At 60.5% G+C, this 56,133-nt stretch carries 50 protein-coding genes and 7 pseudogenes; 42 read left to right on the forward strand and 15 right to left on the reverse strand.

Features of this window, described 5'->3' with window-relative positions; genetic code table 11:
• Positions 1-292: 292 nt before the first annotated feature.
• From QRN54_RS32910 to QRN54_RS32920, 3 genes are all read right to left on the reverse strand, one after another.
• Entirely contained in the window at positions 293-625 is a 333-nt protein-coding gene (locus QRN54_RS32910) for a cupin domain-containing protein (RefSeq protein ID WP_007732991.1), read from the reverse strand.
• Between the two features lie 190 nt (positions 626-815).
• A complete protein-coding gene (locus tag QRN54_RS32915; protein WP_024488068.1) occupies positions 816-1,505 on the reverse strand; it encodes a hypothetical protein in 690 nt (229 codons plus the stop codon).
• 167 nt (positions 1,506-1,672) lie between these two features.
• Positions 1,673-2,368: a helix-turn-helix transcriptional regulator gene (locus QRN54_RS32920; RefSeq protein WP_024488067.1), complete on the reverse strand. Its 696-nt coding sequence runs from the start codon at positions 2,366-2,368 to the stop codon at positions 1,673-1,675.
• Between the two features lie 59 nt (positions 2,369-2,427).
• Between QRN54_RS32920 and fdxA the strand changes: the two genes are divergently transcribed.
• From fdxA to QRN54_RS32960, 8 genes are all read left to right on the forward strand, one after another.
• A complete protein-coding gene (fdxA, locus tag QRN54_RS32925) occupies positions 2,428-2,814 on the forward strand; it encodes a ferredoxin (protein ID WP_030537914.1) in 387 nt (128 codons plus the stop codon).
• Positions 2,811-4,556 carry an aa3-type cytochrome oxidase subunit I gene (gene ctaD, locus QRN54_RS32930; protein WP_193595844.1) on the forward strand — a complete coding sequence of 582 codons (1,746 nt, stop codon included), beginning with the start codon at positions 2,811-2,813 and terminating at the stop codon, positions 4,554-4,556. Before fdxA ends, ctaD begins: the two co-directional genes overlap by 4 nt.
• Entirely contained in the window at positions 4,553-4,999 is a 447-nt protein-coding gene (locus tag QRN54_RS32935) for a hypothetical protein (RefSeq protein WP_024488065.1), read from the forward strand. Before ctaD ends, QRN54_RS32935 begins: the two co-directional genes overlap by 4 nt.
• 30 nt (positions 5,000-5,029) lie before the next feature.
• Positions 5,030-5,440 carry a DUF952 domain-containing protein gene (locus QRN54_RS32940; RefSeq protein ID WP_024488064.1) on the forward strand — a complete coding sequence of 137 codons (411 nt, stop codon included), beginning with the start codon at positions 5,030-5,032 and terminating at the stop codon, positions 5,438-5,440.
• Between the two features lie 1,099 nt (positions 5,441-6,539).
• Entirely contained in the window at positions 6,540-6,776 is a 237-nt protein-coding gene (locus tag QRN54_RS32945; RefSeq protein ID WP_024488063.1) for a hypothetical protein, read from the forward strand.
• Positions 6,777-6,950: 174 nt separating this feature from the next.
• A complete protein-coding gene (locus QRN54_RS32950; protein ID WP_060939846.1) occupies positions 6,951-7,400 on the forward strand; it encodes an RrF2 family transcriptional regulator in 450 nt (149 codons plus the stop codon).
• A 32-nt stretch (positions 7,401-7,432) separates the two neighbouring features.
• On the forward strand, positions 7,433-8,626 hold the full coding sequence (locus QRN54_RS32955) for a globin domain-containing protein (protein ID WP_024488093.1): 1,194 nt from the start codon (positions 7,433-7,435) through the stop codon (positions 8,624-8,626).
• An 11-nt stretch (positions 8,627-8,637) separates the two neighbouring features.
• Positions 8,638-8,835, forward strand: a complete 198-nt coding sequence (locus QRN54_RS32960; protein WP_024488094.1) for a hypothetical protein — start codon at positions 8,638-8,640, stop codon at positions 8,833-8,835.
• A gap of 39 nt (positions 8,836-8,874) precedes the next feature.
• On the opposite strand, the gene QRN54_RS32965 is transcribed toward QRN54_RS32960, so the two are convergent.
• A complete protein-coding gene (locus QRN54_RS32965; protein WP_024488095.1) occupies positions 8,875-9,288 on the reverse strand; it encodes a VOC family protein in 414 nt (137 codons plus the stop codon).
• Between the two features lie 430 nt (positions 9,289-9,718).
• Between QRN54_RS32965 and QRN54_RS32970 the strand changes: the two genes are divergently transcribed.
• The 3 genes from QRN54_RS32970 to QRN54_RS32980 all read left to right on the forward strand — a co-directional run bounded on the left by QRN54_RS32970 (position 9,719) and on the right by QRN54_RS32980 (position 13,848).
• Positions 9,719-10,357, forward strand: a complete 639-nt coding sequence (locus tag QRN54_RS32970; RefSeq protein ID WP_099698994.1) for a hypothetical protein — start codon at positions 9,719-9,721, stop codon at positions 10,355-10,357.
• 424 nt (positions 10,358-10,781) lie between these two features.
• The gene (locus tag QRN54_RS32975; protein WP_024488097.1) at positions 10,782-11,003 is read left to right on the forward strand and encodes a hypothetical protein; all 222 of its coding nucleotides are present in this window, start codon (positions 10,782-10,784) and stop codon (positions 11,001-11,003) included.
• Positions 11,004-11,367: 364 nt separating this feature from the next.
• Positions 11,368-13,848: a DUF262 domain-containing protein gene (locus QRN54_RS32980; protein ID WP_257207366.1), complete on the forward strand. Its 2,481-nt coding sequence runs from the start codon at positions 11,368-11,370 to the stop codon at positions 13,846-13,848.
• 257 nt (positions 13,849-14,105) lie between these two features.
• Here QRN54_RS32980 and QRN54_RS32985 read toward each other — a convergent pair whose 3' ends face one another.
• Entirely contained in the window at positions 14,106-16,664 is a 2,559-nt protein-coding gene (locus QRN54_RS32985) for a DEAD/DEAH box helicase family protein (RefSeq protein WP_193595843.1), read from the reverse strand.
• Positions 16,665-16,670: 6 nt separating this feature from the next.
• Positions 16,671-18,806 carry a site-specific DNA-methyltransferase gene (locus tag QRN54_RS32990; protein ID WP_193595842.1) on the reverse strand — a complete coding sequence of 712 codons (2,136 nt, stop codon included), beginning with the start codon at positions 18,804-18,806 and terminating at the stop codon, positions 16,671-16,673.
• 737 nt (positions 18,807-19,543) lie between these two features.
• Here QRN54_RS32990 and QRN54_RS32995 point away from each other — a divergent pair.
• On the forward strand, positions 19,544-20,896 hold the full coding sequence (locus tag QRN54_RS32995; RefSeq protein ID WP_193595841.1) for a hypothetical protein: 1,353 nt from the start codon (positions 19,544-19,546) through the stop codon (positions 20,894-20,896).
• A 157-nt stretch (positions 20,897-21,053) separates the two neighbouring features.
• Complete coding sequence (locus tag QRN54_RS33000; protein WP_029538823.1) at positions 21,054-21,302, forward strand: hypothetical protein; 249 nt, start codon at positions 21,054-21,056, stop codon at positions 21,300-21,302.
• Positions 21,303-21,384: 82 nt separating this feature from the next.
• Here QRN54_RS33000 and QRN54_RS33005 read toward each other — a convergent pair whose 3' ends face one another.
• Positions 21,385-21,744 (reverse strand): histone-like nucleoid-structuring protein Lsr2, encoded by a 360-nt coding sequence (locus QRN54_RS33005; protein WP_019749856.1) that lies wholly within the window; start codon positions 21,742-21,744, stop codon positions 21,385-21,387.
• Between the two features lie 346 nt (positions 21,745-22,090).
• Between QRN54_RS33005 and QRN54_RS33010 the strand changes: the two genes are divergently transcribed.
• The 5 genes from QRN54_RS33010 to QRN54_RS33030 all read left to right on the forward strand — a co-directional run bounded on the left by QRN54_RS33010 (position 22,091) and on the right by QRN54_RS33030 (position 28,450).
• Positions 22,091-23,773 carry a TnsB C-terminal domain-containing protein gene (locus QRN54_RS33010; RefSeq protein ID WP_054827568.1) on the forward strand — a complete coding sequence of 561 codons (1,683 nt, stop codon included), beginning with the start codon at positions 22,091-22,093 and terminating at the stop codon, positions 23,771-23,773.
• Positions 23,774-23,777: 4 nt separating this feature from the next.
• On the forward strand, positions 23,778-24,743 hold the full coding sequence (locus QRN54_RS33015; RefSeq protein WP_054827569.1) for a TniB family NTP-binding protein: 966 nt from the start codon (positions 23,778-23,780) through the stop codon (positions 24,741-24,743).
• Positions 24,740-25,978 (forward strand): TniQ family protein, encoded by a 1,239-nt coding sequence (locus QRN54_RS33020; RefSeq protein ID WP_256670145.1) that lies wholly within the window; start codon positions 24,740-24,742, stop codon positions 25,976-25,978. Before QRN54_RS33015 ends, QRN54_RS33020 begins: the two co-directional genes overlap by 4 nt.
• Positions 25,979-26,171: 193 nt before the next feature.
• Positions 26,172-27,338: a site-specific integrase gene (locus QRN54_RS33025; protein ID WP_024793402.1), complete on the forward strand. Its 1,167-nt coding sequence runs from the start codon at positions 26,172-26,174 to the stop codon at positions 27,336-27,338.
• A gap of 368 nt (positions 27,339-27,706) precedes the next feature.
• Complete coding sequence (locus QRN54_RS33030) at positions 27,707-28,450, forward strand: recombinase (protein ID WP_238704818.1); 744 nt, start codon at positions 27,707-27,709, stop codon at positions 28,448-28,450.
• A gap of 138 nt (positions 28,451-28,588) precedes the next feature.
• Here the strand turns inward: QRN54_RS33030 and QRN54_RS33035 are convergent, their stop codons facing one another.
• Positions 28,589-29,617: a helix-turn-helix domain-containing protein gene (locus tag QRN54_RS33035; protein WP_118606494.1), complete on the reverse strand. Its 1,029-nt coding sequence runs from the start codon at positions 29,615-29,617 to the stop codon at positions 28,589-28,591.
• Between the two features lie 109 nt (positions 29,618-29,726).
• Here QRN54_RS33035 and QRN54_RS33040 point away from each other — a divergent pair, with 109 nt between their 5' ends.
• From QRN54_RS33040 to QRN54_RS33065, 6 genes are all read left to right on the forward strand, one after another.
• Entirely contained in the window at positions 29,727-30,047 is a 321-nt protein-coding gene (locus QRN54_RS33040; protein ID WP_024793405.1) for a 2Fe-2S iron-sulfur cluster-binding protein, read from the forward strand.
• Between the two features lie 24 nt (positions 30,048-30,071).
• Positions 30,072-31,460, forward strand: coding sequence for a cytochrome P450 (locus tag QRN54_RS33045; protein ID WP_285184017.1), 1,389 nt, complete (start codon positions 30,072-30,074; stop codon positions 31,458-31,460).
• The gene (locus tag QRN54_RS33050; RefSeq protein WP_032370840.1) at positions 31,457-32,665 is read left to right on the forward strand and encodes an NAD(P)/FAD-dependent oxidoreductase; all 1,209 of its coding nucleotides are present in this window, start codon (positions 31,457-31,459) and stop codon (positions 32,663-32,665) included. Before QRN54_RS33045 ends, QRN54_RS33050 begins: the two co-directional genes overlap by 4 nt.
• 69 nt (positions 32,666-32,734) lie before the next feature.
• On the forward strand, positions 32,735-33,475 hold the full coding sequence (locus tag QRN54_RS33055; RefSeq protein ID WP_032370982.1) for a transglutaminase-like domain-containing protein: 741 nt from the start codon (positions 32,735-32,737) through the stop codon (positions 33,473-33,475).
• A 395-nt stretch (positions 33,476-33,870) separates the two neighbouring features.
• Positions 33,871-34,707: an SDR family oxidoreductase gene (locus tag QRN54_RS33060; RefSeq protein ID WP_285184018.1), complete on the forward strand. Its 837-nt coding sequence runs from the start codon at positions 33,871-33,873 to the stop codon at positions 34,705-34,707.
• Between the two features lie 46 nt (positions 34,708-34,753).
• The gene (locus QRN54_RS33065; protein ID WP_054827593.1) at positions 34,754-35,818 is read left to right on the forward strand and encodes a BtrH N-terminal domain-containing protein; all 1,065 of its coding nucleotides are present in this window, start codon (positions 34,754-34,756) and stop codon (positions 35,816-35,818) included.
• Between the two features lie 55 nt (positions 35,819-35,873).
• Here the strand turns inward: QRN54_RS33065 and QRN54_RS33070 are convergent.
• Positions 35,874-35,993: pseudogene (locus QRN54_RS33070) on the reverse strand (transposase); the annotation flags it as partial.
• 188 nt (positions 35,994-36,181) lie between these two features.
• Positions 36,182-37,364, reverse strand: a pseudogene (locus tag QRN54_RS33075) (IS3 family transposase).
• A 292-nt stretch (positions 37,365-37,656) separates the two neighbouring features.
• On the opposite strand from QRN54_RS33075, the gene QRN54_RS33080 reads away from it, so the two are divergent.
• The 9 genes from QRN54_RS33080 (at position 37,657) to QRN54_RS33120 (ending at position 46,069) form a co-directional block, all read left to right on the forward strand.
• Entirely contained in the window at positions 37,657-38,364 is a 708-nt protein-coding gene (locus QRN54_RS33080) for an MlaE family ABC transporter permease (RefSeq protein WP_285184019.1), read from the forward strand.
• A gap of 10 nt (positions 38,365-38,374) precedes the next feature.
• The gene (locus tag QRN54_RS33085) at positions 38,375-39,238 is read left to right on the forward strand and encodes an ABC transporter permease (RefSeq protein WP_118606243.1); all 864 of its coding nucleotides are present in this window, start codon (positions 38,375-38,377) and stop codon (positions 39,236-39,238) included.
• A gap of 8 nt (positions 39,239-39,246) precedes the next feature.
• Positions 39,247-40,284: an MlaD family protein gene (locus QRN54_RS33090; RefSeq protein WP_118606241.1), complete on the forward strand. Its 1,038-nt coding sequence runs from the start codon at positions 39,247-39,249 to the stop codon at positions 40,282-40,284.
• Positions 40,281-41,288, forward strand: a complete 1,008-nt coding sequence (locus tag QRN54_RS33095; RefSeq protein WP_118606239.1) for an MlaD family protein — start codon at positions 40,281-40,283, stop codon at positions 41,286-41,288. The genes QRN54_RS33090 and QRN54_RS33095 overlap by 4 nt, the downstream gene beginning before the upstream one ends.
• Positions 41,285-42,280 carry an MlaD family protein gene (locus QRN54_RS33100; protein ID WP_032370848.1) on the forward strand — a complete coding sequence of 332 codons (996 nt, stop codon included), beginning with the start codon at positions 41,285-41,287 and terminating at the stop codon, positions 42,278-42,280. The genes QRN54_RS33095 and QRN54_RS33100 overlap by 4 nt, the downstream gene beginning before the upstream one ends.
• Positions 42,274-43,323, forward strand: a complete 1,050-nt coding sequence (locus tag QRN54_RS33105) for an MlaD family protein (RefSeq protein ID WP_285184020.1) — start codon at positions 42,274-42,276, stop codon at positions 43,321-43,323. Before QRN54_RS33100 ends, QRN54_RS33105 begins: the two co-directional genes overlap by 7 nt.
• Entirely contained in the window at positions 43,323-44,360 is a 1,038-nt protein-coding gene (locus QRN54_RS33110) for an MlaD family protein (RefSeq protein ID WP_118606234.1), read from the forward strand. Before QRN54_RS33105 ends, QRN54_RS33110 begins: the two co-directional genes overlap by 1 nt.
• Positions 44,357-45,316 carry an MlaD family protein gene (locus QRN54_RS33115; protein ID WP_235172425.1) on the forward strand — a complete coding sequence of 320 codons (960 nt, stop codon included), beginning with the start codon at positions 44,357-44,359 and terminating at the stop codon, positions 45,314-45,316. The genes QRN54_RS33110 and QRN54_RS33115 overlap by 4 nt, the downstream gene beginning before the upstream one ends.
• 258 nt (positions 45,317-45,574) lie before the next feature.
• Positions 45,575-46,069, forward strand: coding sequence for a hypothetical protein (locus tag QRN54_RS33120; protein WP_235172426.1), 495 nt, complete (start codon positions 45,575-45,577; stop codon positions 46,067-46,069).
• A gap of 52 nt (positions 46,070-46,121) precedes the next feature.
• On the opposite strand, the gene QRN54_RS33125 is transcribed toward QRN54_RS33120, so the two are convergent.
• Positions 46,122-46,250 (reverse strand): hypothetical protein, encoded by a 129-nt coding sequence (locus QRN54_RS33125; protein WP_257216444.1) that lies wholly within the window; start codon positions 46,248-46,250, stop codon positions 46,122-46,124.
• A 60-nt stretch (positions 46,251-46,310) separates the two neighbouring features.
• Between QRN54_RS33125 and QRN54_RS33130 the strand changes: the two genes are divergently transcribed.
• Positions 46,311-46,520 carry a hypothetical protein gene (locus tag QRN54_RS33130; protein ID WP_134929841.1) on the forward strand — a complete coding sequence of 70 codons (210 nt, stop codon included), beginning with the start codon at positions 46,311-46,313 and terminating at the stop codon, positions 46,518-46,520.
• Here the strand turns inward: QRN54_RS33130 and QRN54_RS33135 are convergent.
• A pseudogene (locus tag QRN54_RS33135) lies at positions 46,417-47,106 on the reverse strand (IS30 family transposase); the annotation flags it as partial. The gene QRN54_RS33130 and the pseudogene QRN54_RS33135 overlap by 104 nt on opposite strands.
• A gap of 31 nt (positions 47,107-47,137) precedes the next feature.
• Here QRN54_RS33135 and QRN54_RS33140 point away from each other — a divergent pair.
• Positions 47,138-47,390 (forward strand): annotated as a pseudogene (locus tag QRN54_RS33140) (integrase core domain-containing protein); the annotation flags it as partial.
• A gap of 121 nt (positions 47,391-47,511) precedes the next feature.
• On the opposite strand, the gene QRN54_RS33145 reads toward QRN54_RS33140, so the two are convergent.
• Positions 47,512-47,853, reverse strand: a complete 342-nt coding sequence (locus tag QRN54_RS33145; protein WP_027498244.1) for a DUF4873 domain-containing protein — start codon at positions 47,851-47,853, stop codon at positions 47,512-47,514.
• Positions 47,854-47,985: 132 nt separating this feature from the next.
• Here QRN54_RS33145 and QRN54_RS33150 point away from each other — a divergent pair, with 132 nt between their 5' ends.
• The 5 genes from QRN54_RS33150 to QRN54_RS33170 all read left to right on the forward strand — a co-directional run bounded on the left by QRN54_RS33150 (position 47,986) and on the right by QRN54_RS33170 (position 53,516).
• Positions 47,986-48,954, forward strand: coding sequence for an AurF N-oxygenase family protein (locus tag QRN54_RS33150; protein WP_027498243.1), 969 nt, complete (start codon positions 47,986-47,988; stop codon positions 48,952-48,954).
• A 158-nt stretch (positions 48,955-49,112) separates the two neighbouring features.
• Complete coding sequence (locus QRN54_RS33155) at positions 49,113-50,627, forward strand: flavin-containing monooxygenase (protein ID WP_027498242.1); 1,515 nt, start codon at positions 49,113-49,115, stop codon at positions 50,625-50,627.
• A 39-nt stretch (positions 50,628-50,666) separates the two neighbouring features.
• On the forward strand, positions 50,667-51,536 hold the full coding sequence (locus QRN54_RS33160; protein ID WP_115304720.1) for an SDR family NAD(P)-dependent oxidoreductase: 870 nt from the start codon (positions 50,667-50,669) through the stop codon (positions 51,534-51,536).
• Positions 51,533-52,603 carry a ferredoxin--NADP reductase gene (locus QRN54_RS33165; protein ID WP_115304719.1) on the forward strand — a complete coding sequence of 357 codons (1,071 nt, stop codon included), beginning with the start codon at positions 51,533-51,535 and terminating at the stop codon, positions 52,601-52,603. The genes QRN54_RS33160 and QRN54_RS33165 overlap by 4 nt, the downstream gene beginning before the upstream one ends.
• Positions 52,593-53,516, forward strand: a complete 924-nt coding sequence (locus QRN54_RS33170; RefSeq protein ID WP_027498239.1) for an alpha/beta fold hydrolase — start codon at positions 52,593-52,595, stop codon at positions 53,514-53,516. Before QRN54_RS33165 ends, QRN54_RS33170 begins: the two co-directional genes overlap by 11 nt.
• A 30-nt stretch (positions 53,517-53,546) precedes the next feature.
• Here QRN54_RS33170 and QRN54_RS33175 read toward each other — a convergent pair.
• Positions 53,547-53,913 (reverse strand): annotated as a pseudogene (locus QRN54_RS33175) (AMP-binding protein); the annotation flags it as partial.
• 106 nt (positions 53,914-54,019) lie between these two features.
• On the opposite strand from QRN54_RS33175, the gene QRN54_RS33180 reads away from it, so the two are divergent.
• On the forward strand, positions 54,020-54,772 hold the full coding sequence (locus QRN54_RS33180) for a TetR/AcrR family transcriptional regulator (RefSeq protein ID WP_054827597.1): 753 nt from the start codon (positions 54,020-54,022) through the stop codon (positions 54,770-54,772).
• Between the two features lie 31 nt (positions 54,773-54,803).
• Here the strand turns inward: QRN54_RS33180 and QRN54_RS33185 are convergent.
• Positions 54,804-55,318, reverse strand: a pseudogene (locus QRN54_RS33185) (transposase); the annotation flags it as partial.
• Between the two features lie 571 nt (positions 55,319-55,889).
• Here QRN54_RS33185 and QRN54_RS33190 point away from each other — a divergent pair.
• Positions 55,890-56,133: pseudogene (locus QRN54_RS33190) on the forward strand (PaaI family thioesterase); the annotation flags it as partial.

Here is a 56,133-nt window from a genome sequence, read left to right on the forward strand (position 1 = left end):
TCGCTCCGTCGCCGATGACAACGCGCTGTTTCAGCGCATCAAGCAGGGCAGAGTTCAACGGGCCGGACATGCCGCCGGCCATGGACTCCGAGGACACAGGGGCGATCGACTCGTTGGACTCGAATCGGTTCAATGCACTTACCTCACAGGTCGGTTGTCATCGACACGAGACAGCGCCGCAGACCAGCACCCAGAGAAAGAGCAGGGCACAGTTCGGCAACTCGATCGTGATCGACAACGAAACAGAAGGAATAACGGTCGAATCAATGGCCGCAGAAGGCCGTCGATACTGTCAGATTGTTTTGGCGACGGTCAGCAGTACGCTCGAGGACTCCAACGCTTCGAGAGAATGCCGAGCATTCGGGACGATCAACAGATCGCCGGACGATCCCTCCCACGCGTTTTCGGCTGCACACAGGCGTACCCGACCGGTGAGCACGTAGACGGTCGCTTCCCCGGGGTTCTCGTGCTCGTCGAGCCTTTGTCCCGCAGCCAGCGCGATGACGGTTTGACGCAGGACGTGCTCATGGCCGCCGTACACGGTACGAGCGCTCCGGCCGCTCTTCGAGTTTTCCGCCTTGTCGGCGAGTTGGCGCGCTAGCGCTGTCAAAGACATCTTTTCCACGATGTTCGCTTTCTGTGCATTTGTCCGGTGCCTGCGAGGGGGTTCACGTCGTTCTCGACTCGGCGGCTACGAGGTTCCGGAGTGGGTTTCTACTGTGGGTCCATATATGTGTTTGTGCGGCACTGATTCAGCCGTGATCGATGTCCGCGCGGGATCAGTTGGCGGTTTCGGTATCGTGCAGGGCTTTCCATCAGGGTTGCGGTGTCGGGGGCTGGGGATGATCTCGTGTGGTGAGGAACTTCGCGGGGTCACTACCGGCACGAGCACCGCTGCTGAGCCATCGGGCGAATCCTCGAGGATCGCGACGTTCGATTTCGTCGAGGTAACGCTCGCGGGTACGCGCGAGGTGCAGCGCGTCCGTCGTCGACGGCGATGGCGAGGGGCCGTTCTGCAGAGCGGGCCAGCTCATGCGCCAACATCGGCACAGGGCTTCGTCCGAGAGTTGGCTGCAGTCCGGCAGCGGAAGAAGCGGCACATCGACGGTGCTGGTGCGTATCAGGGGACTTTTCGGCGAGCATGGTAGTGCCTGTGTGAACTCGACTCTGCCGCCGATGTAGCGACACATCGGAGCCGAGGTGAGGGTCATCAGCAGTATCAACGGTAAGGCAGCAGCGCCGGAGAGCGCGATCAATCCGATGACAGTGATCACGACTGCCGCCCACGTAGCGCCGTCTCGTAGCGCAATCGTCAGGAGAGTTCGGGGCGGTGGAGTAGTGCGAAGCGTGATCGGTCGCAACCAGGGTGAACCCCCTCCGATCAATACTGCGGCAATCACCGCCGATACCAGAATGTCGGTAGGGACGGTGGCGGCTGCGACGATCCCTCCTGAAGCGGTAAGGATCGCTGCGGCGACCCACCAGATGATGCGATAGATGCTCATGGGATGTAATCCCTTGCCGTGAGGAAGTTTCCAGCTGTTCATGTCTCGGTGCGGTCCGCCGAAACGGCGAATACGTTCGATCGTGCGTGCACATCAGCGGTCCCACAACGGGCGGGGAAGGGAATGCGACTGCGCGACAGCAACGTCGATATACACGGTCCTGTGTGTCATTGCCGCTCCAGTTGCGCGAGGCACGTACGCGGGGTATCCCAGGGGGTGAGCGAGCTCTCGATCTGACGTGCGCCGAGTCGCGTCAGGACCCCGCGTATCAAGCCCAGGTGCAAGGAGCAGACAACGCCGGGACTTTGTCGGGCGACGCTCTCGAACGGACAGGCGTGCAATCGGATACGGGTTTCGGTATTCGAGGTTTCGAGTTCCGGATCGAACCCCATCTCCGCGAACAAGGTGGTGACGACGAGCGCCGCTTCTTCTGTCGGCCGGTCGGCTCCGGAGGTTGCGCCGAGTTCATCGAGTGCCCACTGTCTGCCCGCAGCCTCGGCGAGGTTCTCCGGGGTGCCGTCGCTCTGGCGTGCGAAGTGGGCCGCCAGAACGTGAGCCAACTTTTCGTATCCGGAGGTAGCACCGACTCCCGAGCCGAGTGCATTCTGTGCCCGGTAGAGCTGACGTGGACGCCCACGGGTGACGTTGTGTTCGGTCTCCTTCGCGATCAGACCGACCTCGATCAACGCGTTCAGGTGGAACCGAACCGTGGTCACATGCAGATCGCACAAATCCGCCAGTTCGGCGGCGGTCATCGATTCCGCGCCGGCCCGCAGGGCGTCCAGCAGTTGGACACGCCGCCGTGACGCCAGTACCGCATGAGTACCGGCGCGTGCCGACCCTGTTCCCTTTCGTATCGCCATACTGTAAGACTTTAGAGGAAAGATGTCCTCGAAAATAGGCAGTGTCCTGGAGGCCACTCATGACGTACGTGATCGCTGCACCATGTATCGACGTGATGGACCGAGGATGCGTCGAGGAATGTCCGGTCGACTGCATCTACGAAGGGGCACGGTCGCTCTACATCCACCCCGACGAATGCATCGACTGCGGTGCGTGCGAACCGGTCTGCCCGGTCGAGGCCATCTCGTACGAATCCGACGTCCCCGCCCGCTGGGAAGAGTTCATCGACGACAACGCCCACTTCTTCCATCGACTGCTACCCGGAGCGGCCGAGATAGTGGGATCACCGGGGGGATCCATGAATCTCGGTCGCGTAGGCGTCGATACGGAGCTGGTAGGCGGTTATCCGCACTCGAATCATCCGAATATCGGACCGCCATCCCCCGCGCGGGAAGAACGGCAATGACTCCCGTTGTGACAGAACTCCTGCCTTCGCGGCCCTACCCGAAACGCCGGGGGTTTAAGGGATCGTTCTTCTATTCCGCTGCCACCACGACCGATCCCAAAAAGCTGGGCGTGATGTATCTGGTCACCTCGTTCGCCTTCTTCATGTTGGGCGGATTGATGGCCTTGTTGATCCGGACCGAACTCGCCGTGCCCGGTCTTCAGTTCCTCTCGAACGAGCAGTACAACCAGCTCTTCACCATGCATGGCACGATCATGTTGCTGCTGTATGCGACTCCGATCGTGTTCGGTTTCGCGAACTACATACTTCCCCTGCAGATCGGTGCACCGGATGTCGCGTTCCCGCGACTGAACGCGCTCAGCTACTGGCTGTACCTGTTCGGTGCGCTCATCACCGTATCCGGATTCCTCACCCCGGGCGGGGCCGCGGACTTCGGGTGGACGGGATATACCCCGCTGACCAGTGCACTGCATTCACCGGGTGTCGGCGGAGATCTGTGGATCATGGGACTCGCACTGGCCGGCGTCGGGACCATCTTGGGCGGGGTCAACATGATCACCACCGTGATCTGTCTGCGTGCGCCCGGGATGACGATGTTTCGGATGCCCATCTTCACGTGGAATGTCTTCATCACCATGATCCTGGTGTTGTTGGCTTTTCCCATACTCACCGCAGCGCTGATGGGACTGCTCGTGGACCGACACCTCGGTGGACACCTCTTCGATCCCGCCACAGGTGGTGCGATCCTGTGGCAACATCTGTTCTGGTTCTTCGGACATCCCGAGGTGTACATCGTGGCCATACCGTTCTTCGGTATCGTCTCGGAGATATTTCCCGTCTTCTCCCGCAAGCCGATCTTCGGCTACGCCGGACTCGTCTACGCGACGATCGCCATCTCTGCGCTGTCGGCGGCAGTGTGGGCACATCACATGTTTGCCACGGGAGCCGTTCTGCTGCCGTTCTTTTCGATGATGAGTTTTCTCATTGCCATACCCACCGGGGTCAAATTCTTCAACTGGATCGGAACGATGTGGAAAGGACAACTGACCTTCGAGTCGCCGATGCTGTTCTCGATCGGCTTTCTGATCACTTTCCTCTTCGGCGGTCTGTCGGGGGTGATACTGGCGAGCCCGCCCCTCGACTTCCACGTCACCGATTCGTATTTCCTCGTCGCGCACTTCCACTACGTTCTCTTCGGGACCATCGTCTTCGCCACATACGCCGGGATCTATTTCTGGTTCCCGAAGATCACCGGACGATTCATGAACGAACGACTCGGTAGGTGGCATTTCTGGACGACTTTCGTCGGTTTCCATACGACCTTTCTGGTTCAACATTGGCTCGGCGCCGAAGGCATGCCGCGGCGATATGCCGACTACTTACCCTCGGACGGATTCACCACGCTTAACTCGATCTCGACGATCGGTTCGTTTGTTCTCGGAGCGTCACTGCTGCCGTTCGTGTGGAACGTGTTCACCTCGTACCGCTACGGAGAGGTCGTGACGGTCGACGATCCGTGGGGCTACGGAAATTCGCTCGAATGGGCAACGAGCTGTCCGCCGCCGCGGCACAACTTCACCGAACTGCCTCGGATCCGCTCCGAGCGTCCCGCGTTCGAACTGCATTACCCGCACATGGTCGAACGGATGAGGACCGAAGAACATGCAGCTAGAAGGAAGATTTCCACAGCCGCAGTGGAAGGACCGAACTCGATCCCGTCCAGTGAGGCCGATGACCTATGACCGAAGCGGCACGCTACGCGCAATTAATCTTGCCGGTCTTTTGGCTCGGGATGGTCGCTGCGATTTCCTTCCTGGAAGCACCGATCAAGTTTCGCGCTCCAGGAGTGAGCCTGGCCATCGGGCTCGGGATCGGCCGAAAGGTCTTCACCGCACTGAACGCCGTGGAGTTGGTTCTGACACTGGTACTGGCGGCATCCTGCATCGTCGCGAAACCTGACACACCCGCGTTGACGTTCTTCGTGCTGGCCGCGATGGTGCTCATTGTTCAGGTTGCGGCGATCCGGCCACTCCTGGGTAAACGCTCCGACCGAATCCTCGCCGGAGAAGACCTACCGCGTTCGAAGATACATCTGGTGTACATCGCTTTCGAGTTGGTGAAGGTTGTGTTGTTGATCAGCGTGATCATTTCCCTGTTCGCGTTGTTGTCCGCATGTCTTCACTGATACCCGGACCATTTCGATGAAAGGTTTCCGATGAACGAATGCATTTTTCACGTAGCCCTTGCTGATGACTGGGAGGGCGCTCAACGATTCGGAGAATATGAAGGATCAACCCGCGCAAAGACTCTCGATCAGGTTGGCTTCGTCCACGCTGCCACTGCAGGGGATCTCGAGCATGTTCTCGCGACAGTGTACGGGGACCTTCGACTTCCACTGGTAGTGGTGGTTGTCGATCAGGATGCTCTCCTTGCAGCGGGGGTCTCGATCAGGTGGGACGAGCGCAACCCATCACCTCCTGGTGCAGACACGCGGGTTCACCGGATCTTGGGAGCAATACCGTTGGATCCGGACATCGTCCTCGATGTTCTCCCGATCGAGGAAGTCGGCGGGGAATGGCTTGTTCCCGACGTGTCCGCATATACGCTCCGAGATACGTCCCGGTAGTCAAAAAATCATGTAAGCGGACTTTGCGGCTAATAGTGGTGAGCAGGGTCAGGTCATCGAACATTTTTTGCGCACCGACCTCTCGCCGGTGTCGCTTACAGCGTTTGGATGTGACCGATGGTCGACTCCACCGATCCGCCTGCACTACCGAGAGCGGACCCATGGCACGCGGAAACTACTGTGGCATAAAGATTCCGCACACAATTGTGCCCCGGTCGCAGACGTCGTCAACCCTGTCACGTGGGCAGGTTCGGTGCCGTATGCCGCCGGCATCGCACCTCGTATGCGCATCGGCCACAGCAAAGTGGTTCAACCTGCCCTGGCTGCTCCTGATCGGATTCGCCGTCCTGATCGCGGCGGTGGCTGCGGCACAGCACTTACGTGGGTTGTCGTCGGTGCAGGTGTTCGTCGAACAGCACCGCGGAGTCGCGAGGTCAGCCCAGGGGAAACGTCTGCCCTTCCCACATGGTTGGGTGCGCAGCAATTTCTTAATCTGTTTCTGATGGTCTTCATCATCCGGTCGGGCATACAGATTCTCACCGACCACCCTCGGCTGTACTGGACCCGGCACAGCGCTCCTGGTCGGGAGTGGTTTCATATCTAAAAGCCTGTGCCTGCCGATCCCTTGTGGACAGCGCGCGACGGACCGAACCGTGCAACATGGGGCCGATGCCTACACGTGCGATCTCGAGCTCGACTGTGGATAAGTCGCTCGACGCAAAAGTGTACGACGGTCTTCGGCGGCAGACCGATTCCAGATCGAGTCCCCCATACCCGTTACACCGTCGACAGTTGCCGTTTGGGTGCGATGTACGGTGAGCGAACCGTCGATAGCTTGAGGTTAGCGAAAATCCGGATTGTACTGTTACGGTAAGTTACTTGAAAGTTGTTCGTTCTTCATGAGGTCGGGGCCGAATGGAGCTCCACCTGCAATGAAACTATGTAGCACAGCGCTTTTCCGGAACGAAAGTCCCTGTACATTATTTGTTCGTCGTTGCGTTCGACGCATCGAGCTGTCTCACGGAGATCCGATCGATGCTTGCGGGATCATTGCAGCACCGTTCCGTACGGCCGCAATCAGCGTTAAGACGGTGGCGCCATGACGAGCAGATGTCGGCGCGAAGCCGCATTGCTCGCCGTGTTTCTAGCACAATTCGAACCCGTAGCCGGGGGACAGAAACCGACCGTCACTCGCCTCACCGCCCGTGAGATCGACCAGTGGCGAGAGGACTACGAGCAAGCGGTGCAATGGTCAACTGCAACGAGTTTCAGCACAAACGACGTCGCCAACCTCAAGGAAATGCGTCGACGGTACGGTTTTACCTCCGCCCTCTGAGAGTGCACTACGGGACGATGTGCTCGACTCGACCTTTCGGCAACGAACCAATTATGCACGGTCGGTGCCGCTTCACAGCGTTCTCGACCATGTCGACGTGGTGCGTTGGGCCTTCGTTTGAGATCCCCCTCACATAAATAGTCATCTCAGATGCGAATTATGTAGGTTCGGGTCATGCAGCTGACGCAGTTCACCGATCTGGGATTGCGCGTCGTCATGCGGTTGGCCGTACTCGACGCCGATGCCTCCCCCAGTACCCGGGTAATTGCGCAGCAGCTCAACGTGTCGTACTCCCATGCCACCAAGGTGGTTACGCGGCTCGGCGAGTTGGGCATCGTCACAACCAGGCGTGGTCGCGGCGGTGGGCTTTCCATCACCGAACTCGGCCGCACCGCCACCATCGGCTGGCTGGCCAGACGCCTCGAAGGGTCGGGTGAAGTCGTCGACTGCGAAGGCGACAAACCGTGCCCACTGCGCGGCGGCTGCCTCCTTCGGAGCGCTTTGCGAGAAGCGCAGGAAGCGTTTTTCGTCTCGCTCGACGCGGTCACGATCGAAGACGTCATCCGGCAGCCGTCCAAAACTGTTCTGCTTCGCCTCACCACTCGGAGCGACGAAGCAAGCTGATCAACGTCAATTTCGACCGAACGGAGCAGCTCATGCTTTCCCCACAGTCAACCGAGGTCATTCGCGCCACCCTTCCCGTGGTCGGCGCCGCCATCGGCGATATCACAACCCTGTTCTACCGCACGATGTTCGACGCACACCCCGAACTCGAACGTGATCTGTTCAATCGCGGCAACCAGAAACAGGGTGAACAGCAGAAGGCACTCGCGGGCGCTATCGCGGCATTCGCAACGCTTCAGCTCGAACCCGACAGCGCCAAGGTTGATCTCATCCTTTCTCGTATCGCTCACAAGCACGCGTCGTTGGGCATCACCCCTGACCAGTACGCAATCGTGCACGAACACCTCTTCGCCGCAATCGTCGAAATACTCGGCGATGCAGTCACTCCCGACGTCGCGGCAGCATGGGACGAGGTCTACTGGCTGATGGCCGAAACCCTCATCACGATGGAGCGAGGCCTCTACCAGCTCGCCGGCGTCGATACCGGTGACGTCTGGCGGACGGTTCGAATCACCGAACGGGTATTGCAGTCCGCCGATACCGTGTCACTGACACTCGCCTCACTCGACGGCAGCGTTCTCCCCACCTTCGCTCCCGGACAGTACCTTTCGGTCGGCGTGGTGCTTCCAGACGGCGCTCGCCAGATACGTCAATACAGCCTCTGTTCCGTGCCGAGCAGCGCGGGCTGGCGGATCAGTGTGAAGCGAATCTCGGGAACTCCCGACGGCGAGGTGTCGAACTTCCTCTACAACAACGCGTTCGAAGGTTCCGAGCTGTCGGTCACCACACCGTTCGGCGATCTGATGATGCCTGACGACGACTCACCATTGCTCCTCGCGTCGGCCGGAATCGGTTGCACACCGATGATCGGCATGCTCAATCATCTCGTGGACACCGGCGCCGAGCGTTCGGTCTCAGTCATTCATGCTGACCGATCGATTGCGGATCATGCGCACCGCGCAGAACTCAGCACACTCGTCGAGAAGATTCCCGCCGCAACCCTGCACCGTTGGTACGAGGATCTCGGCACGCACGTGGCGTTCGGATCTGTTCACGAAGGACGGGCGGATTTGCAAGACATTGCAGTGGAGCCCGATACCCAAGCCTTCCTCTGCGGGCCGATGCCGTTCATGTTGGCGATGCGCGCATCGTTGCTCGAACGGGACGTCCCGCCGCAGAATATCCACTACGAGGTCTTCGGACCGGACAGCTGGGCCAATACCTGAGCGGAGCCGACATGACGGAAGACCCACCGGTGGAAACTCTTTCGCGGTGGTCGGATTCGGGAGCGACGTGGCGTGTTCTACGGCGCACCTCCACATCGATCACGGTCTCACTACGGCGCTGCGACGGGGGCGAGGAAGTTGAGCGTCTGACCTCATCCGATCCCGACCTCCTGGAGTGGATCGGTGACCGTGTGAGCAGCGAGGACTGACGTGTCCAACGCACCGCTACCTGCGGTGCGTTGAGCACGTCATCCGTGGAATCGTTGTGCGATCAGCTCTCGGGGTAGTTTCTCTGGGCCCGGGTAGGCGACGATGACACGTATACCGTCAGGGTCGCAGCCATCGACGAAAGTCACTCCACCGACTACCTGGGTGAAGGTAGAGGCATCGTATGCGCGTAGTCGTTCACTGATCCGCGCCAATTCTTCTTCGGTATCAGCGGACCACATGACGTAGTGGACGCCGATGTTGCTCATGTTGCGCCGCGATGCGCCCTGTTGGACATACATGTAGATCTGGAAATCATCCGGCGTCAGAAGGAGCGCCGCCTCGCGTTCACGCAAGGCGACACGGCAGGAAAATACGTCGCAGTAGTAGCTCACCGACCGATCCAGGTTGGCTACTTGCATCACCGACGAGGCAACTTTGGCGGCAGCACACATTTTTCTCTCCTACTCCCGAACAAGCCAGAGGCCTTCACAGTACCGTCGCACTCGGTGTATTGGCTTTCTCTGTGGCGCGAAGTCCGCATGCACCAGAATTCGCCGCTGACGTCGATGACCGTTCGCCAACTCCCGCTCCGTGGTGACCCGCCCGGACGGTCGTCAGTACCAGCCAGGCGGGCCGAGTACACCCGACCTGGGAGAGTCGGGCGCACGATCAGGGATCGGCCCACCGGACGTGTGTGACGACCTCCCGGAGAACCCCATCCGTCACCGTCTCGGAACTAGAGACGACGCGGAAAACGAATGTAGCGCACACAGTTCCACTGATCTACCACTGCCTGCGACTTACCACGGTCACGTCCCTCCCACAGCTCGGCCGATCTAAACTCACCAGAACAATTAAAGCCACACCCTCACAGGAGCAGCGATGAGTCCCCGGCCCACCTGGCTCCACACCCGATCCACCGAACTTCGGGCCGCACTCCTCGATCTCGGGCTCACGATCACCGACACCGAAGCCCGGAAAATCCTCGACGACAAACTCACCGAATACGCGACCCTGATGAGAGTCACCCGCCAGACCGCACAGCGTGACTTCACCGACGAACGCCTCCTCGCGTTCGCACAGTCCCTCGCGGTGTCACTCTACGACGAAGCCCCCGGCGCCGACCTGATCGAATTCGAACGCAGCATCTCCATGCCCGTCGCTGCCGTCGGTCTGACCACCGCGGCGCTGGCCGAAGCCTTGAAAGTCGCGCACGTCAACCTCGACGACAAAGAAGCCCTCGCAGGCCTGTCGCTACTGTCGACTCTCGGTATGATCACCGCCGACGCCAATGCTTTCTTCGTCCCGACCCCGCGTCCTCTGCTCTTGCGCATCGCGCGCTATCTCGACGGCGCCGCGACATCCGTCACCGACGGTGCGAACCTGCCCGACGGCCTCGACGACACCCACAGACAGCACTTCGCGGACATCCTCGCCCAGGACGCCGACGGAATCCGGGCCCTCGCCAACACCGAAGACGGCGACACCCCGCGACTGTGGCGCACCCCCAACCCGCGCTGACCGCCGGTGCAGCGAAACATAGTCGATGCGCTGAAACCTGCGGGACTGCTCGCCCGCCGATAGACCAGGGGTGGCTACCGGCGGAGCGTTCGCCATGCCCGTTGGGGACCGGGTGATGCCGCCCCCGAAAATTTACGTGCCACCCACCTCGGTTACCAGTCTTCGCACAGTTACAGCTACTTGAGCATTGAACTATCGAGGGGAGTGCCTCGCCGCCTGCAGGTGAACCGGTACCGAGTTAGTTCATCGCACCCATGAGTCGCCTTCACTTATCTCCCGCGTACCGACCGGTCAGCAATGACGCAGTAACATCACCATTTGGTGCGCTGCTTTCCGCCTCGGTTCCAGCGCACCACCCGATACCACCGCACAGGCAGTCACCCCTTCGGACTGCCTGCATGAGCCACACGTGCAGGAGCGACGCATGACCTCCCCTGACGAGCGTCTGACCGCCAAACTCGAACAACTCCCCATCAGCGACGACGCCCCCATGTGCTCACTCCTGCGCACCACCCTGCTCAAACACGCTCAACACGGCAGCGACATCACCGAGCCCACCCTGCTCGGGCTGCTCGCCATCACCGGCGCCCTCGAAGAACGCCTCACCCGACTCGAAGCCACGATTCAGCCCTCCCCCACACCATGACGGCACCACCGCCTCGCATCGACCGACGAAAGCGCGTCCGAAAATTCCTCGGAGCGAGGTCAGAAATTGCCGTTATCCTCGGCTGCATCCTCTTCGCCCTCGTCATCGTCTGGTGGGCAGCCTGAAAAAAACTTCTCTGTCGAAAAGACAAGGTCTGTGGGTTATTCGACATAGATTGTCGACACCAGTTCTCGACACCGCTCCCTCAGTACGAACTGGGGATATACATGCTTCACAGAAGCGTCGAATACCGATCGATTCTCGACAAATTTTGCGGATTTGCCACCAGAACTGTGAAGCTCCCAAGAGCTCCATCGCAGCCCATCTTTCCGGATGCACCCGCCTCCGGCATTCGACTGGCTGATTGCGTCGGTTACCTCAACGACGTTATAGCCTGCATTCAACCAATGATGACCGAGTCAGTGAATGGAAGTGCTGGACAGTGATCGGCAATATCACCAATATCTACAAGGTTTTCGACGGCAGCAGCAAGCGGCTGGTCATCCCTGTTTACCAGCGCAACTACGACTGGGGCACAAAACATTGCGCCAGGTTGTACGACGATCTCATCGGAATCATCCGCGAAGATCGGCCTACGCACTTCTTCGGTGCCATCGTCGGCAACTCCGAGACTGCCTTCACCTACGTCGTCATCGACGGACAACAGCGTCTGACGACCACCAGCCTCCTCATGCTGGCGCTGGTGCGGTCCTTGGAAAATGGTGTCGTCACGTCCAAAGACGCGCAGCTGGCATCGAAGATCCGAAAGAGCTATCTGGTCCTCAAGGACGAGAATGACGAGATCAAGTTCAAGCTCAAACCGGTCAAGAACGACAACGATGCGTACATTCGGCTGCTGCACGAGGACACACCTATCGAATCCTCGACCATCACGGCCAACTACCGCTATTTTCTCGACCGGATCGCGCGAGACGAGCTGGACGGCGACGAAATCTGGGACGCTATCTGCCGATTACAGGTCATGCTGCTCGATCTGGAACCGCAGGACGATCCGCAACGGATATTCGAAAGCATCAACTCGACGGGGCTCGAGCTCAGCGAAGCCGACAAGATCCGCAATGTCGTCCTCATGGGGCTGAAAAGCCATGTCCAGGAGGATCTGTACGAGAATTACTGGAACCGGATCGAGAAATCCGTCGAATATCGGACAGACTGGTTCATCCGTCTCTATCTCGTCTCCAAAACCGGCAAAACACCACGCATGGACGGGGTCTACGAGGCGTTTCGTGCCTTCCAGAAGACCTCTGCGTTCAATACGCGAGAAATTCTGGCAGAGATGCGCAACTACGCCGAATACGCGAGAAAGCTCAATGGCGCTTCCACCGGCGTCACCGACGCAGATCGTCGCCTTCGCCGCTTCAACATGATCAAGCACGATGTGACGCTTCCTCTGATGATGCCTCTGGTCGGGGAGGTCGAGGCGGAAACCGTGTCGCAAACGGACTTTGCAGCTGTCGTTCAAATTCTCGATTCCTACGTCTTCCGTAGATTCGTGTGCGGCGTTCCGACCAACGCGCTCAACAAGATCTTCGCCACCGCATACACCGAGGTGCGCCGACTACGTAGCGCCCAGGACTCGTTTTCTGACGTACTGACTTACTCACTCAGACGCCGAGCTTCCTCCGGAAGATTTCCCGAGGATCTCGAGTTCGAAGAGTCTTTCGCCACCCGTGACCTGTACAACGTCAAGAGCGAAAATCGGAGTTACCTCTTCGAATGTCTGGAAAACAACTCCTCCAACGACACTCATGACATCGCAGGTGCGCTCGAGAACCAATCCATCAGCATCGAGCACATCATGCCGCGGACCTTGACATCGTCCTGGCGTGAAGATCTCGGCCCGCAGTACGAGGAGATACACACGACCTGGATCAACAGGATCGGCAATCTCACCGTCACCGGCTACAACTCCAGTTATTCGAATTCATCCTTCAAGGACAAGTTGACCCGGACCGACGGGTTCCTCGCCTCTCCCTATCGACTCAACGCCCGAGTCAAGTCTGCACCGATATGGGATGTGCGCCAAATGGAATCTCGCACAAAGGAACTGACCGCTCTCGCGTTGGAGTACTGGCCACTTCCGCAGACAAACTTCACGCCGCAGATCGTGCCGTTGCCCACCGTGCCGATGGGCGATGAGGAGAGCTTCACCAACCAAGTGATCTCGGCGTTCGAATTCCAAGGCACCAAGAAGACGGTCACCAGCTGGAAGGACGCTTTTGTAGAAGTCCTTCGCATCATCGTCGAAGACCACAGGGAAGAGATCTTCGCTTATGCCGACGAGGCAGCCGGTCTCCACACATTTGACGGTTTCCCAGATCAGCTCTCTCGTGATGAGGCGATGGTCGTGCCAGGACTGGCGGTGTGGACTGCCAACTCCACCAGGAGCAAACTGGCGATGCTGCGCAAGCTCTTCGACCATCTGGACATCGAAACCGACGAACTGATGATCACCCTCCGAAACAACGAAATCGACGGCCATATCCCCGCCGACGATAGCCAGAACACATACGCCGAGCTGACCAAGTTCCTGCCCGGACTGCAGGAGCTGGCTGTGGTCTCCGCCACCGAGGAAGAAACCCGCCCGATCAGGGACGAGTTCGCAGATACGTTCACGGAGTCCCGCATTGCCGACCCCCATGCGGCGCTTCCCGGCAAGAGCCTTCTCGACGTGGAATCACCAGAATTCATCGAGACAGCCTCTCCCGAGGAGATCATCACGGCAGTGAGCCTGTTGCTGCAGGTCGAGAGACTCATGCCCGGCCAGTTCCATCGAGTCATCACGACAGGAACCATGACGAGGTGGCTGACAGTTTTGACATAGTGAACGGGCGGCGGTTGGACGAGCCGGCGGTCTCGGCTGCAAGCTCCGATAACCGCCCCCTATGTCAGGCAAACCACTTGATCGATCTGTGTGCGACGCACGCCCACGCAAAGTGGCCGTCACGGTGGTCTCAACTCAAGCTGTCATAAACAGTCTCAGCAGGCGGTGATCAACGCGGTGTTCGATGGGTTCAACCTGCGCGAACACGGCTCGTCGATTCCCGGAAACTCGCGGTACCTCGACCGAACCGAGTCCTCCTATCCGTACTGCCGAGTGATCGCGGGCTTGGCCTTCTCCACCAGTTCCGCCCAGGACTCTGATGAGGCGATGGTCGACTCGTAGCCGATGAGGTAGCCGTAGCGCTTGCCAGCGAACTCTGGGTGGGAGTTCATACGTCGGATGATGCTCTCAGCCGCAGCCTTCTTGGCCTGGACCTCGGCGTCAGACTTGCCCTTCTCGGACTTGCCCTCGATGATCCACAACCTCCCACTAGTGTCGAGCGCCGCGAAGTCAGGAAAGTACCTGTCCGTGATCGTGTAGTAGATGTACGCCTGCTCATGCCGGTAGAGACGCTTCCACCAGATGATGTCCGGAGACTTGTCGAGCAGTTCAGCAAGCATGAACTCGCCGGAATACGAGTCGAACGACTCCGAGCTGAACATGGAGGCGTTCCACTCTCCGTAATGCTGCCGGGCGACGAACTGTACACGAGATTCGACGGTGTTCTGATCTATCACCGTCGAGTCCGGCGGCAGATAATAGCTGTTCTCGATTGGCAACTCGATGGGGTCGAAGTCCACCTGCACGTTGAGCCGGGCGTTGTACTCCTGAGTCTTCTGCCGGACCAGCTCGGTGAGTGACGCGATCGCTGAGGCCATCGATTTCACGGTCCATTCCGTGACAGGCGCAGATGCCATTAGGTGTGGGATGACCCGGCGATTGGCGTCACCGACGTTGGCCTGCGATTGGGTGATGCCGTTCCGGTTGAAAAGTTGGTGGAACAGTTCATTCTTGACCGCGTCGGCGTTCGTGAGCACGGATTCGACCGTGGCCTGGACTCGAGTGCGAGCTAAGATGCGTTGTTCTACGGCATCGGCGACCAGCGCGAACCGTTCCATGCGGTCTGTCTGGCTGGTGATGATCTTCGCCGCGGCTTCGATCTCCTCATCCATGATGTCGACGAGCTCGAAGGGCCGTTCGTCACGCTTCATCGTGGACCGCGGGAACACGAACGTCTGCCCGGCGAACTTCGGCATCACCTGGACCTTCGCTCGAATGACAGGCTCTGCAGGAGGGGCGATGTCGCCAGGATTGTCGTCACCGATCTGCCGTGCCTTGATACCACTGCGGCCTCCGATCGAGATGTCGGTGACCTCTTCTGCGTCATCCCCGTATACGGACGTGGGGCCGGGCTGCGCCGTCGGATCAGTAGAGGTGAATGTTTCGTCGCCGTCTGCCAGATCTGCGCCCGCTCCTTGACTGTATGAGACCACCTGGTCGGCATCGTCTGCAGGGGGAACCGCATCCGCTAGACCGAAAGAACGGAGCACGTTTTCAGCATCCAGCAGCTTGCGGAAAGACTCATGAGCGACGATGTCCAGCTCGTTGATCGCCGGATCATCGACCCACTTACCGAATGGCAGCCGCAGACCGCGGCCCATCGTCTGCTGGGTGAGGACGTCGGATTCCATCGCACGCAGGGAGACCATGACGGCGATGTTCTTGACGTCCCAACCCTCTTTGAGCTTGTTCACGCTCACCACGGCCCGAATGGGCGTGTCGGGATGGTCCAGAGTATCCAGAAAGCGCTCAGTCTGGGAGGACATGTGGTCCGAATCGACTTGGAGCACCGAGGTCGATAAGCCAAAGAACTCCGACGTGCGGAGCTTTTCGGAGACCTCGCTCGCATGGTCGATGTCTGAGCACACGACGAAGAGCAAGGGGCGGACTCTGCGGGCATCGGGGTTGGCGGCGAGATACGCCTCGAATGCCTTTTCTTTGCCTCGCAGTAGGGACACCGCGTCTCGGAGCTGCTGGTGCTCCCCCAGTTCGCCGTACCCGCCCCTGCGGTAGGCGATGACGGGCATCTTGACGTGCTCGTCGCTGATCGCCTGGTACAGCGGGTAGCGGAAGATCACCTCGTCTCGTGCATCGGCTGTGGCGGTCAAGCCGATTGTCGCCGCCGGGTGCAGATCCTTAATGGCCTGGTGGAACGCCTTCGCACTCGGGCCGTACAGGTGATGCTCGTCCGCTATGACGACCAGGTCGTCCATCGCTGCGAGGTCGTCGTAGAGCACACCCACGAACTCGTTGTACTTACGGATTCCGCGACGAGACGCATCCTTACCCTCGGTGGTGGAGCCGTCGAGGGAAGCCGGGGCGATGAGCTGCTGGATGTTGAATACGTAGATGTTCGAGCGAATCTCTCCCCCAAGGTCCTGGTCGTGAATCGACCCCTGGAGCTGCGAGATGTAATTATCCGGAGTGACCACCTTGGCAGGAAGGCCCGCCCCCTCAATGTACTTGGGGTGTCCAGCGGTGAAGTTGCCCAACGTCTTGTGCTGAACAACCAGGCCAGGTGTGACGATGAGGACGTTCGCGTACCCGAGACGACGTAGGCACTCGATGAACGCCGCCATCAAGTACGTCTTCCCCGCCCCGGTCGCCATGTCCATCACCAACGGCACCTGGGGGTCATAGTCCCCGGCTAAACGCTCCACCAGCACAGCGAGCGCACGCTTGTTGGTCTCACGTAGCGCGAACCCGCTGGAGACCTCCTCGATGAGGTCAATATCGGCGTAAAAGTTCGGGATCATCTCGTCTCAGCCCTCGATCTCGTGGACACGGAACAGGTCGTTGGGAATGTGGACCACCCGTGATCCTCGACAGGCCTTGCGTAGTGCTTGTTGGGCGTCGGGATCCACGGACGTAGAGGCCAGGACGAGTTTCTCGTCGTCGTCCAGGTGAGTCACCAGCTCGTTGACGTACTCAGGCGTAGCGGCGGCAGTGGTTACGACTAGCCGTGTTCGTCCCCGTCTTCCGGTGAATGCCCGGTTTTCCGGAGTGAGGTGGAAGTTCAGGTGCGCAGCGACCGCACGAGCGAGGTTGTCCCCCTCGAACGCAGCCTCGGTGAGCGTGACCAGTCCAAGATCTGGGTTGTAGTCGAAGCACGCCGGGGACAGGTGAGCGACCCGGAACCCGCCACCGCCGCGATAATTAACCGCGTCGGGGGACCTCTTCGTCTTGAGCTGGCCACCCACAGACTTCTTGACGTACGGCAGGAAATCGGTCTCGGGAGCCTCGGCCCCGGCGAGCTTGCGCATGAGACGACGCAGCGTCTTGGCCTCATCGTTGTCAAGTGCCGGATCGTCAGTCTTGGAGTCTGCGCGGACAGCGTCACCGACGACCTTAGCGAGGTCAACCGGAGCCGAAACGACCTTGGCGATCTTTCCGAGGGCCTGGGTTAGAGCGAACGCTTCCGGGGCGCTCAAATCGCCAGGAAGTCCGTCTTCTGTCGCATCGACACGCTCGCCCTCGATGGAGGTGATCCCGCCAGGATCCTCGCCGCGGACAACCTTCGTCAGGCGCGGCAGGGTGAACTTCTCGACCGTCTCCGGCAGCAGCTCGGCGGTCACCCAGCGTCGTCTCATCTTGTGCGCGACCGCGGCGGTGGTACCCGAGCCAGCGAACACATCAAGAACGATGTCACCAGGATCAGTGGCAATGTGAATGATCCGCTCCAGAAGCCGCTCAGGCTTAGGCGTGGAGAAGGCATTGATGTCGGGGAAGAGGGCCTTGATCTCGGACTTCGCGGCCCTGTTATGGCCGACCTCTGCGTTGGACCACCACGTACGGGGATTAGTGCCGGTAGCAGGGACGTACGCCTTTCGACCGAGGCCCCCAGTGGATCGGATCAGAATCTCTGGAAGATCTTCCTGCTGCCTTCGTGCATGAACCCGAGCAACAGCCTCCGCAAGTGGGACGTCCAGCACCAAAGCGCAGACATTGTCGCTGGCCTTACTTACCGGGACGCCCTCGTTCTGCGCTCGCCATTCCTTGTCATGGAGGTTCTCGTACCGGTAGGGAACCCACTGGTTGAGCGCCTCGAAAATCCGCGCTTGTGAGTACCTCCAGCTACCACCCTTTGGCGGGCGCATCATCGCTCCGGTAAGTGGATTCTGGATGGCGTAGCACATGCCTCCCGAGCCATCCCCATGGTTCGCAGTCGGATCGCCATCCCACCACGGACCATTCGGATCATTGTCGGGATTCGTGAACCGCGCGTTGTCTGCCGCAGTTCGGAGCATGTGGTTGACGCGGTGATGCGAAGACTTGCGATAGACGAGAATGATGTCGTGGTCGTCTGAAAATCCGTCGCCCCGACGGGGCGAGTCAGCCTTCTGCCACACGACCTCTGCCATGAAATTTCCGGCCCCGAAAACCTCGTCGAGAAGGACACGCATCCGGTGGTTCTCACCGTCATCTAGGTGTACCCAGATTGAACCGTCATTAGTGAGGAGCTTCTTGATGTGTACCAGGCGGTCCCGCATCATCGTCAACCAGACCGAGTGCTCCAGGTTGTCCTCGTAGTCAGCGTGTGTGAACGCCTCGGCGGTGTTGAACGGCGGGTCGATGTAGCAGAGCTTGATCTTGCCCAGGTACTTGTCGGCCAGCTCCGGGACACGGGTCAACGCCTCCAGGACATCGCCGGACTCACCGTGAATGAGCAGGTTATCCGTCGTCGGCTCCAGATCCGCCAGCTCCGAATAAGACAGACCATCTTCCTTCTCGGCCTGGACCCCCTCGATGTATTCGCCCTCGACGAGCGTGTGCGTCTCGCAGTACCGGGGATCTCGAGCATCGACCCATGAGTACCCGTACTTCCCGTGCTCGGTAGGGATGAGCGCCTTGTCTTTGTTGAACCAGGTGAGTTGGAGAAGCTGGTTGGTACGGGGCATGGTGTCGGATTCCTTATCGGCGGGTTAGAGGGCTAGCAGGGCTCCGGCAAAGTCGTGAGCAGAGTGCGCTGACCTTTAGATATCTCGCCCATGGTGGTGGGCGCAGGCAACCAAAGCTGCCTTGCTGATGATGCAAGTCTCTACTCCCACATCATCAGGAACGGACCGTACCCGCAGTCCTATTTTCGCCCACGCGCCCCCGAGTGTCCGACACCGGGATCCTCGGCATGCTCGACCCGGTGCCCGACGCGGGGTGCGGCACCATCTCACGGCGATCCGGTCGATGGCACTGGCCGCGATGTGTGCCGGCGCACGCTCGTACATTGCGATCGCCGAATGGGCCCATGCCGCGCCGGCAACTGCGCTTGAGAAGCTAAGAGTCCTCCGACACATCTCTAGAATCGGAATGAGTGGACCGCCCGTTGCGCCCTACCCCTCCCCGGAATCGTTGACGAGAGGTTATCGGAGCAGCACGACAACCGATCCACGCGCCACAGCGATCCGTCTCGTTTCCTTGGAGTTGAGAAACACGCTCGTTCGGGTGTGGGATCAAGTGTTAGCGCAGCTCGCTTCGTCTCAGAAGCACGTACCAAAAGTAGTGTCTCAGCATTGAATCGCACCGGCGAGGTTGTGGATCTACGATGGTGGTGCGTTCACGTTTCCCTCGACGCGCACACTCGATGCTCCTTTTGCCCAGTACTTCGCAGCTGATTGATGCGAGGTGGTTCAATTCTCGTATGTCTTTCGATGCGCTTGGTGTGGTTGTGATGATTTCTGGCCCTGGTGACACGGCCGCCGAAGTCGAGGTCGTCCGTCAGGCGATCAGTAGCTGGAATAACGACCACTCTCAAGATATGGGTGTGGTGTTCATTATTAAGCACTACTCGACCGATGTCGTTCCTGTTTATGTTAAAGGCGCCGATGGGCAGTCCGTGATCAATGATCAGGTCACGAATGAGAGTGATATTGTCATTGCTTTGTTCAAAGAACGGCTTGGCACCCCGACGCTGCGAAACAACTATTCGGGGACGGTTGAAGAAGCCGATCTTCGGGAACCCGACAGCCCAGTTCACTTCTATTTTTGGCGAAGCGATGTCGCTCCTGCCGCGCTATTGAATGATGGCCCTGAGCGCGATCAGTGGCTCCGCTTGAATGAATTCCGTGCGAAGTTCCATGAGAACACGAGTGGGCTGTACAACTCGTTTGATTCTTCTGCCGACCTAGATGAAAAGGTCAAGAAGGCCCTGTGGAAGGACGCCCGAGAATTCGCAGCCAGCCGTACCTCACCAGCCATGCCTCCGACTGCACCTGCGCAGCCGGACATTTCACTGTCTGTCACTGTCGCTGGTTCCGTTTGGCATTTCCCCCAGGCCGAGAGAGTCATCGAAAACTTCATCTCGATTGATGTTGAGCAAGAGAGTAGATGGGCGGAGGAGAATCATAGTCCAACACCGTCGTTCAGCGTTCAATCGGCTCTAGCCAACAGCAGCCTCTACGGGCGTCCCAGACGGCGGCCAAAGAAGCCCGAACAGATCGAAGAGTGGACTGCTGAGGTCCGGAATCACCTCAACGATTTTGATGAGTCAATAGCGGTGGCTGCGGCGCCACCGATCGAGGTATCGATTAGTAGTGATGGATTGATCGAAGGGTTGGAAATCGAGTTCACATTCGAGAATGTAATGGGTCTCGATATGGAGGAAAAATCTTGGGCGGATATTTGGACTCCGCTTTACGTCCCACCGAAGCCGGAAACCCTGATCGGGTACAGGGACTGGTCAATCCCTAGTCCCGACCTTCGCAGCCTAGGAGCGAATCGGTCTTCGTGGGAACGGACTGATACCGATGCCGTAATTCTGACAGTTTATCTGGATGAGGTTCGGAAGCGCTCCAAGCCTGATGTGTTCGAAGATGCGGTGATCCTCGCCGTGCCCTATGCAATTACGGCAAGCACCGAAATTAGATACTCATGGCATGCAACTGCCCGAAATCCCAACATAGAGTGGTCTGGCACAGGCACCGTTCAGGTAATCGACGAGAAAACAGCGCTCGAAGTCGTTGCAAAATGGATGAAACCCGCTGACAAGGACTAGTCCCCCAACCATCTGGAACCGGAATTCGGCGGCCTCCGGAGACGACCTTCCCACATTTCAACTAACCGAATTGTGTTTCATAAACGACCGCATTTGGAACACCAGCGATCGCTGGGTGAGGAGGTGATGTGGCGGTTCCTCTGCCACAATCAGGCCTATGCCCGATTCTGACGCTCACTCCACTAATCCCATCGCCATCGGTTCCCGGGTCACTGTGATCCGGACCTCCGGACCACAGTCCAGCGATACCGAGCCGCAGGTAGGTGTCGTGGTCGAGGACTTCGCCGACACTGTCATTGACGACACTGACCTGGGTCGGGATTGGGCACCGGTGCTGCGGTGGGCGATCGCCCTCGACGACGGGCGTTTGGTATTCGCCGCCGAGGGCGATCTCGAGCTCGCTTGATCCATCCGTCTCACGGGCCAGAATTACGAGTTGCAGTGCGCTACTCGCAGATGCCAGTGAGAGTCGACACTGTCCTCAAGGCTCAGTGTGCGGCGTCGAAAGCATCGATGATGTCAGCTTTGATCCGCCCGCGCGGGGAGACGTCGAAGCCGTTCTTGCCAGCCCAGTCCCGAATCGCTTTCAACTGTTCCGCCGATCGACCGGATCCTGACGACTTAGTCGCAGTCGAGGTTTTCACACGGGATTTGCCGGCAGTGGAGACTTTCTCTGCGACCTTTATGTACGGGGCGAATGCAGCTTCAATCTTGTCGGCGTTGGCGGGCCGAAGATCAATTCGATAGTCGGCGCCCTGATAAGAGAAGGTGACCTCGTGCCCTAATCCGGTGTCGATGGGTTTCCCGTCGAGATCGTCGATAAGTTGGCGAATGAATATTTCAGCCACAGGGATTCCTCTTCGTTGCATGCCGAATGAATATCGCGTTCATGTTATCCGAAGTATCAAATAATCGTGGCCATCCTGCTGTCGCCCGCGCGGATCCTCACCTCGCACGCGAGCTCGAGCGTCCCCAGGCGGTCTCGACAGTCGATCGGTCCCGATTTTCGGCGTCACCGAACCATGTTTCATAAACATTCGTATTTGAAACAACGAAGACAATTGTCAGTTTCAGAAGTGGGCGTCATAATTTCCTGGGGTTTTACCTCCGATTGCAGTCGTCTTCTGACATTCTGACTGCAGAAGTGGACTGCACAATCGGTCGATCACACAGGCCTGGCGTTCGGAGGCTGCGATGGACGCGGACAAGTTCGACGTCGCAGAGACTGGTGTGCTGACCGCGTCGGCCGAGCAGTGGGAGCAGGCACGGTCACGGTTCGCAGTGCTCAGCGAACTAGCGGATCGATCCTCGATCGGCACCGCAGTGGTCGAGGATGCAGCACAGCAGTTGGGGGTCTCGCCCCGGCGTGTGTACGTGCTGTTGTCCAAGCTCCGGAATGGGGGAGGGTCGGTCACAGATCTGTTGGTCTCCGCTCCTGCAGGCGGGCGCGGCCGTTCCCGCGTGCCGGCCGAGGTGGAAGAAGTGATCGCCGAGCACATCAACCGCGAGTTTCTGGCTCGCCAGAAGCTCAGTGTCGCCGCACTGCATCGACATATCGCGCTGGCCTGTCACCGTGCGGGACTCCCTATTCCAGCCCGCAACACAGTCGCCGCGCGGATCGCAGCAATGCACCCGGGCCGCGTCGCACGGTCACGTGGCGGACCGGATGCCGCTCGATCGCGGCAATCCGCTGGCGATGTCCCGCCGCCGGTGACGGCGGTTCTCCAGCAAGTCCAGATCGATCACACCGTGGTCGATCTGATGATCGTCGACGAATACGACCGGGTGCCGATCGGACGTCCTTATCTCACGATTGCTATCGATGTCTTCAGCCGCTGCGTGCCGGGCTTCGTGGTCACACTCGACTCGCCGTCCGCAGTGTCGGTCGGGTTGTGTCTGGGCCGGGTGTGCTCGGACAAAAGCGTATGGATCGACGCTCTGGGGCTCGGCGCGGATGTGCGGTGGCCGATGGCCGGAAAGCCGCGCGCCTTGTACGTCGACAACGCCGCCGAGTTCAAAAGTGAAGCGCTACGGCGGGGTTGCGAGCAACACGGTATCGACCTCGGCTACCGCCCACCCGGCAGGCCGCAATACGGCGGGATTGTCGAACGCATCATCGGCACCGTCATGACCCAGGTTCACGAGCTCCCTGGCACCACGTTCTCGAATCCAACGCAGCGGGGCAGCTACGACTCGGAGGGCGCGGCAGCTCTGACGTTACGAGAACTGGAACGCTGGCTGATTTTGGCGATCGCGGCCTATCACGCGGACGTGCACACCGGCCTGAGCCGGAGCCCGGCTGCGCAGTGGACCAGCAGCACCGACGCCGATACCGCTCTGGCGAGCTCGACAGTGGTGGATGAGACCGCATTCTTAGTGGACTTCCTCCCCGTCATCCGGCGCCGACTGACCCGGACAGGGTTCGTCATCGACCACATCCAGTACTTCTCGAACGCGCTGAAACCATGGATCGCCAGGCGAGAGAAGTTGGGTCAGTTCGTTATCCGGCGTGATCCACGTGATCTGAGCAGGGTGTGGGTCCTGGACCCCGACAGCGGCGGCGGGTACGTCGAGGTGCCATACCGGACGATGTCACATCCGGCCGTGACAGCGTGGGAACACCGGGCAGCGGTGGTGCGCCTTCGAGAACAAGGCCGAGCAAGTATCGACGAACACGCTCTGTTCGCGATGATCGAGCAGATGCGTCAGATAGCCACGTCCGCACAGAGGTACACCAAGCGGGCCCGCCGTAATCGCACTCGCCGTTCTCATCTGAGCAGCATCACCACACCACCGGACACGCAGAGCCCGCCCGAGCTCGGCCCAGGCACCGACGACGTGCCGGTTCCGATCTTCGACGACATCGAAGAGTGGTGAATGGATGAACCACGACCCCCGAAACGCTCCCGCCGGCGACGATGACGACCGTAGTTGCGAAGACATCGACGTCGTTCGTGCGGACCTCACCCACCTGCGAAGTTCGGTCAGATCGATTGCGGTTCTTCCTGCCGCGCAACGCATCAGGCATATTCGTACTGAACGGTGGATCGGGTATCCGCGTGCACGGTCGGTGATCGAGCATCTTGAGACGTTGCTGGTGTGGCCGGATCGGCAACGTATGCCGAACGTGCTTCTGATCGGACCGACGAACAACGGCAAGTCGATGATCATCGAGAAGTTCCGGCGTGCGCACCCTGCTGTCAGCTTGCCCGATCGCGAGCAGATACCGGTGTTGTGTATGCAGATGCCTCCAGACCCAGCACCCGCACGGTTCTACCTGGCGATGCTTGCTGCACTCGGAACGCCGATCCGCCCGCGGAGCCGAGTCCACGAACTCGAACAGCAAGCAATCTCGCTGCTGCGAGCGACCGGGGTTCGGATGCTGATCATCGACGAGCTCCACAATGTTCTCGCCGGCCGCGACAACGTGCGCCGAGAATTCCTGAACCTGTTGCGGTTTCTAGGCAACGAACTGCGGATTCCTCTTGTCGGAGTGGGCACCCGAGAGGCGTACCTCGCGATCCGTAGTGATGCACAGTTGGAGAACCGTTTTCACCCCATGACGCTGCCGATCTGGACCAACGACATCGACACCCGCTCCCTGCTGGCGAGCTTCACCGCCAGCTTCCCGTTGCGTGCGCCCTCGCACCTGACGTCGGCGGAGATGACCGATTACCTCCTCACCCGGTGTGAGGGCACCATCGGCGAACTGGCCACGCTGTTGACCGCGGCCGCAGTGACCGCAATAGAGGCTGGCGAGGAAGCGATCACCTCGCAGGTGCTGACGCAGACTGCCTACTCCGGGCCCACCGAACGCCGTCGCCACTTCGAACGGCATCTGGCATGACATCAGCCGATGCCTCGCCAGCGCCTACAGCGTTCGACCACAGTGGGCATCCGCGGTGGCCGCTGCACCCGCAACCATTACCTGGTGAGACTCTGATGTCGTGGCTTGCCCGGACTAGCAGACTGTATTCGTTGATCGGTACAGCGGATCTTCTCGACGGGCTCGGTGTCGACACTTCGGGCGTGGACCTCGACCGCTACACACCCGAGCCGGTGCTATCCGCGCTTGCCCAGAGGAGCACCTGCACAGCGGAACGGCTGCGTGAGATGACGTTGGCGGGCGGTACGCCCTGGCTGCTCGACAGCACCGACCCCGGCGGATGCGACTTCGACACCTACGTCCATCAGTTCTCTGTCCTACTACCGGCGGGTCTGGCAAGGTCAGATCGACGTCGACGCGCACCGCCCGCCGGCACGTGGCTTCCCTGGGTGAGCAAGCTCGATACGCGGGCATGCCCCTTGTGTATCGACGACCTCGACACAGACGCCGACATCGCGGTCATGATGGCTCATCAGTACCCGATGCTGACCAGCTGCACGAAACACCTCTGCCGGCTCGAATTCTGTGCTGTCATACCCGGCCGACTGGTCTTTTGGGACAGGACACCGCCAGGCTCGGACGAACACGCACCACCGATACCCGTACCGGCAGTCGTCGCAGAAATCGACAGACGCACCGCCGTCGCGTTGACGTGCGGGTCGGTCGAGCTCGGCGGAGGCCGTGTTCATGCCGGAGTGTGGTTCAGGCTGCTGCGTACCGTCGTCGACGAGGTATCGACACCGCTGGTCCGCACCGGATGGTGGGCGAAGCCACTGAGCGCGATCTGGAAGTCCACCGGCCATTCTCGCCCGCTGCGGACATCGTGGGTTCCGTTCGAGCAACTGCGGTGTGACGAGCAAGCGAAGGTTTTGTTTGCTGCCGCGACCGCGATCAATGCGGTCGAGAACGATGAGATAGCCGCGAGCGGTGCTGATGCCTGCTTGCTGCGGCCGCGACGGTACGAGCCGGTCGATCCGGGGGCCGCTCCGACGAGGTCTCGCAGTCCGGTACCCGCCCGCAGCGCTTGGGACGGTGTGATTGCGGCGATCGATGCCGCTGTCGCCGCCGCCCGCGTCGACAGCGATGCCGCCCGATCTTTGTTCGGATTCGCTCGAACGGGGTGCCGCACCGAAGATGACGTCGATGAGCTGGCCTATGCCTTCGTCGAGCTCGGTATTCGACTGGACTGGGACTGAAGCGCGCTAGATCGCAATCGCCACACGTTTCTCTGCGCTTTCAGGCGGAATTCGATCGCACCCTGTAGTCACCCACGGTTTGTGTGCGGTGACCCACGAGAATTTTCCTTCCCGCACCATGATCGCGAAAAGGCCTGCTCAGCGTGTTTTCGGCTCGAGAAGTCTGTCGGAGGTGCTCGCTACAGTGCTTGTCATGGCAGAACGGCAGCTCGGTGAGGTCGGGGACGCGGATTCACTCGTCTCGGTGGGTGGTGTGGCAGTGTTCCCGGACCTACCGGTCGAGGTTGCCGCTCGGATAGAACAGTCGATCGCAGCTTCTCGTTCGGCCGGAACACGCCGTGCCTATGCCTCGGCGTGGAGTCGATTCGAGAACTGGTGCATCGTCCTCGGGCACCAGGCTTTGCCGGCGCATCCCGCAACGGTGGCGGCGTACCTCGTCGGCGCCGCCGATACGCTCACCGTCGACGGGACGCGGGCGTATGCGCCGTCGACGTTCGACAAATGGATCGCGGCGGTCGCGGACCGCCACCGCGCTACCGGCCACGACAACCCGTGCGGGCACGAGATGGTCCGCGCCACTCTCTCGGGTATCCGGCGGGATTACGCGTCTGCGGGGGAGCGGCCCCGCAGACCCCGTGCCCCGCTCCTCACCGCTGACATCACTACGATCGTCGACCACGCCCGACGCACTGCAGCGGGCTGGGCGTCGGAGGTCCTCGAACGCCGCGACACCGCGCTACTGCTGATGGGCTACACCGGCGCATTCCGCCGCAGCGAACTCGTAGCGCTCGAATGCCGCGATGTCCACCGCGACCGCCTCGACGGCGCGCACGTACGTATCCGCAAATCGAAGACCGACCAGGACGGCACCGGAACCGTGAAAGCACTCCCGTTCACCGACCGCCACGAGTCATGTCCGGTCTGCGCGTGGGTGCGATGGCTGCAGATCGTCGCAGCGTTCGACACCGGCGGCAGAGTTGCTGTCATCCGAATACTCTCCCGCGCAGTGGAATTCGACTCCCATATCTGCCGCGGCACCCTTCCTGTAGTCGAGAAACGGTCCCCTCTGTTTCGGTCCGTCCGCAAGAACGGCAACCTCTCCGACACAGCCCTGTCCGGAGCCGCGGTGCACGCGGCGATCCGCCGCCGCGCTACTCGAGCTGGATACGGCCCCGACACCGTCGCCCAGCTCGGCGGGCATTCCCTCCGTTCCGGCTTCGTCACGCAGGCCTTCCGCAACGGTGCCGACGCGCATGCGATCATGCGCCAAACCGGGCACACCACACCCGCAATGGTCGAAACATACGCTCACGAGAATGCGCCACTGGTCGGCAACGCCGTCACCGAGCTCGGCCTATGACCAGGCACCCGACCGAACCAGTGAGCGGCGACGGGACGACAGGGGTAGATGCTGACCACGACGACCGCCCTTGTCCGATACGTGCATCGGACATCACGAACACGTCGATACCGAGGCGGGATCGGCACACGTGGTCACTGTTCGAGGACTGGTGCACCGCCCATGGCGAACCCCCATTGGCGGCCTCTCCTGAGTCACTTGCTCGGTTCCTGTATGCGCACCCCGCCGCGCCGACGACCCAACGCCGCCGGATCGCGGTGATCGACTCCGCTCATCATCGGCATCTATTACCTCCTCCAGGGCGCGCTGAGACCGTCCGGGCTGCGCTGGATGGGGCCCGCACGTCGCGCCTGCAGGAGGTGGCAGCCGTGATCGGCGGAATCATCGCCCGACTCCCCGAATACGGTTGGCCGTCAGCGTTGTTCGCGCGCAGAGACGCGCTGATCCTCACGCTCGCTACGACAGGTCTGCCGTACACGCAGATCGCGGCCCTGCGGGCATGCGATGTCACCGCCGATGCGGGTCTCGACGCCCTTCGCATCGAGACAGGCCGCGGCGTTCATACCCTCACCTCCCTCGCGCTGGCGGGGACGGGCATTTCTCCGCGCACGGTGTACCAGCGCTGGTGTGAGGTGCTCGGCCATCAGGCCCGGTATCCGAGCACCCGAATGCTCGCCGACGCTTTCGATGCCGTGGACGGCACCGGGCTCGGCGGATACGACCGGTATTTCGACCCGGCCGGTCAACATCCGCTGTCGACTGCGATCGACCGGTGGGGCCACACCCCGTTGGCTGCGACCCCGCTGACCGCCCGCGCGGTAGCGGGCATCGTGCGAATGCACTGGGACGGAAGGGCACCCACCCACCTGCAGCCCACTGCGCGGTCACAACAGCCGGAGCAGAGCACTGCACCGGATCCAGTACCGCGGGTCGTGCTCGACCCCGGCTACTACGAACGCGGAACGCTTGCGCGTAGACACGCCCACGGTCTTCTCGATGACCTGGACTCTGTCCTGGCCGATGTCGAAACCCGCGCGGACAGCCTGTTGGAAGCACTCGTCGACTTTCTCGCATCGGAGACCACACGCGTGCCGACCGACACCGTCGAGTGACTAGTGGTTGGTACTCCGGTTTGCACACACTCTTCTTCTCATGGCACGGAGGCGGCGACGTCTCCGTCATCTCCGAGACGAAGATCGATCAGGTTGCGGACGAACGGAGGCATCGATCTCGACCCCGTTCTGCGGGGTCTACGTCGAAACCGGGTCGTCTGAGAGTCGGGGATTTCGGAAATCTTTCGGAGAGCGTCCGGTCCAGCGTTTGAAGGCGTGAGAGAAGTTGGCGAGGTCGCTGTATCCGAGTTCGGTAGCGATCTCGCTGACCGAAACCGATCGGTCGAGGAGCCGTAGCATCGCGCGCTCGTACAGCAGCGAGTGGCGCACCTTGCTATAGGTGGTTCCTTCTTCGGCAAGCCGCCGTTTCAACGTGCTACTCGACATCGACAATGCTTGTGCAACATCATGGTTGGTTCGCTGTCCGAGGTCCTTTTCCAACTGTTGCCTCACCTTCTCGGCGGATGACATGGACCCACTCCGCTGGGCGAGTGTTCGCTGCAGATCAGCGATAGCGAGACGATATGCGAGGGGGTCCGAGAAGCGACAAGCCTTGTTGAGGGTCTCCTCGGGTACGTGGATGAAGGAAATCGGAGCGTCGAAGAACCGGCGATTCGCCCCCGGACCTTCGTCGTGGCTCACCTCGGCCGGCTCCGGCCAGCTCAGATGGAGTGTCACCGGCGATATGTCACCGGCGAGCATGTCCAGCAGTCGTAGTAACGCCGACCCACCGTAGGTGATGACCAAGCAGTCCAGTGCGGAATCGCCTGTGTGCGCAGTGAGCCCGACGATCAGACCGTAGTCGCCGGTGTGGAACTGCGACTTCAACGCCGTGGAGATCAATGGTAGGTATGTCAGGAGATCGACGATCTCGGCGACCGAACCAGCGCTGATCAAAGGTGAACTCAGAGGCCCGAACGATGTCAACTGGGCCTGCTCGGCAAACGCAAATCCGAGTCGAGTGGCCTGGGCGATATCGAGTTCGGGATAGACCTCCCGAAACCACCGTATCGGTGCCTGAACGTCATGCTGAATGAGCGTCGCTTCACTGGTTCCTTCGCGGTGCATGATCACACGAAGCCGCGCGGCGGCGTCAGGGTCGAGTGCGCGGCGTTCGAGCAACTGAACGAACGCAAGCGGTGGCACGCCCTCGTCGCTCAGCTTCACGGTGACCCCTTTGACCCGAATTCACAAGTTTATGACTCCACCGAACATAGCCGTCACCCGCGTTTGCGACGACACTTTCGTCAATCACGCCGGAAAACGAGGAGTTGACATGGCAGCTGTAATTTTCGTCGCCCACGATGGTGAGAAGCACGAGGCGGCTCTGGTCGAAGGTCGCTCGCTGATGCAGATTGCAACCGACAATGCTGTGCCGGGGATCGATGGAGACTGTGGGGGCGAAACGGCCTGTGGCACCTGCCATGTGATCGTCGACCCGCAGTGGTCAGGAGAGGTGGGTCTGTCCGGCGCCGACGAGGAGGAGATGCTGGCGATGAACCCCGAGCGTGAACCCACGTCTCGGTTGTCGTGCCAGATGGTGGCCTCGGAAGCGTGGGATGGCCTGATCGTTCGAACACCTGAATTCCAATTGTGATGTGCGAAAGGCAGGCACGACAGCATGAAAGTTTCTGAGTCGATCGCCGACAAGGTCCAGTCGACCATCCCGATAGGGCTGCAGATCCAGGGCGCTCATTTGTACGACAAGACCCGACGGTGGGTGACTGGCACGAATGGCAAGAAGATCTTCGTCGAAAGTCCCATCCCACCGGTCGAGGATGTCGAGCTCGCCGACATCGACCTCAGTAACCCCTTTCTTTACAGACAAGGGCGGTGGCAGTCGTACTTCGAGCGCGTGCGGAACGAGGCACCGGTGCACTACCAACCCAATAGTCCGTTCGGCCCGTTCTGGTCGGTCACGCGCCATGCCGATATCGTGGCCGTCGACAAGAATCACGCTGTGTTCTCGGCCGAACCGTTCATCGTCATCGGCGTTCCGCCCCGGTTTCTCGATATCGAGATGTTCATCGCGATGGACCCACCACGCCACGACAAGCAGCGCGCTGCCGTCCAGGGGGTTGTCGCACCGAAGAACCTCCGGGAGATGGAGGGACTGATCCGATCGCGCGTACGGGAGGTATTGGACGACCTCCCCTTGAACGAGCCGTTCGACTGGGTGCAGAATGTCTCGATCGAGTTGACAGCTCGGATGCTCGCAACTCTTCTGGATTTCCCCTACGAACAACGCCGCACACTCGTCTACTGGTCCGATTTGGCAACCTCGATGGAGCAAGCCAACGGTGGGCCCTCGGACAACGACGAGGTGTTCGAAGGCATGCGTGACATGGCCCGTGGCCTCAGCGCTCTCTGGCATGACAAAGCAGCCAGGAGGTCTGCAGGGGAAGAGTCCGGTTTCGATCTGATCACCATGTTGCAGAGCAACGAGGACACCAAGGATCTGATCGATCGTCCGATGGAATTTCTGGGCAACCTCGTCCTGCTGATCGTCGGTGGCAACGACACCACGCGAAACTCGATGAGCGGTGGCGTTCTTGCGTTGAACCAATTCCCCGACCAGTTCGAGAAATTGAAGGCCAATCCCGATTTGATCCCCAACATGAACTCGGAAATCATCCGATGGCAAACACCCTTGGCGTACATGCGCCGAATCGCCAAAGCCGACACCGTTCTGAACGGACAATTCATCCGCAAGGGTGACAAATTGGTGATGTGGTATGCCTCGGGTAACCGCGACGAACGCGTTTTCGAGAATCCTGATGATTTCATCATCGATCGTGCCAATGCGCGCAATCACATCGCGTTCGGATTCGGTGTGCACCGGTGTATGGGCAATCGGCTGGCCGAAATGCAGCTGCGGATTCTGTGGGAGGAGTTGCTTCCCCGCTTCGAGAACATCGAGGTCGTCGGCGACCCCGAGTATGTTCAGTCGAATTTCGTGCGGGGCATCAGCAAGATGATGGTGCGCCTGACGCCTACTTCCAGCGCATGACATCGCAACGGGCGATCATCGTCGGCGCAAGCCATGCTGGGGCACAACTGGCAGCTAGTTTGCGCCAAGAAGGTTGGACAGGCGACATCGTCCTCATCGGTAACGAGTCTGCCGCTCCCTATCAACGCCCCCCGCTGTCGAAGGCATACCTGGCGGGCAAATGCGTACTCGACGATATCGCCATTCGCAGCACGGACTTCTACTCCAAGCAAGGTATTCAGCTCCTGAACGCGCAGGTGGAGACCATCGTTCGGTCGGAAGGCAACGTCGTTCTCGACACCGGGGAGAAGCTGGCCTACGACAAGCTCGCGCTGTGCACGGGAGCCCGCCCTCGTCGGCTCACCGTTCCCGGGGCCGATCTCCACGGGGTCTACTACCTGCGCACCGCAGCGGACGTCGAGAGGATCCGTATGGCCACCGGCCCTGGCCAGCGGGTGGTGATCGTCGGAGGCGGCTACATCGGACTCGAGACAGCGGCATCGCTGCGCGCACTGGGCGTACAGGTCACAGTCCTCGAGGCAACTGGGCGTGTGCTCGAGCGGGTCACTGCTCCCGAGGTATCGACGTTCTTCGAGCGGATACATCGCGAACAGGGAGTCGACATCAGAACGAACGCGATGGTTCAGGGCCTGTCCGGTGACCGTGAGGTTCGTGAAATCACCTTGGCCAGCGGAGAATCGATCCCCGCAGATCTGGTCATCGTCGGTGTCGGCGTCGAGCCGAACACCGACCTCGCCGCCGATGCGGGTCTTGTCATCGACAACGGCATCGTGATCGACGATCACACTCGGACCAACGACCCCGACATCATGGCGGCGGGGGACTGCGCGAGCCACGACATGGCCCGTTACGGCCGTCGACTACGGTTGGAGTCCGTCTCGAGCGCAGGAGAGCAGGCCAAAGTCGCTGCGTCGACCGCCTGCGGGAAGTCCAGAAAAATCGAAGCGTTGCCGTGGTTCTGGTCGGATCAGTATCACTTCAAGCTGCAGATCGCCGGCCTCAACACTGGATACGACGAAGTGGTTCTCAGCGGTGACCCCACCCGCGACAGTGATTTCAGTTGCTTCTATCTCCAGGCCGGTGAGCTCATTGCCGCCGACTGCATAGGTCGCCCGCGCGAGTTCATGTACAGCAAACGGGTGATCGCCCAGCGACTCCCCGTCCAACGCGAAGACCTGATGCTCGGCGGACTCGCGCGCAACTGACCGATCCTTCGGTCGTTGTGCACACAACAGCAACCGGTTTGCTCAGAGAAGGGAACATCAGCGATGACCATGACAGACCGCCCGCCCGGAGCACATACTACGCAGCCACCACACGCATACCTGGGAGCAACGGACTTCCTCGACATCGAGCACGAATCCGTGCGGGCGTTCACCGCCGCGGCAATCGGAGATGCGAGCAGCGACCGTGACAAGGCCAGACGCCTCTTCGCCGCCGTCCGCGACCGAATCTGGTACGACCCATACACCGTGTCGGACGATCCGGCCCACTATCGAGCGAGCTTCGTCCTCGAGGCCGGGCGCGCTTACTGCGTCCCGAAGGCGGTGCTGTTGACCGCAGTGTGCCGGGCGGCGGGTATCCCAGCACTGCTCGGCTTCGCCGACGTCCGAAATCACCTGCAGACCGAGACGTTGCGCACGCTGATGGGCGGCACCGACCTGTTCGTCTACCACGGCTACAGTCGCCTCTACATCGAGGGCCGGTGGTTGAAGGCCACGCCGGCATTCAATGTCGAGTTGTGCGCTCGTTTCGGCGTGCCGCCAGTGGAATTCGACGGCGATCGCGATGCTCTCATGCATGCCTTCACCGCAGACGGAGCCCAGCACATGGAGTATGTCCGCGAACGAGGAGTCTTCGACGACCTACCCTTGAACGCGATCTTGACGGTGCTTCGGCACGCCTACGGCCCCACGATCTTCACGGGCGCTCACCCACTCGATGATGTTTTCACCGGCCGCACCCGGCCGGACGAAACTCCCGGGGATCGAAACCTTCCGCGGGAGTCTCGATGAACACAAGCGGTGAGAACATACGTCTTGAACCCCGTATCGCGGCCGACTGCCGATCGGTCGGAGCTCTCTCCGCGAACAACCACGGCGTGACCACTCGGACTACCTCGGACACCTTCGAATCGGGTGAGCCGATACCTGCTGGCAGAGCTGTGCCGTATGACTGTCTCGTCGGCGCGGCCGTGTTGAGGCCGACACCGGAAGTTACACCGAACAGACGAGACTCGCTCTGCCGCTGGAATTGCGGCTGCGGGCGATGAACGACCGATCCGAACGCCTCCCCGGGCACGAGACGCCGCGCGATACCCATATCCCTCATTCGTGTGCGCAGCCACCACCGCGAGAGCGGCCCGAACGGCGTCTACCGATGTCTCTTATCTATGCAAGGAGCGCAGCAGATGACAAACAACGCACCTCACACCCCCGCCAGGACCGTGGCGATCACAGGTGGAGCTCGAGGCATCGGCTATCAGACAGCGAAGGAGTTGATTCGACGAGGCCACCGGGTCGCCATCGGCGACATCGACGAGGCACGTGCGAAGGAGGCCGCCGCCGAACTCGGGGTGAAGGTCGTCACCCGACTCGACGTCACCGAACCTGACTCGTTCACAACGTTTCTGGACCTGGTCGAACGTGAACTCGGACCCCTCGACATCCTGATCAACAACGCGGGCATCATGCCTACCGGCCACGCCCACGAAGAGGACGATGCAATAACCCGGAGGCAAGTCGAGATCAACATCCTGGGTGTCATCTTCGGGACCAAACTGGCTCTTCAGCGAATGCTGCCACGCCGCACCGGACACATCATCAACACTGCGTCATTGGCCGGCGAGCTCGCGGTACCTGGTTTGGCGACCTACTGCGCTACCAAGTTCGCAGTCATCGGATTCACAGAGGCCGCACGACTGGAGTACCGCAAGTCAGGGGTTCGACTGTCCACAGTCCGCCCGACGTTCACCAACACCGAACTCGTCGCCGGAACCGCCGGCGCAAAGGGATTACGCAACGCCGAGCCGGAGGAAATCGCCCGCGCGACAGCAGATCTGATCGAGAATCCACGCCCCTTCGTCCGCGTCACCCGTCTCGCAGGCGCAATGGTCGCGGCGGTGAAATTCGTCCCCCGGCGGCTGGCGACCGGACTGGGTGCGGCCCTGAACACAGATTCGGTGTTCCTCGCGGACGTCGACATGGATGCTCGCCGAACGTATCTCGACAGAATCCAGAACAGCTGAGCATGCCGACACGCGCGCTCGACCAACCACCCGAAAGGCAGTCACAGTGACCCACACGACTCTGATCGAGAACTATCCCCACCGGATGGGAGGGCATTGCGGGTCAGGTGCAATGCGAGACCTTCTCCATTGGCACGGTCTGGGATGGGACGGACCACCCGACGAGGGGTTGGTGTTCGCACTGGGTGGTGATCTCGGTTTGTCCTACCTGCGATCGAACGACCTGGTCCCACCGATGTACTTGGTCGGCCGCGGCGCCGACTTCGAGATCGACTTGCCGCGCAGGCTCGGCGGACAAGTCGAGGTTCTCACGACCGACGATCCCGGTGAGGGATGGTCATGGGTTCGCGACGACATCGATGCGGGACGACCCAGTCTGGTATGGGCCGATATCGCTGAGCTGCCCTACTTACGGGTGAAACTGCAGATGAGTCGCCACGACATCGTGGTGATCGGCTACGACGAGATCGGGGGGACTGCCTCGGTCGTCGACAACGATCGGGCCGACGTGCAGGAGATCCCGCTCGACGCGCTGGCTCGGGCGCGATCTTCCACCTCGTTCCCACAACCGACACGTCACTGCACGTACCGAATCGCATGGCCGCAGACACTGCCGCCCGTGTCGACTGCCGCGGCTGCGGCCTTTGCCCGATCCGCCGCCAGCATGCGCTCCCCATCGACACCGGGAATAGCCGACCACGTACCAGCGGCCAGTGCCGAAGGATTGGCCGCGGTCGACCAGCTGGCAACCGACGTGAGGAGCTGGGTCGACCTTCCGCCCGATGACCTCGAGACGCTGCTGTTCAGTCTCGGTGTCTTCATCGAAAAGGCCGGAACCGGAGGCGGGCTCTTTCGTCGGCTTCTCGCCGACGGCTGTACCGAAATTGCACGTCTGACCGGTGATCCCGCTACCGCAGACCTCGCGGCGGCCGCCGATCACTGCGCCCAGGCCTGGACCGAAACTGCCCGCGCCGGAACACAACGCGGTCTCGATGCACGAACACGCGCAGCTGCGGTGGCCGTGTCGGCTGCCAGACTGCCTGCACTCGAGCTGATCCTGGCGGAGTCCCTGGAGTCTGCTTCACGCTCGCTGTCCGCCATCACGAGATGATGCCCACCGTCGTCCAATGGCGCGCGGTACACGGGGCGCATCGCACTGTGCTGCAGCTGTCGTCGCCGACACCGTACGCCCTGGCGACCTCACTGATCGGCTTGGAAGAGTCGATGACCTCTCGGCACAGTTCGTCTTTGAACTCGGTGCTGAACGATCGACGCGATCTGCTCATGCTTGTTGGACTCATGTCGGTAGATCCCTATTCCAAGCGGGTCCAGTGTCCGAATCCTTGGGCCGACCAGATCACGACGCCAGCCACTGGGCTGCGGGGTGGATGACCCTCATCTGCAACCTCGCCGACGTTTTCAACGCTCGACGAGGCGACCTTGGCAGGTCCCCGATAAGTCGGGCCACCGTGTTCTAGATCCACGGTGTAGTTGATTCAGCGACCTCCCAGCCCTCGACCGGTTGGTGGTTGTGGGTGCATCGGGCAGCGTACGCCCCCGCAAGCGGGAGGGACCCCCAGGACGGCGTGAGGTATCCGAGTGATGAGTGCCGGTGTCGATGGTTGTGGTGGTCTTTGAAGTCCTCGATCACGACCCTCGCTTCGAGCAAGCTCGTCCAGTGATTGCGGTTGAGGCCCTCCGTAGTCGATTGTTGACGGATTCGATGTGTCCGTTGTTCCACGGCGTCCCCGGCTGGATGTAGGAGATACCGACACGGTCGCGGCAGAAATGTTGCAGCACATGGGAAATGAACTCCGGACCGTTGTCCATCCGCAGCACTTGCGTCCCACAGCGCGAACGTCTTGTCGAGCTCGTCGGTAAGCCGCTGTGCGGTGATCGACCGCTCCACAATGTTCAACAGGGACTGCCGGGTGTGTTCATCGATCATCGACGCGATCTTGATCGCCTTACCATCGACGGTCGAATCGAACTGAAAGTCCGTAGGCCACACCACTTTCGGGGCATCGGCTTCGATCTGCGGTCATTAGCTGACGCCGGCGCGTTTGCGGGGATGGTAGATCCGAACCTGCAGACCCTCCTCCTTCCAGAGCCGGTGCACCTTCTTCTTGTTCACCGACAAGCCCCTCGTCGTGCCTCAGATGCGCCCAGTCGCGTCGGAAGCCGTGCAGTGGATGCGAGCCTGCGTACGTCCGCAACGCGGCCCTCAGGGCTGCGTCGGGGTCCGCGGGTGTTTCGGCGATCGGTGTTCGTGCGTAGGTGGAGCGGGTAAGCCCAGCAGCTTTGCACGCCCAGTCGTTTCGACAGACTCATGGTGTTCACGAGCATGTCGACAGCGCTGCGCTTGGCGGCTGGGCTCAGAATCTTCCCTTCGCTACCTCCCGCAGTGCATCTTTCTCCAGCTCGGCCTTGGCGAGCAACCGTTTGAGCTTGCCGTTCTGCTCGCGCAACTCTTTGAGTTCCTTCGCGGCATCGGTGGCCATCCCGCCGTACTGACGCCGCCAGTTGTACAACGTCGCCGCCGACACCTCGAGCGCCGCCGCGATCTCCTCCTGCGTCTTGCCCGCAGCGGTCAGTTCGTCGGCACTGCGCAGCTTGCGCACGATGTCCTCGGCAGAGTTGCGTTTCCGTCCAGCCATGTTTTCCATCGTCCTATCCGCCCAGCTCATGGGCAACAAGGCTCTAAATCGAGATGGCTCCGTTCACTTGGGGACACGCCAACCTGTCAGCTGATTAATCCGACGGAAGTTCCCGAAACCATGTATCAGGTACTGCACGTACCTGATACTGTGTGAACACCTTATCGCGACGAGCTGCGCAGACAGAAGAGGAGAGACCGGTATCTATACAGAAATTGCTGGTCGAGCGACAGCCAGTCTTGTGACCTTTGGAAATTCGATTGCCCTCGCCGGCCAGGCACTGCGGTGGGCCGTGCGCGATATTGTCACCGGACGGTTTCCGTTTCGGGAGTTTGTCACACAGACGTGGTTCGTCATCACCGTAACGACGTTGCCAGCGATCCTGGTCGCGATTCCCTTCGGCGTCATCGTCTCGGTGCAGGTCGGAAGTCTAACCCAGCAGGTCGGGGCCACATCTATCGCCGGAGCCGCCGGTGGACTCGGGATCATTCAGCAGGGGGCACCGATCGTCACCGCGCTCCTGCTCGGTGGTGCGGCAGGGTCGGCCATCGCCTCTGACCTTGGCGCACGCACCGTCCGTGAAGAAATCGATGCCATGGAGACGCTCGGACTAAATTCGACACGTCGACTCGTCGCACCTCGATTCGTCGCGGTTCTCATCGTCGCTCCGATGTTATGCATGCTCATCGTGTTTACCGGTCTCGTGGCCGGCTACATCCTTAGCGTCAACGTCCAGGGCATCACGCCGGGGAGCTACGTCGCATCGTTCGCATCGTTCGCATCATCGGCGGACATCCTTGTAGCGCTGATCAAGTCAGTGGTGTTCGGTCTCGTGGTCGTGACAATCGCGTGTCATCGGGGCCTGTCCACGAAAGATGGCCCTAAAGGTGTGGCTACATCTGTCAACGCCACCGTGGTCCTAGGGGTGGTGGCGTGCTTCGTCATCAACGTGTTCATCACCCAACTGACCATCATGTTCGTCCCGCAGACCATCGGATGACGGAGAACACGTGACCGCAGTACCATCCACCCGTTATACTTCGGTTACTCGTCCGATCGTGCGTGCTGTGACGCCCCTCGCTGAGGTCCCCGCGCAGCTCGGGCACATTACAACATTTACCATCGACACCGTCGCCGGAATTCGGCACGTCGCAACCACCTATCGACGACAGACGTTTTTATTCATACAGGAGTTTGCCTGGGGACGAGGCGCTGTACTGGTCGGCGGGGGTACCGCGATCGTGCTTGTGATTCTCGGAATGGCTGTCGGGGCGTCCATCGGCATCCAGGGCTACGCCTCGCTAGACCTGGTCGGGATGGGGTCTCTTACGGGATTCATTTCGTCATACGCCAACACTCGAGAGTTGGCACCGATGATCGCCGCGATCGGCTTCGCAGCCCAGGCCGGCTGTCGCCTCACTGCGGAAATAGGTTCGATGCGTATCGCTGAAGAGATCGATGCGCTCGAGTCGATGGCGGTGCGGCCGATTCCGTACATCGTCAGCACGCGTGTAGTCGCGGCGATCACTACCATCATCCCCCTCTACATCGTAACGCTGATACTCAGTTTCGGCGCGGCCAAGCTGGTCGTCATCCTTCTACACGGCCAGTCAGGTGGCACCTACGATTTCTATTTCAATGCGTTCCTCAAACCGCAGGATCTGGTGTTCTCGGTCATCAAGGTCCTCATTTTCGTAGTATCGGTCGTCATCGTCCACAGCTACCAGGGTTTCTACGCCACCGGTGGAGCAGAGGGCGTCGGCCGCGCGTCTGGTCGAGCGATCCGTAGCAGTCTCATCATCATTGTTGTGGAGGACATGATCTTGACCCTGCTGATGTGGGGCTTCGATTCGGGCGTCAGGATTTCGGGGTAGGGGTTGAAGTGGCTGTTTATAAAGATCCGTCAGGGCGCGCGCCATCAATAACAAATTTGACCCTGCGTGGGATCGGTGTCCTCGTCGTCGTGACGGTTGCCGGCTATCTTCTGGTGGGAAACGCGACCGGAAAATATGAAGACAACACGACAGTGACGATCACCACCGACGCGATTGGTGACGGGCTGAAGGGCGGATCGGAGGTGAAGTATCGGGGCTTCACGGTGGGCAAGGTGTCCTCGGTGTCGGGGCGCGACCAAAGTGTAAATGTGAAAATCGAGCTCACCGGAGCTAACGACGACATCCGGTTGCGTCAGGGCCTGGCCGTGAATTACACGTCCGCCAGCGCGCTGGGGCCAACGGCACTGGAGATTGTTGACCCCGGACGGGGAGAGTTAATCGGTGATGGCGGCAGTGTCTATGTCAACAAGCAGCAGTCCGAACAAACGTCGGTATCGACCCTGATTCGAAAACTCTCGAAGCTGGTCGATGCTCTCGATCAGCCGGCGTTCAATTCTGTGGTGAAGTTTGTCGTCGATGATTCCCAAACGTTTGCCGACGCCGGCAAGCTCATGTTCCAGATCGCGCAGCTCACTCGGGACGTTCAACAGCGTCCAGTGGGCCAGGATTTGGCGATCGCAGCAGACCTGTCCCAGGGTGTAGCCGATTTCATGACGCCGTTCGTTCCGGGCATCCTCATAAACGTCGACGTCGCTGACTTCTTCGCCACCGACGAGGCCATCAAACAGGCCACAGGCAACCTCAACAGCACCGGCGAGGTTCTGTTCGGGGGACTGGGAGGACTGTTGAGCGAAAACTACCCGGCGTTGAGTTCACTACTGGACGTCGGCCTCGATCTGGCGAGGCCGGTCGCCAGATCGGCATCGGGACTCGCGCAGACCATTTACACCATCCCGCAGATCCTGGACAGCATCGACAACGCCACGCCGCAAGTCGGCGAGCGAGTACAACTTCAGGTCGCCCTGGTAGTGCAGACGTCACCTGCGCTGCAGAGCGCGCTTGCAGCAGGAGGACCAAGAAGATGAAGCTCAAGTCGTTAACTCCCACCATCGTCAAGATCGTCGCGTTCGCCGCAGTCATCGGCGTTCTCACCTACGTGATCATCGCCATCCTCGAACCCAGCTCGGACGGACCGAGTTCTGAACGATCTGCGGTCTTCTCCGATGCATCCGGGCTCAAGCCTCGCGACGGTGTGCGGTTGGCGGGAGTCAAGGTCGGATATGTGACGGCGATCGACCTGAAAGGGCCCACCGCGGTCGTTCATTTCCAACTGAACAACGACGTCGCGATCACGTCGAGCACTACCGCCGCCGTGAGGTATCAGAATCTTCTCGGACAGCGATATGTCGAATTGATCGGTGCGGCACAGGGAAAGACACAGGGGGCGGCGCTTACACAGGTGGCGCTCGACAAGACCGTTCCCTCATTTGATGTGTCCACCTTGTTCAACGGGTTCAAGCCGGTGTTCGACACGCTTAACGCCGACGAGATCAATGAACTGCAGTCCAACTTGTTGCGCGTTGCTCAAGGTGATGGGAGGGGTATATCGCCTGTTCTGGAGCAGGTCGCCAACATCACCGCCTACGGGGACCAGCGGTCTGAGATCATCACGAATATTGTGACGAGCCTCGGCCAGGTCTCCGACCAACTCGAAGGCCGCTCGGCGCAGCTGGTCGAACTCGTCGACAAGCTGGGATCGATCGTCGACGCCTTCAGCCGCGTGAGTGACCGGTTGCGGGAGTCGCTAGGCGAGGTCAACCGGTCCATGGAGAAAACTGTCATCGCCGGGGAGCAACTTGAGTCAACGTACGACCAGAGTTTCGCGACGATCTATCAGCGTCTGGCGCGAGAACCCGGGGAGTTGGAGGGGCTACTGAATGGCGCGGTACTGCTCAAGCCCCTTATGGACTCGCTGAACGCTTCGACGAATTCCACGCCGACTGAGGCACGATGTTCGAAAGGCCTTCTGCCCCTGCCGGATACAGCTACGATTGCGCTTATGGGGCAACGATTGGTGGTGTGTAAGTGAGGTTGTTCAGTCGAAATCGACCGCATCACCAGTCCGAACGCAGACGCGACCTCATCGTCGCCGCTGTGGTGGTGGTGACCGTGGTGGTCGGTCTGGTAATCGCCGGGACCGTGTATATCGCACCGCCCGGCCAAAAGGTGTACTCGGCGCAACTGGTCAACACCGGAGGGCTGGAGTCGGGTGATCAGGTGCGTATAGCGGGGATAAGACAGGGAACGGTGTCGTCGGTGGACCTCGCGGGAACGTTTATCACAGTCGAATTTCGACTCGACGACTCAGTGCCAGTCCGTTCGGATGCCACCGCAGCGGTTCGCCTGATCACGCCGATCGGCGGGCGAGTTCTGGATCTGGACCCAGGGTCAGGACCGACCTCGCTGTCGGGGGCGATCCCCCTTGTTCAGACATCGAGTACTTACGACATTTCGGACACGCTCGAGACGACGACGCCGGTGTTCCGCGATGTAAAGGGCGTCGATCTCCGTCAGACTGCGTCGCTGCTGCAGAATGCGTTCTCCGACGGCAACACAAACATTCCCGACGCACTGAGGAACACCAGCAGTTTGATGGAACTCTTAGAGCGACAGTACGGTCAGCTCGACAAAGCGGTCGCTCTATCCGATGAATACGTCAACGCTTTCGCCGATCAAAAGCAGGTGCTGGTCGACTTTCTCCGTCAACTCAGCTTCCTTGCCAGTACGCTGGGACCTGATATCGAGAACGTCCGCGGCGGGTTCGACCTTCTCAGTCGTCTGTTCAAACTTCTCACGAGGCCGCTCGTGGCTTACAGCGATGGAATCGAACCGTCTGTCCAACAATACAAGACGCTCCTCGACAAGGTGTCGTCAGAGCTGCCAGGCTACTCCGATGCCCTGGCCCAGGTTGATCAGATCACTCAGCGCCTCGGCGTCCTCCTCCAGGCGCCGGTCGGTGCGTCGACTACCACAGAACCAGAGGTTCGTGTGTGCATTCCGAGTGGTGACGACAAATGTTGACTACATGGATCCGAAGACTGTTGCTCCTGATCGCCGTGGTGGTTGTGGTGGTCGCTAGTGTGGAAATAGGGGGGAGGGTGTCCGACGACACGCGCTCCCTGTGTGCCGAGTTCACCGACGCATCGGGCCTCTTCGAAGGCAACACAGTAGCCATGCTCGGCAAGAAGATAGGCAGCGTCGTCGGGGTGCAACAGAATAGTGATCAGTCCGGTGTAAGGATCGAAATGCGGATCGACAAGAGCGTGCCGCTGCCCGCCGACGTCGGCGCGACTCTGGTGTCGACATCCATCGTGACCGAACGTCAAATCGAGTTCACCAAGCCGTACTCCGGTGGAGCCCGATACGAGACGAATCAGTGCATTCCGTTGAGTAAGACGAGAACCCCGCTGGGAATCAGTCAGACGCTCGACTCGATCAGCAACTTGTCCGAGGACCTGGTCAAGGACAACGGCAGGAACACCGACGCGATCTTGCAGTCCCTCGAGCTCGTCTCCCGCAATCTGGAAGGAACGCAGGGCGACGTGGCCGGGATCATCAAGGACTCAGCCACGCTCATCAACGACCCGGCCAAGCGGGATGGACAGATTCGCAGGATCGTCGGGAACCTCGCAACACTGACGGGGGTGGCAACCGAGAACGACAAAGAGCTGACCGCCCTCTTCGACAACTTCGTCGGTGCCATCGAGGTCATCATCGCGTTCGGCCAGACCTTCGGCGCGGCAGTCGAGTACGCGGGGACGTTCGTACCGATCCTCTCGCGGCTCGCAACAGATTTCGGTCCCCCGATATTCGCGATCGGTGATGCTGCCGTTCCGCTCATCGCCGACATGGGAGAGCAGCCGGACATGATGGCAGCAGTAGCAGCCCGCACGGCAGACCTCATCGTGAAACACCCCGATGCCAAGTCAATTGTGCAGGCGTTCGCAGTGTCGCTGCCTTTGCGAAGCCTCGTCAGTAGCTGCGCCGCGCCGGTGGCAAACGGCGTCTGCAGGTCCAGCGATGCATCAAGGACGATCGCCGGGATGATGGGTGGAGGGGCCTGATGATCTCGGTCAACCGGGCACGCCTCGGACCCACGATAGTCGCACTGATGGCAACGATAGTTTTCGTAACATCGTGTGGGATCAACGCCGACAATCCGCCGACGATAGCGACCTCCGACGCGGACGGCTACGACATCCAGATGGAGTTCACCAGCGCACTCAACCTGCCAGCCCTCGCAAAAGTTCTCTCGGGGGGAATCAGCGTCGGGTTCGTCGAAGATGTCACGTACGAGAACGGGCATGCGGTCGTGAAAGCTCGCATCGACAACACGACTCAGCTGCCGGGCGAATCGCGAGCCGAGCTACGTCAGGACACTCTCCTTGGTGAGATCTACGTTGCCATCCTTCCCCCAGCCGAGCCGTCGACGGGTGCCTTGCTGCGGTCGGGTTCGGTGATCCCGCTGGCACGGACCGAGCCGGCAGCAAATGTCGAGGACGTCATGCGCGGAATGGCGAATGTCCTCGGCGGCGGTGAGCTCGACAAGATCCACACCGCCATCTCGACATTGAACACCACGTTCCCCAAGGACCCGCAGCAATTCGACGCCCTGTATCAGACAACGCTGGAGACCGTCTCGGAGGTCTCCTCGAATACCGACAAACTCGACGTAGTGTTGAGGTCGGCTGATCAGACTCTGAAAGTGATCTTGGACGATCCGTCGGGAATCGACCGGATGCTGACCAAGGGCGGACGCAACTTTTCTGGCCTCGGCTACTCCCTGATCGAGGTCGCGTTACTCATCGCCAACTTGCGTGATTTCGCTGTGTCCGCGGGCAGGATCGTGGATCCGGAGTACTTACGGATCAAGGAGTCAGTGGCCGGGATCGCCCCGGTGATCGATTCGATCGCCAACTCCGACATCTACTCGAAGTCCGTCACGGAGCAGGCAACGAGCGTCATCCGCGACAAACTCATTCCATTCGTGCGGTCGCCCGACATCAACCTCTCGGACATCTCCATCGATGGTCGGGACCTAGCGCGGCGTGACGCCGAATCCTTCATAACCGTGTTGAGATCAATCGGAATGATGCCGTGAACCGCAGCAGCACGCTCATATCGATACTGGCTCTCGCCGTCGTGTTCGTCGTAGGGCTCGGCTACCTCGTCGTCGGCGTGGCACACATCAACCCCACCCGCTCCGAGTACTCGTTAACCGCCATCATCGACAGCTCAGGCGGTCTGCTGGACACATCGCCGGTGATGGTGCGGGGGGTACCCGTCGGAAAGGTGTCCTCGATCAACGTCGCGGATTCGGCAATTAAGGTCGAGATGACGATCGATTCCGACCACAAGATCCCCCAGGACAGCGAGATGTCTATCCAGAATCTGTCGCTCGCGGGGGAACAGTACATCAACTTCGTGCCCGCGGGCACGGCAACCGGTGGGTACTTCGATAACGGAGACGTGGTGCCCGCGGACGCGGTGCACGTGTCGCAATCGGTTCCCCAGGTGTTGCCAAAGTTGGCTGCAGTGGCAGATGGGCTCGACCCGGAATCGATCGAGTCCATCAACAAGACCGTCGCCGAGGCCGTCGCCGGACGGCAGGACGACCTCGACACGATCGGCGACATGATGCACCGTGTAGTCGATTTCGTCGGCAAAGATGGGTCCGTCCGGGTGACCGCGGACAACGCCGAGTTCCTGCTCGGCCTCTTGTCCAATGCCGGGGACGTCCTCAGTACGGCATCTGTACGCACCCCTGACGCCGTGAACGGGCTGGCGCGGATTCAACGGGCGTTCATCAGGTTCACAACCACCTCGTACGACAAGTGGCCTCCCGTGTTGAAGCTTGTGGAAAAGCTCAACGGCTATATTCAGATCCTGCAGCCGGATCTGCTGACGATCACCCGGGCGGTGAAACCGGCGACCGAGAAAGTCGCCGACACATACGTCGACTTCGGGTCGATCGGCGACCTCCTCGGCCGAACTTTCCCGGCGTCGCGACCAGGTCGCGCCGAGGTCCCCGTCACCGTGTCGCCGCCACTACGGTGACGCCCCGTCCGCAAGCGACTGTCACCGTAAGTACACAGAAGGTCCCACATGACAAATGACGACCGAACGAAACCGCACCCCGAGCCCACTGAGGTCGAGGACAGCGCGGCAGCAGCGACGCCGGATGGCGATCTACTGATGGACGAAAACGCCCCAGCCGCGTCCGCCGTAGCCACGGCTAGGGCTGGACACAGCGACGTCGACCCCCCCTCGCCAGGTGGGCACCGCTGGTCAGCATCGCCGCGATCACGTGCCGTGGTGGTTTCGGCCGTGATCGTGGTGCTCGCTGTGCTGGCCGGCGTGTTCGCCTACCTCTACCTCGAGGCCGACGAAGCGAAGTCGGTATTGGAAAACGACGCCGCGCAACGGGCCGCCGCGGCGAAGGCCGCCTCGGATTACACGACCAGATCCCTGACCTACAGCTACCAGAACACCGACGCCTTTTTCGCGGCAGTCAAAGAGGACGCGGGTGAGGCTCTAGTCAAGCGGTACGACGAGGTTCGGCCGACGCTGACCCAGATCATCCAGCAGGCCCAGGTGCAGGCGTCGGGACGCGTTTTGGCCACCAGCGTCACCGGTGACACCGGTGACACCGGTGACGCCGACGGAGAATACACGGTGATGGTCTTCGCGAGCCAGAAGACGCAGAACGTGCAGAATCCACAACCGAGTGAACTGCCGACATTGTTGAAGGTGGTCGTAACGAAAACCGCCCAGGGCTGGCAAATTCAGGACTATAGCCCAGCTGAATGAGACGGCTGCTCCGCAGAAGGAGTTCCACGAAGAGCAAGATGCAGGACGGTACTCATTCTTCGACGCGGTCGCAGATGTCGGAGATGTCGGCGGGGTCGACGCCGGTGAGGAGTTGGGTGATCTCTTCGGGTTGCGGGTGCCCCTCGATCGGGTCAGTTTGCGAGTGGTCGAACACCGACATAATCGGGAATGTCGGGATTTTGCAGGCCTCCTCGCCGTGCCGACGGTCAAAGACACAGCGATGGTCACCACGGCGCTGAAGATGGCGTTGTGGCGACGAGATCACGGTGGACGCCGCGTCGGCTCAGGGCTCATCCATCACAGCGATGCCGGCCGTCAGGGCGGATTCAACCTGTCGTCGCAACACAGTGCCGTGAAGCCGAGCGTATCTGCTCTGCAAGCACTTCCGCTGGGGTTCGCCACCCATGTGTTTTGCGCGGGCGGTTGTTGAGTGCATCCGTCACGGCCTGAACGTCACTTCGACGGTATCGAGCGAGATCGGTTCCCTTCGGAAAGTATTGTCGCAGCAATGCATTGGTGTTTTCGTTCGTTCCTCGCGGCCAGGGGCTGTACGGGTCGCAGAAGTACACACGGATCCCGGTTTCTGCGGTCAACTCCGCATGACGTGCAAGCTCCGCCGCGGTCCCAGGTCACCGATCTGCGCAGGTGCTCCGGCAGCGGTGTCATCGCAGCCTGGAGTGCATCGCGGACCGACTCCGATCCGTAACCGGACAACGCCGGCCCGTTCTTCACCGGGGGCGCATCCCCGTACCCATCCTTACGTGGCAGATGCAGCAACGTGGTGAATCTGCTGGTGCGTTCGACAAGCGTACCCACTGCGGACCTGCCCAGCCCGATGATCAGACCTCACCCTTTTCGTCGCGGATCACGCCCGAGAGCACTTCCTGCACGTACTCTCGAAGAGGTTCGTGTTCAACGAGTTTGGCTACCTTGGGTCGCCTTGCCGCAAGATCGGCTTTCCATTGCGCCACTGATGTGCGGTACTCGAGCTTGCCGTCGCGGGTGGCAGCGTTGCGAGGGGATTGCGGCATCGATCCGCTGTGTCGGGATGCGTACGACAATGCGTTGGCCGAGAGCACAATTGGGTTGTTCAAGACCGAGGCAGTATCGAAGAGAAGCCCGTTCCTGAACGGCCCGCTCAAGACCATCGACGATGTCGAGTTCGCCACGATGGGATGGGTCGACTGGTTCAACCAACGCCGCCTCCCACAGCACCCTCGACTACCTCACACCAGACGAATTCGAGAAGGCCTACCACAGTCAAGAATCGGCTCTCCGCCCGGAGATGTTGCAAGCGTAGGAGCGGCAAGAAACCCGGGACGGTTCACTGACACGGCGCGCCGTCTGGTGGCGTTGCTTCACCCGCCTGGGCGCTATCGGACTGGATGCTGGGGAACGCCCCAGGGCGCAAAGCGGGTCGGTCAACCCTGATGTTCACTCTCTGCTATCGACTCAACTTCCTCGAGCGTGGTGGGGATGTGGTACGGCGGTCTGCTCGTGCCCGAGATGCGATAGCGGTCCCAGAAATCAGGGTCGCCCACGACACACTCGGCGCGTCCCTCTGGTGTCGCAAAGACGGCAACCGTGCGCCTTCCCGAGAGGGCGGCGTGGAGCGCATCATTCTTGTCGATCCTGCCGTACCAGGTGTATAAGCCGTTGAGGGGCTGGAAATAGCCTTTGATCTTCACCCCGACAGCAATCTCCTTGCCACGGCACACCAAGGTGCCCTCGCCGGAGTAGTCGAGATCGTGGTCGTCAGACACGCAAGGCTCACTTTCTTCACTTCGAACATTGACAAAAGAACGCATTGGCGCAGACACTATCAGTATCTGGTACCCGGAGTACGGGTATGAAGTCGAGACTCAGCTCGGCCCGGAACGCAACGGAGGTGTCACATGACCGTTCAAAATGTGGAGACCAAGCCCGACGTCTCAACGGAAGGCGCTGCGCGTGTCAGCGCCCGCAAGCCCGTCGACATGCAGAGATCTGCCGGCCGACTGCTGCGGGCGGCGGCCGAAAAATTCTATGACGCGGAGATCGACATCGATTGGGACTCACCCTGGGAGGAAGGAAAGTACTACCTGCCAGAGCATCGGGTCTCGCTCTACGGCACCAAGCTGTGGGAGAGAATGAGCGATGAGCAAAAGGCGGAACTCGGGCGCCACGAAATCGTCAGCATCCTCAGCTTCGGTATCTACGCGGAGAATCTGCTCAGCTCGGCGCTGCTCCGAACATCCGCCAAAGGCGCCCTGACAGATCAAAGGTCCCTCTACGCCCTTAACGAGATCGGCGACGAGGCACGTCACTCGACGATGTTCGCCCGACTGATCAACAAGACGGGCCTGGCACCGTACAAGTTGCCGAAGGGGTTCTTGAGCATCGCGAAGATCTTGCACTTTGTGCCTCTCGGCCCGTCCGTGTCCGGCGCGACTCTGCTCATCGAGGAGATCCTCGACCGCGCTCAGCGCGAGGCGATGAATGACCCGAAAATGCAGCCGCAGCTGCGCCAGCTCATGAAGATCCACGTTCTCGAAGAGGCCCGTCACATCACGTTCGCGCGGCTGGAAATGGTGGAAGGGATGCAGCGTCGCGGACGCATCTCGCGCGCCTGGCATAGAGGCACGTTGGCGGCCATTGCGAACTTTGCATACCCGTTGCTCATCAATCCGAAGGTATATCCCGATGTCGGAATCAGCCGTCTGCGCGGCCTGTGGGCGCAGCAGACGAGCCCGAACTATCGCGTCAACTTGCAGTTCATGTCCGAGCCGATGATCCGATTCTTCCACGAGGCCGGAATGATGGAGGGGAAGTTCACGATGGCGATGTGGCGCGCAACGCGCAGCCTGCCCGACGATCTGCGCTAACACGCCCGGCCCGGTCCGCGCGTCCCACAGCCCATTCCTCGACCCCACGACCGGATTCCTCGGTTCGTGGGCTTGGGCGGATGACATTCCCACACCTGCCACGCGTCACGGCGCGCCGTGCGGGTCCGTTTTCTGCATTCGATCAGGAGATTTTCACAATGCCGTCCTCCAACGCCAAGTCCGCCGCCACGGCGACAGACCCGGGAATAACCGAGCCCATCACTACCAAAGTTCTCATCATCGGCAGCGGCTTCTCTGGCCTCGGTATGGCCGTCCAGCTCCGCCGACGCGGGTACAGTGATTTCATCGTTCTAGAAAAGGCCGACTCCGTCGGTGGGACGTGGCGCGACAACACCTATCCGGGATGCGCGTGCGACGTACCGTCACTGATGTACTCCTACTCGTTCGAGAGTCGCGGTAGCTGGTCGAAGGTGTGGTCCTCGCAGCCCGAAATCGAGCAGTACCTGAAAGATATCTCCAACAAGCGTGGTGTCACTCAGAAGATCCACTTCGGGCAGAAGTTGGTCTCCGGATACTGGAGCGAGTCCGAATCTCGGTGGCACCTGCGTACCGAGTCGGGCCGGGAGTACGTCGCGCAGTACATCGTGTCCGGTGTCGGCGCTCTGCACATCCCGAATTTTCCGAATATCCCCGGAATCGACGAGTTCGCCGGTCAGGCGTTCCATTCGGCACAGTGGGACCACACGGTGGATCTCCAGGGCAAGCGGGTGGCCGTCATTGGCACCGGTGCCAGCGCGATTCAGTTCGTGCCGTTCGTGCAGAAGGACGCCGGCACACTCACGGTCTTCCAGCGAACCCCGGCTTGGGTACTTCCACGCAAGAACTTCGCGGTGCCGCCGGTACTTCGGACGCTGCTCAGCAAGATCCCTATTACTCGCCGCCTCGCTCGGTGGTCGGTCTACTGGGGCGCAGAGAGCCTGGCCTTCGGGCTTAACGGCCACTCCAACCTTATGCGACCGATCGAAAAGGTGGCGAAATGGAACATCGAGCGTTCTATCACCGACCCCGAGCTCCGCCGGAAGCTGATGCCGTCCTACCGCATCGGATGCAAGCGCATCCTGGGATCGAACGACTACTACCCTGCGCTCGCCGCCCCCAACACGACAGTGATCAGCGATCGGATCGAAAAGATCACTGCCGATTCGATCGTCACCCCTGACGGCGTGTCACACCCTGTGGATGTGATCATTTACGCCACAGGGTTCCATGTCACGGACGGGTTCGATCAACTCGCGCTCAAGGGCGCTCGGGGCGAGGACTTGCCGTCGCACTGGCACCGGACGGGCATCAATACCCACCTCGGCATCACCACCGAGGGCTTCCCGAACCTGTTCTTCCTGCTCGGACCTAACACGGGTCTTGGGCACAACTCTGTCGTGTTCATGATCGAGCAGCAGATCAAGTACATCATGAAGGCCATCGACGCCGTCGACAGTCGAGGTGCGGAGCGTGTTGATGTGCGGGCCGAGGTTCAAGAACACTTCAACAAGAGCATCCAACACAAGCTCGCCAAGGGCGTGTGGACCAACGGCGGATGTACGAGTTGGTATCTGGACTCGCAAGGTGTCAACCGTACGGTGTGGCCCGGGTTCACCTGGCAGTACTGGCGAGCGACGAAAGACTTCGAGCCCGCCGAGTACGAGATCGCCTGACAATCCAACCGTAGGTCATCGAGAAGTGAGTATCCGACAGTGAGTAGTTCGACAGCAGGCAATTACGCGACCCAGGTCGCAGTCGTCACGGGAGCCGCCTCAGGGATCGGTCGGTCCCTTGCCCTCCAACTGGCCGAACGCGGGGCCAGCCTTGCCTTGTCCGACGTCGACGAAGTGCATCTCGAGGAGACGGCGGACATGTGCCGTACCGCGCATCGTGCGACCGTGGAGACCGCGGTGTTGGACGTGGCAGATCGTGCTGCGTTCCAGGTTTACGCAGAGAGCGTGCAGTCGTCTTTCGGGCGCGTCAACATGGTGTTCAACAATGCCGGCGTCGCCCTCGGCGCCGACGTTGTCGACATGTCCTGGGAGGATTTCGACTGGCTGATGGGCATCAACTTCGGTGGTGTCGTCAACGGGACCAAGGCGTTCCTGCCTTATCTGATCGCCTCTGGTGATGGTCATCTGGTAAACACCTCCAGCGTCTTCGGTCTGGTCGGGATCCCCAGTCAAAGCGCTTACAACGCCGCGAAGTTCGGTGTGCGTGGCTTCACCGAAGCGCTTCGGCAAGAGATGAAAATCAGTCGGCATCCGGTCACGGTGACATGCGTTCACCCCGGCGGCGTCAAGACTAATATCGTCAACAACGCTCGTGGTGTATCCGGTATGGGGGCAGATACCGCCACCATTGCCTCGATGTTCAACAACATCGCCAGGACCACTCCGGAGAAAGCTGCGTGCGCCATCCTCAAGGGAATGGACAAGAAGAAGCCCCGAGTGCTGATCGGCGCAGACGCACGTGGCTTCGACTTTGTCGCACGCGTTGTCGGTCCGCGCTACCAGGACATCTCTGCGCCTGTCACACGCGCGGGCTACGCCTTGGCTCGTAAGCGGGGGATCATCAAATGACCCTCGAACAGGAGAATCGGCCGGGCACCACCGCGCGATCGCGAACGCTGACCGTGTCGGAGGTCGTGCAGGAGACCAAGGACTCCGTGAGCATCGCCTTCGAAGTGCCTGACGAGATCGTCGACGATTTCAAGCATCTACCCGGGCAGTTCATTACGTTGAAGATCCCGTCCGACCAGACGGGCCACGTCGCACGATGCTACTCGCTGAGCAGTTCGCCTCATGTCGATGACTTCCGCCTCGAGATCGGGGTGAAGCGCACCGCTGGGGGGTATGCGTCGAATTGGTTGTGTGACAACGTTTCCATCGGCATGGAGGTGACCGTCCTCACGCCATCGGGAAAGTTTACCGCTAAGAGCCTCGACGTCGACTTGCTCTTCTTCGCTGGCGGAAGCGGCATCACTCCGGTTCTGTCGCTGGTGCAGTCGGCTCTGGTGTCGGGCAGTGGGGAAGTTGTCCTGTTCTACGCAAACCGTGACTCCGATTCGATCATGTACGAGTGCCGGCTTGAGCAGATTAGATCTGAATTCGCCGAGCGGTTCACTTTGGTTGACTGGCTTGAGTCGGAGAACGGGATTCCCACATCAGAGGCTGTAGAAAAGATTATTCGTGAACACAAGGGATCGGCAATTTTCACCTGCGGGCCCTCCCCTTTCATGGATCTTGTGGAAAGCTCTGCCGCCGCATGCGGAGTGGATCATTCGGATGTACATCGAGAGGTATTCCAGTCGCTGACGGGTGACCCGTTCGACACCGCAACACTGCGTCGACTCAGTGACGACGAGGGTGTAGCTACGGCCACGGTTTACCTGAACGGAGAGTGCATCACCACGGAGTGGCCACGTAACACGCCTCTGCTCGATGTGCTGCTCTCGCGAGGGCACAATGCCCCGTACTCGTGCCGAGAGGGCGCATGCAGCGCGTGTGTGTGCAAGCTCATCGATGGCGATGTCGAGATGGTGCAGAACAACATCCTCGTAGACGACGACATTGAGGACGGCGAGCGACTCGCGTGCCAGGCACTTCCGCTCACCGACGCTGTGACGGTGAGTTTCGATGACCTCTGACTCCTCGAAAGCTGGCCTATTGTCGCGGCGGTCGCGGGAGGTTCTCTCCAGTGACGGCACGAGGCTGTTTGTCGAGGAGTACGGGCTCGGTGATGATGCGCCGCTGCTGGTGTTCAGCCACGGGTGGGCTTGCCAAGGTCGGTTCTGGAGACCTCAGATCGAGCACTTCGCCACCACACACCGTGTGGTGGTGTATGACCAACGAGGGCATGGCTGGAGCGACCGGGGTCGCGCGCCCTTCTCTTCGTCGGTGCTCGGCGACGATCTCGAGGCTGTCTTGCGCGCTGTTGTCACGTCTAATCGTAAGGCATTGGTGACCGGTCACAGTATGGGCGGGATGTCCATCATGGGTTGGGCTGCCGAGCACCCGGAGTCGGTGCCCGTCTTATCCCGCGGTGCCGTCTTGGCGAGTACCGGCCCCTCGCAGTTGGTGAGTAAATCGACGCTAATTGGGTCGCCACGTCGATTCCGCGCCTCACTGGAGCGGGCATTCGCAGCCGGGCTCGCCACCGCGGGACCGGAGATGCTTGACACTCGCTTCAACCGACGGTTGGTGAAATACGGGACGATGGGTCCACACGCGCCAGCAGACGTTGTGGCTGAGTGTTCCGACATAGTACTGCGGTGCCCCCCTGCGGTTCGGGGAATGTGGGGCAGGGTCCTGGCCACCATCGATGTAAGCAAAGGAATCGACTCACTTACGGTTCCGACGACCGTGATCGTGGGCTCGGCCGACAAGTTGACACCCGCGGTTCATTCCATTGATCTCGCCGACCGACTGCAGCAGCGCCGCCGGTTGCATGAGTTCGTGGCGTTGCCACAGATCGGTCACATGATCAACATGGAGGCACCAAACTATTTCAACGAAGCAGCGGCCCGATTGGACGCAGCCACGGTAGGCGATGGCTTTTGAACCGTCGACCGGACACACATGAGCTCGTGAGACGGCCACGATCGTCGACAGGCCGCGCGTGTCCGAGTTGGGAGGGGTCCATCGAGGCGTACAGCATCGATGGCATCGCCACGGTGATCTTTTTTGCGTCGATGGTGCGCAGCACCTCGGCGGATAAAACTTCGGCAGCACCATCATCGGGCCGCCTTTCGTCAGGGTCGGCACGAAGAACGCAGCCCCAGCATGCGACAGCGGGGTGCACAACGAGAATTTAGGGTACCCGGCCATTCTCACTCCGGAGAGTTGAATCTGCGTCATCGTGAACAATGCCGAAGCCTCCGATGGCTCCCTTCGGCTTTCCGGTCGTGCCGCCGGTGTATGTGATCGACACGGTGCGATCCGGCGGCCGATCGGCTGCTTGAGGGAGGGTGCCGAACCGCTGCGAGCGAACCGAGAGGTTTCAGCGAACGGCTCTCCAGCCCGACTCGCTTGAGAGGACCCTTCAGGGTATTGTTAACCCCACAATGTCATTCGTCCGCCGCGTTTCATTTACTCCATCTCAGGTGCAGCGTCGAGTTACCGATGCCCGTAGCACCCGCTGGGATGAGCATAGAGTCGAGGTACGCGCGCAGCTGGTCGACGCGACCATACGGATCATCGAACGGTATGGTGCAGGCGTCAGCATGGACGACATCGCTGCGGAGGCCCGTGTATCTAAACCAAAGCTGTACCGCTACTTTGGCGACAAAGCGGGCTTGAACGCGGCGGTGGCGGCGAAACTCGGTGCGTTGATGTGGGATTCGGCGAAAGCCACTATTCTCGCCGACCAAGATTATGCTTCGGTTGACGACATGGTTCGCTCGTCCGTCCAGAGCTACGTCACGATCGTCGGGCGGTATCCCACGGTCGTCAGATTCCTTATGGCGAATCACTTGTTTCAGTACTCCGGATCGGGAAATGGCGGAGTTGCTGACGAACTGAGGTCGGTGATGGAGGTCGTCGCCGATCGGTTCAGTGAAAGTCTTCAGCGTGTTCACGCAGATACTTCGGTCATTCCCTTGGCCGTGGCGTCCATTCTGGGTTCTGGTCTATCTGCGACTCAGTGGTGGATCGACAACGGTCGTGAGCAAGGGGTGGACGATACGTTCTTCGCCGCACACCTATCAGAGACGACGTGGGGGATCGTCGACGGCGCGGCCGCAACCGTAGGCGTGGCCTTCTCACGCAGTCTGCCATTCAGCCATCCCGGTTTCGCGTCCCGCCACAAAATGGACTGAATCACCCTAGATATCCCAGAATTGTACCTTGTCAAGCTGCGTCGGGTTGTTGCGCGGTGCGGTATGCCCAAGCGGTGTGTTCGTCGTATTCGGTGCAGTGGCGTACGCACCCGTGCAGTGGCCCGACAAGTCTGTTGGCGAGTGCGCGGAGCGCTTGGTGGTGGAGGTCTCCGGTAGCACGGTGTTGGTCGTAGAACGCGCGAGCGGCCGGACTCTGGCTGAGGGCGCAGAACGCCCACCGGTCGATGGCATCGTAGAGCCGCCCGTTGCGGATATGTCGAGCCAGTACGGCCCGCTTCTTGCCCGACGAAACTGTAGGGGTGACGTACCGGCGTAATTCTTGCGAGACTCGGCGTTGGTGTAGCGGTCGACGTCGTCGCTGAATTCACCGAGCCCCGGGCGGCGAGGATGACACCGATTCCTGGCAGGGAGAGGTAGACGGCGGCGTTGCGTGTCAGCGTCCGGGTGTGTTCCAAAATGGCGGGTCAGTTCGGCTTCGAGGTCGCCGATCTGACGGTTCAACTCCGCGATCAGCGCCAAGAGTGCGCCGGCATCGCGCTCGACCTGCGCTGCGAACGCCTGCAACCACGAAGGGCGAACGCTACCGAGCCCGTTTCTGCGCCCGCTGCGCACTCCGCGACGACCTCCATGCAATCTTGATATTCGATAACGAGGACATCGCGCTGGACGCGCTCCTTCAAGCGTTGGGCGCAACAAATCGACCTCAGAGCGCGGTCATCTTGATGCGAGGCGCGCGGGCCTCGCCTGCCGCCGCGGAGCGGCAGAGATTGGGGTCGTCGCAGCATTCGGCCGAGGCAGGTCGGGTGTGAGATAGTTGCATTCGCGAGATGCCCTTCGTGGTGGCTGGAATGTTCCCTAGACAAGAACTCAGTTACGGGCAGTCCGCAAACGCGGCCTCAGAATAGTCATCTCCAGGTCCGAAATCCTCGCGGGAGATCACTTCTCTCTTTAAAGCTATGTCGGCTTGGTCGATCCTTTAGTGCGGTTCACTTCTGACATAGTGCAGTTTATCTTTCGAAACTGACAGCGGTGCAGGCCGAGCGCACGAAGACGCGACAGACTCGGCACAGTTTTTTCACGACAGAGAGGTCCGACCATGAAGAGAATTCCGGACGAGGTCAGCGGGTCGGCCGGCCCCACTATCGAGAACTGGGTGCGCTCGTTCTGGGGCACGACTTCCGAGTCGCCTGATTTACCGCCCCACCACCCCGACTGTCTTGGTTGTGGGCCGCAGAACCCGCACGGCCACGCCCTGTCGGTCCAGCGTGACGAGAACGGCGTGGTGGCTCACCATGTGTTCGATCAACGTCATGTCGGGGCACCCGGGATAGCACACGGCG

It is taken from the genome of Rhodococcus sp. MEB032, assembly GCF_030208925.1.
Lineage (GTDB): Bacteria > Actinomycetota > Actinomycetes > Mycobacteriales > Mycobacteriaceae > Rhodococcus_F > Rhodococcus_F qingshengii.

What these genes read in the sequence shown, in the direction of transcription:
- QRN54_RS33010 (WP_054827568.1), top strand. Translation starts at nt 22,091, where the DNA reads ATGGACGCGGACAAGTTCGACGTCGCAGAGACTGGTGTGCTGACCGCG.
- QRN54_RS33015 (WP_054827569.1), top strand. Translation starts at nt 23,778, where the DNA reads ATGAACCACGACCCCCGAAACGCTCCCGCCGGCGACGATGACGACCGT.
- QRN54_RS33060 (WP_285184018.1), top strand. Translation starts at nt 33,871, where the DNA reads ATGACAAACAACGCACCTCACACCCCCGCCAGGACCGTGGCGATCACA.
- fdxA (WP_030537914.1), top strand. Translation starts at nt 2,428, where the DNA reads ATGACGTACGTGATCGCTGCACCATGTATCGACGTGATGGACCGAGGA.
- QRN54_RS33180 (WP_054827597.1), top strand. Translation starts at nt 54,020, where the DNA reads ATGTCATTCGTCCGCCGCGTTTCATTTACTCCATCTCAGGTGCAGCGT.
- QRN54_RS32975 (WP_024488097.1), top strand. Translation starts at nt 10,782, where the DNA reads ATGACCTCCCCTGACGAGCGTCTGACCGCCAAACTCGAACAACTCCCC.
- QRN54_RS32945 (WP_024488063.1), top strand. Translation starts at nt 6,540, where the DNA reads ATGACGAGCAGATGTCGGCGCGAAGCCGCATTGCTCGCCGTGTTTCTA.
- QRN54_RS33170 (WP_027498239.1), top strand. Translation starts at nt 52,593, where the DNA reads ATGACCTCTGACTCCTCGAAAGCTGGCCTATTGTCGCGGCGGTCGCGG.
- QRN54_RS32940 (WP_024488064.1), top strand. Translation starts at nt 5,030, where the DNA reads ATGAACGAATGCATTTTTCACGTAGCCCTTGCTGATGACTGGGAGGGC.
- QRN54_RS32995 (WP_193595841.1), top strand. Translation starts at nt 19,544, where the DNA reads ATGTCTTTCGATGCGCTTGGTGTGGTTGTGATGATTTCTGGCCCTGGT.
- ctaD (WP_193595844.1), top strand. Translation starts at nt 2,811, where the DNA reads ATGACTCCCGTTGTGACAGAACTCCTGCCTTCGCGGCCCTACCCGAAA.
- QRN54_RS32985 (WP_193595843.1), bottom strand. Translation starts at nt 16,664, where the DNA reads ATGATCCCGAACTTTTACGCCGATATTGACCTCATCGAGGAGGTCTCC.
- QRN54_RS32920 (WP_024488067.1), bottom strand. Translation starts at nt 2,368, where the DNA reads ATGGCGATACGAAAGGGAACAGGGTCGGCACGCGCCGGTACTCATGCG.
- QRN54_RS33025 (WP_024793402.1), top strand. Translation starts at nt 26,172, where the DNA reads ATGGCAGAACGGCAGCTCGGTGAGGTCGGGGACGCGGATTCACTCGTC.
- QRN54_RS33020 (WP_256670145.1), top strand. Translation starts at nt 24,740, where the DNA reads ATGACATCAGCCGATGCCTCGCCAGCGCCTACAGCGTTCGACCACAGT.
- QRN54_RS33000 (WP_029538823.1), top strand. Translation starts at nt 21,054, where the DNA reads ATGCCCGATTCTGACGCTCACTCCACTAATCCCATCGCCATCGGTTCC.
- QRN54_RS33095 (WP_118606239.1), top strand. Translation starts at nt 40,281, where the DNA reads ATGAAGCTCAAGTCGTTAACTCCCACCATCGTCAAGATCGTCGCGTTC.
- QRN54_RS33155 (WP_027498242.1), top strand. Translation starts at nt 49,113, where the DNA reads ATGCCGTCCTCCAACGCCAAGTCCGCCGCCACGGCGACAGACCCGGGA.
- QRN54_RS32950 (WP_060939846.1), top strand. Translation starts at nt 6,951, where the DNA reads ATGCAGCTGACGCAGTTCACCGATCTGGGATTGCGCGTCGTCATGCGG.
- QRN54_RS33045 (WP_285184017.1), top strand. Translation starts at nt 30,072, where the DNA reads ATGAAAGTTTCTGAGTCGATCGCCGACAAGGTCCAGTCGACCATCCCG.
- QRN54_RS32935 (WP_024488065.1), top strand. Translation starts at nt 4,553, where the DNA reads ATGACCGAAGCGGCACGCTACGCGCAATTAATCTTGCCGGTCTTTTGG.
- QRN54_RS32955 (WP_024488093.1), top strand. Translation starts at nt 7,433, where the DNA reads ATGCTTTCCCCACAGTCAACCGAGGTCATTCGCGCCACCCTTCCCGTG.
- QRN54_RS33165 (WP_115304719.1), top strand. Translation starts at nt 51,533, where the DNA reads ATGACCCTCGAACAGGAGAATCGGCCGGGCACCACCGCGCGATCGCGA.
- QRN54_RS32990 (WP_193595842.1), bottom strand. Translation starts at nt 18,806, where the DNA reads ATGCCCCGTACCAACCAGCTTCTCCAACTCACCTGGTTCAACAAAGAC.
- QRN54_RS33055 (WP_032370982.1), top strand. Translation starts at nt 32,735, where the DNA reads ATGACAGACCGCCCGCCCGGAGCACATACTACGCAGCCACCACACGCA.
- QRN54_RS33110 (WP_118606234.1), top strand. Translation starts at nt 43,323, where the DNA reads ATGATCTCGGTCAACCGGGCACGCCTCGGACCCACGATAGTCGCACTG.
- QRN54_RS33125 (WP_257216444.1), bottom strand. Translation starts at nt 46,250, where the DNA reads ATGTCGGTGTTCGACCACTCGCAAACTGACCCGATCGAGGGGCACCCG.
- QRN54_RS32970 (WP_099698994.1), top strand. Translation starts at nt 9,719, where the DNA reads ATGAGTCCCCGGCCCACCTGGCTCCACACCCGATCCACCGAACTTCGG.
- QRN54_RS32965 (WP_024488095.1), bottom strand. Translation starts at nt 9,288, where the DNA reads ATGTGTGCTGCCGCCAAAGTTGCCTCGTCGGTGATGCAAGTAGCCAAC.
- QRN54_RS32915 (WP_024488068.1), bottom strand. Translation starts at nt 1,505, where the DNA reads ATGAGCATCTATCGCATCATCTGGTGGGTCGCCGCAGCGATCCTTACC.
- QRN54_RS33040 (WP_024793405.1), top strand. Translation starts at nt 29,727, where the DNA reads ATGGCAGCTGTAATTTTCGTCGCCCACGATGGTGAGAAGCACGAGGCG.
- QRN54_RS32960 (WP_024488094.1), top strand. Translation starts at nt 8,638, where the DNA reads ATGACGGAAGACCCACCGGTGGAAACTCTTTCGCGGTGGTCGGATTCG.
- QRN54_RS33050 (WP_032370840.1), top strand. Translation starts at nt 31,457, where the DNA reads ATGACATCGCAACGGGCGATCATCGTCGGCGCAAGCCATGCTGGGGCA.
- QRN54_RS33150 (WP_027498243.1), top strand. Translation starts at nt 47,986, where the DNA reads ATGACCGTTCAAAATGTGGAGACCAAGCCCGACGTCTCAACGGAAGGC.
- QRN54_RS33105 (WP_285184020.1), top strand. Translation starts at nt 42,274, where the DNA reads ATGTTGACTACATGGATCCGAAGACTGTTGCTCCTGATCGCCGTGGTG.
- QRN54_RS33130 (WP_134929841.1), top strand. Translation starts at nt 46,311, where the DNA reads ATGGTCACCACGGCGCTGAAGATGGCGTTGTGGCGACGAGATCACGGT.